At 40.8% G+C, this 54,078-nt stretch carries 29 protein-coding genes (1 of these 29 only partly in view); 1 reads left to right on the forward strand and 28 read right to left on the reverse strand.

All coding sequences use genetic code 11. From position 1 onward, the window contains the following. From ACRD69_RS02025 to ACRD69_RS02100, 16 genes are all read right to left on the reverse strand, one after another. Positions 1-1,157 carry the 5' portion of a hypothetical protein gene (locus tag ACRD69_RS02025; protein WP_430813392.1) on the reverse strand. 2,296 nt of this gene lie to the left of the window's left edge, so the window shows 1,157 of its 3,453 coding nt (coding positions 1-1,157); its start codon is at positions 1,155-1,157; the stop codon falls past the left edge of the window. 10 nt (positions 1,158-1,167) lie between these two features. Beyond that, positions 1,168-2,058 carry a hypothetical protein gene (locus ACRD69_RS02030; RefSeq protein ID WP_430813393.1) on the reverse strand — a complete coding sequence of 297 codons (891 nt, stop codon included), beginning with the start codon at positions 2,056-2,058 and terminating at the stop codon, positions 1,168-1,170. A gap of 190 nt (positions 2,059-2,248) precedes the next feature. Further along, entirely contained in the window at positions 2,249-4,489 is a 2,241-nt protein-coding gene (gene bglX / locus ACRD69_RS02035; RefSeq protein WP_430813394.1) for a beta-glucosidase BglX, read from the reverse strand. A 33-nt stretch (positions 4,490-4,522) separates the two neighbouring features. Continuing rightward, positions 4,523-5,314 (reverse strand): glycoside hydrolase family 16 protein, encoded by a 792-nt coding sequence (locus ACRD69_RS02040; protein WP_430813395.1) that lies wholly within the window; start codon positions 5,312-5,314, stop codon positions 4,523-4,525. Positions 5,315-5,339: 25 nt separating this feature from the next. Continuing rightward, complete coding sequence (locus ACRD69_RS02045) at positions 5,340-6,440, reverse strand: family 16 glycosylhydrolase (RefSeq protein ID WP_430813396.1); 1,101 nt, start codon at positions 6,438-6,440, stop codon at positions 5,340-5,342. A 72-nt stretch (positions 6,441-6,512) separates the two neighbouring features. Beyond that, a complete protein-coding gene (locus ACRD69_RS02050; RefSeq protein WP_430813397.1) occupies positions 6,513-8,270 on the reverse strand; it encodes a PKD domain-containing protein in 1,758 nt (585 codons plus the stop codon). Positions 8,271-8,289: 19 nt separating this feature from the next. Then, positions 8,290-9,810, reverse strand: a complete 1,521-nt coding sequence (locus tag ACRD69_RS02055; protein WP_430813398.1) for a RagB/SusD family nutrient uptake outer membrane protein — start codon at positions 9,808-9,810, stop codon at positions 8,290-8,292. A gap of 21 nt (positions 9,811-9,831) precedes the next feature. Beyond that, entirely contained in the window at positions 9,832-12,951 is a 3,120-nt protein-coding gene (locus ACRD69_RS02060; RefSeq protein ID WP_430813399.1) for a SusC/RagA family TonB-linked outer membrane protein, read from the reverse strand. Between the two features lie 307 nt (positions 12,952-13,258). Further along, complete coding sequence (locus ACRD69_RS02065; RefSeq protein WP_430813400.1) at positions 13,259-16,141, reverse strand: LuxR C-terminal-related transcriptional regulator; 2,883 nt, start codon at positions 16,139-16,141, stop codon at positions 13,259-13,261. A gap of 396 nt (positions 16,142-16,537) precedes the next feature. Then, positions 16,538-17,374 (reverse strand): DUF4843 domain-containing protein, encoded by an 837-nt coding sequence (locus ACRD69_RS02070; protein WP_430813401.1) that lies wholly within the window; start codon positions 17,372-17,374, stop codon positions 16,538-16,540. Beyond that, positions 17,361-18,848, reverse strand: a complete 1,488-nt coding sequence (locus tag ACRD69_RS02075) for a RagB/SusD family nutrient uptake outer membrane protein (RefSeq protein WP_430813402.1) — start codon at positions 18,846-18,848, stop codon at positions 17,361-17,363. Before ACRD69_RS02075 ends, ACRD69_RS02070 begins: the two co-directional genes overlap by 14 nt. A 9-nt stretch (positions 18,849-18,857) precedes the next feature. Beyond that, on the reverse strand, positions 18,858-21,764 hold the full coding sequence (locus ACRD69_RS02080) for a SusC/RagA family TonB-linked outer membrane protein (RefSeq protein ID WP_430813403.1): 2,907 nt from the start codon (positions 21,762-21,764) through the stop codon (positions 18,858-18,860). Positions 21,765-21,916: 152 nt separating this feature from the next. Then, a complete protein-coding gene (locus ACRD69_RS02085) occupies positions 21,917-22,339 on the reverse strand; it encodes a DUF4625 domain-containing protein (RefSeq protein ID WP_430813404.1) in 423 nt (140 codons plus the stop codon). A gap of 120 nt (positions 22,340-22,459) precedes the next feature. Further along, a complete protein-coding gene (locus ACRD69_RS02090) occupies positions 22,460-24,667 on the reverse strand; it encodes a T9SS type A sorting domain-containing protein (protein WP_430813405.1) in 2,208 nt (735 codons plus the stop codon). Positions 24,668-24,789: 122 nt separating this feature from the next. Beyond that, positions 24,790-26,742 carry a T9SS type A sorting domain-containing protein gene (locus tag ACRD69_RS02095; RefSeq protein WP_430813406.1) on the reverse strand — a complete coding sequence of 651 codons (1,953 nt, stop codon included), beginning with the start codon at positions 26,740-26,742 and terminating at the stop codon, positions 24,790-24,792. Positions 26,743-26,800: 58 nt separating this feature from the next. Continuing rightward, complete coding sequence (locus ACRD69_RS02100; protein WP_430813407.1) at positions 26,801-34,435, reverse strand: S8 family serine peptidase; 7,635 nt, start codon at positions 34,433-34,435, stop codon at positions 26,801-26,803. 464 nt (positions 34,436-34,899) lie between these two features. Here ACRD69_RS02100 and ACRD69_RS02105 point away from each other — a divergent pair, with 464 nt between their 5' ends. After that, the gene (locus ACRD69_RS02105) at positions 34,900-36,540 is read left to right on the forward strand and encodes a tetratricopeptide repeat protein (protein ID WP_430813408.1); all 1,641 of its coding nucleotides are present in this window, start codon (positions 34,900-34,902) and stop codon (positions 36,538-36,540) included. Positions 36,541-36,764: 224 nt separating this feature from the next. Here ACRD69_RS02105 and ACRD69_RS02110 read toward each other — a convergent pair whose 3' ends face one another. From ACRD69_RS02110 to ACRD69_RS02165, 12 genes are all read right to left on the reverse strand, one after another. Next, entirely contained in the window at positions 36,765-38,768 is a 2,004-nt protein-coding gene (locus ACRD69_RS02110) for a DUF3858 domain-containing protein (RefSeq protein WP_430813409.1), read from the reverse strand. A 5-nt stretch (positions 38,769-38,773) separates the two neighbouring features. Next, positions 38,774-40,705 carry a transglutaminase-like domain-containing protein gene (locus tag ACRD69_RS02115; RefSeq protein ID WP_430813410.1) on the reverse strand — a complete coding sequence of 644 codons (1,932 nt, stop codon included), beginning with the start codon at positions 40,703-40,705 and terminating at the stop codon, positions 38,774-38,776. Further along, on the reverse strand, positions 40,686-43,982 hold the full coding sequence (locus ACRD69_RS02120; RefSeq protein ID WP_430813411.1) for a tetratricopeptide repeat protein: 3,297 nt from the start codon (positions 43,980-43,982) through the stop codon (positions 40,686-40,688). The genes ACRD69_RS02115 and ACRD69_RS02120 overlap by 20 nt, the downstream gene beginning before the upstream one ends. A gap of 1,115 nt (positions 43,983-45,097) precedes the next feature. Continuing rightward, positions 45,098-45,598: a hypothetical protein gene (locus ACRD69_RS02125; protein ID WP_430813412.1), complete on the reverse strand. Its 501-nt coding sequence runs from the start codon at positions 45,596-45,598 to the stop codon at positions 45,098-45,100. Positions 45,599-45,686: 88 nt separating this feature from the next. After that, the gene (locus ACRD69_RS02130) at positions 45,687-46,427 is read right to left on the reverse strand and encodes a hypothetical protein (protein ID WP_430813413.1); all 741 of its coding nucleotides are present in this window, start codon (positions 46,425-46,427) and stop codon (positions 45,687-45,689) included. Positions 46,428-46,511: 84 nt separating this feature from the next. Then, on the reverse strand, positions 46,512-47,849 hold the full coding sequence (locus ACRD69_RS02135; protein ID WP_430813414.1) for a helix-turn-helix domain-containing protein: 1,338 nt from the start codon (positions 47,847-47,849) through the stop codon (positions 46,512-46,514). A gap of 153 nt (positions 47,850-48,002) precedes the next feature. Then, positions 48,003-49,094, reverse strand: coding sequence for a sugar kinase (locus tag ACRD69_RS02140; protein WP_430813415.1), 1,092 nt, complete (start codon positions 49,092-49,094; stop codon positions 48,003-48,005). Between the two features lie 58 nt (positions 49,095-49,152). Continuing rightward, positions 49,153-49,827, reverse strand: a complete 675-nt coding sequence (locus tag ACRD69_RS02145) for a bifunctional 4-hydroxy-2-oxoglutarate aldolase/2-dehydro-3-deoxy-phosphogluconate aldolase (RefSeq protein ID WP_430813416.1) — start codon at positions 49,825-49,827, stop codon at positions 49,153-49,155. A 93-nt stretch (positions 49,828-49,920) separates the two neighbouring features. Then, positions 49,921-51,357 (reverse strand): aldehyde dehydrogenase family protein, encoded by a 1,437-nt coding sequence (locus ACRD69_RS02150; RefSeq protein ID WP_430813417.1) that lies wholly within the window; start codon positions 51,355-51,357, stop codon positions 49,921-49,923. Between the two features lie 66 nt (positions 51,358-51,423). Further along, positions 51,424-52,548: a mandelate racemase/muconate lactonizing enzyme family protein gene (locus tag ACRD69_RS02155; protein WP_430813418.1), complete on the reverse strand. Its 1,125-nt coding sequence runs from the start codon at positions 52,546-52,548 to the stop codon at positions 51,424-51,426. A gap of 42 nt (positions 52,549-52,590) precedes the next feature. Further along, on the reverse strand, positions 52,591-53,610 hold the full coding sequence (locus ACRD69_RS02160; RefSeq protein ID WP_430813419.1) for an L-rhamnose/proton symporter RhaT: 1,020 nt from the start codon (positions 53,608-53,610) through the stop codon (positions 52,591-52,593). A 173-nt stretch (positions 53,611-53,783) separates the two neighbouring features. Further along, on the reverse strand, positions 53,784-53,954 hold the full coding sequence (locus tag ACRD69_RS02165; RefSeq protein ID WP_430813422.1) for a T9SS type A sorting domain-containing protein: 171 nt from the start codon (positions 53,952-53,954) through the stop codon (positions 53,784-53,786). Positions 53,955-54,078 lie beyond the last annotated feature (124 nt).

Below are 54,078 nucleotides of genomic sequence, written 5' to 3' on the forward strand. Positions count from 1 at the left end.
ACATAAAGGCTGAAATCATCGCTGTTAACATTGTAGCCATCGTTAAAAATACCACCACGCATTACGTTAAACATGGTATTAGAGAAATGACGCGCACAACTTAGATCATCATTACCCAATTGCAGGCCATCGGCGCCGGCCACAATTTTAATCAGGTTTTTAGTGCCTTGTTCTATATCTTTATTAATGATCGCTTCAACGTTCTTATTTGAACTGATAAAGCTATTCAGGTTAACAACATCGCCCCCATCTTTATTTATATCAGCTGCGATACCCCAGCTTTGTGATGAGTGAGCCTTTAAGCTCAATTCCTTATTCAGAAGATAGGCTCCTCGTGCTGCCCTGATATCTGTTTCTGCAGAAAGCGTCTCTCCCAATTTAAACTTCTCAGTCTGATTGCCCGATAATAATATCTTACAATTGTCAAGACCGTATGACCAAACAGTAGTAGCCTTCAATGATTCACTTGGTTCTGCCCTGTCAACCGGAATGGAGCTCAGTGAAAATAAGCCCAGCCCTGTCTCTTCGATCAGCTCATTTTTCTTATAAGCGTCAAGCAGGTTACTGTATTCATTCTGGAATGCATAATCAAGGCCATATGGCAGAATATTTCGGATACCATCCAAAACCTCTGCTTTAATAGCATCAGGTCCTTCATTAGCAATGGTTGATTTACGTATGAATCCGAACTGCTCACTATTGGCCCATTGGTATTTAAAGCTCAAACCAAGCTCAAGGTTAATTTCCTCAAAAATGATTTTATTACCATATATGCTTTTATATATATTTCGTGTCGTCTGGTATATTCTGCCTGACTCCGACGTAAAAGGCTCCCATAAATATGTACGCTCGTCTTTTTCAACCAAAATGGCTGTTGTGCTCCCCGTTATACCCTTATAGTCATGAATTTTATCATCGGTATAATAGGGAAACAATGCATTGTTGCGATCTTTTCTGCCTGCAGTTAATGAACCATTACTTGATAAGAACATCCAATGATCTGAATCACTGACAATGGACATAAAGAAATCATCCATCTGATCATAGTTGCTAATCTTATAATACTTCTCATTTTCACAAACAACGAATTGTCCTTCAACTTCATAAAACTTTGAATTTAAATTCGTATTTCCTAAATAGATCTCTCTCTTCTTCATTATAAAATAATTAGTCAATAGCGCTTTCTATTTCTTTTATTTCGAAAACCCTTTGCCAACGTTCTGTTTCTCCCGGCAAGAGCTTAATGTGTTTAAAAAGTTCAGGACTGACCACATGCGCCCGTCCCCACAGGTTTATTTTATGAGGTTTAAAATTGACAGCTTCGCTAAGTGCCAACTTTAGTTGATTATCTATAAGAGTCCACTTATTGCCGGAATCAGCAACCTTTGATATATCTTCAAAAAAGAAATCTGATTCGGGTTTACATTGCCATGTTATCTGATTCCCATCATAAGTCAAACAGTTGCCCGGATTTAATCCATCATTAAACTGAGTGGCCTTAACAGCCTCACCAATGATTAATTGTGTTTGACCTGATAAAGGCTTGTTACCAGGTGATAGAAAGTTATGAACATATTCGTTCGTTTTAAACACGATACTTCCCCTGTTCTCAAGCTGATAATCAATAACAAATCCGGTGTTTGTTATGCTTATTTTTTTTTCAAGGTAAAATGCAGATTGCGAATGCCTGTTGATACATCCGAAAGTCACAGACTGATGGTCTGCTTCAGTGGTAAACTCAAAAGGCAAATTATCATACTGATGAAAGAAATCATAGGGCTCTGTGTTTTCCTTCTTTAACATGCCAACACCTATTTTGGGAAAATACTCGCCAGGGCTGCAGGTATCATAAGCGATGGCCTCTGTAATACCGAATTCATTGTAAAAGCCTTTCCCCTGTAATTCAGATGTGCTTCCGGCCAGTTCAGTGGTGCACAAGGGAATATTTTTCCACCTCAGTTGCAGAATCTTACCGGTCCAGTCAAAACGAGTCCCAACATAACCTTCATGCGGTTCTTCAATACTCAGTTTTATATGTTCCTTAAATAATTCGATCATCACAAGATTCTTAAAAACCGGTGGCATTTTTCAATGCCACCAATTATCTTTCACCCAGGTTGATTGATGACAATCATATCAGCTGTGTTCCGGCAAACCAGTTCATATGCTTGTCTTTCAACGGATGATTACTACACTCATTTCCCGATTACAATTTCTTTTGGTCTTTTGTCAGAACAAATCCCATTCATTAGTTCACGGTGAACTTAGTGGACAGCGTGGCATTTGAGTCTCCTCCAATCCATAGCTGGAACTCACCCGCTTCAACCACTTTTTCCATTTCAATATTATGGAAGGCCAGATCACTCACTTTCACTTCCATCGATATGGTGCTTTGTTCTCCTTTTTGCAGGCTAATACGTTTAAAAGCTTTTAATTCTTTTACAGGACGGGATACATTACCAACTAAATCGCGTACATAAAGCTGTGCAATTTCTACTCCGTCAAATTCACCTGTATTCTCAATATTGAATGATACTTCAATTGTTTCATCCCTATTGAAATTGGTCTTATTAATCGTTAATTCGCTATACTCATATGTCGTATATGACAATCCATAACCGAAAGGATAAAGAGGCTCATAACCGGCATCAATATAATGCGACTCATTTCCTAAAGACGTTTGTGGCGCCTTTACAGGAATATCATACATCTGTGTCCATGAATCAGGATTTGCAGGACGACCGGTATTTTTATGGTTATAATACATCGGTATCTGACCAACAACCTTCGGGAAGGTAACAGGCAGTTTTCCTGATGGATTATATTTACCACTTAATATATCAGCTAAAGCAGGGCCACCCATAGTTCCGGGATGCCACGCGTAAATAACGGCATCTGCGTATTTGCTGATCTCTCCTATAGTCAGGGGACGTCCTGCCATAACAACCAGGATCAATGGTTTACCAGTCTTCTTCAGTTCTTTGATCAGATCATTCTGAACGCCAGGTAAATCAATATTTGCTCTTGAATGTGCCTCACCTGAAAGGATAGATTCTTCCCCTCCAACAAACACAATAACATCAGATTTTTTTGCCTGCTTAATGGCTTGTCTGAAACCCTTATTATGACGGGTTCTACTAATTGACATTCCTTCTGCAAACAACACCTTATCTTTTCCAAACTCATTCTGTAGTGCTGTTAAAGGAGTAATACTAAGTGTACTGTCTCCGTCGAAAATCCAGGTTCCCAACTGCTCGTAGGCCTGATTAGCCATAGGACCGATTAAGGCAATCTTTTGGGTTGACTTAAGTGGTAGAAGCTTTTCATCATTCTTCAGTAAAACCATACTTTGGCTAGCCGCCTGTTTGGCAGCCTCCAGATATTCTGCTTTGGCAAATTGATTTTGACTTTCCTCAGCTATATATGGGTTATCAAACAAACCCAGTTCAAATTTTACACGCAAAATCTCACGAACAGCCTGATCGATTATTTTAATATCCAATGCACCTTCGTCCAGCAATGCTTTAATGTTATCACGATAGGTCGTTGTCGCCATCTCCATATTGACACCTGCGATAATTGATCGTTTGGCGGCTTCTTTCTCATCGGCAACAAACCCATGGTTAATCATTTCCCAGGGTGATGCCCAGTCACTTACCACAAAGCCATCAAATTGCCATTCTTCTCTCAACACCTGTCGGAATAAGAATTCACTGCCTGTTGAAGGAACACCATCAATATCATTAAAACCTGACATAAAAGTACGTACCCCTGCATCAACAGCCGCCTTAAAAGGAGGAAGGTAAATATCGCGTAATTCACGCGGCGGTATTAAGGTAGAATTATAATCACGACCGCCCTCTGCAGCTCCATAGCCGGCAAAGTGTTTCGCACATGCTACGATGCTTGTCTGATCATTTAAACTATCGCCCTGGAATCCTTTTACCATAGCAGCCCCAAGTACTGAAGTCAGATAAGGATCCTCTCCCAGGCTTTCTGCGATACGCCCCCAACGTGCATCTCTGCTGATATCAATCATTGGTGCAAAGGTCCATTTAACGCCGGTTGAGGACGCCTCTTTGGCAGCAATGCGACACCCCTCCTGAACCAATTCCGGGTTCCATGTGGCTGCTTGCCCCAATGGAATAGGAAAAACGGTTTTAAAACCATGGATAACGTCACGGGCCACAATAATCGGAATACCTAAACGGCTTTCTTCAAGTGCTATTTTTTGCAGCCTGTTAATATTAACAGGATCTACTTCATTAAGAATTGATCCAATTGCCCCATTGCGGATGCTCTCATCATGGCCCTGACCACCGTTAACCTGGCACATCTGACCAATCTTTTCATCCAGTGTCATCTGCTGTATCAGTGCCTCAACTTTATTGTCGATCTCTGATGCATTGTTCGTTTGTTCATTCATTTGACAAGAACTGTAAATGAATAATAATACTACCCCTATAAAGATATATCCGGACTTTCTCATGTGTTTTATTTTATATTGCTGCCCTTGCCAGGCTTATTTCTTTTGGTAAACTCTTACATAATCAATCTCCATTGTACCAGGAAATACAGATTCATCAACACCGTGCTTGCCTCCCCAGGTACCACCAACAGCAAGGTTGAGTATCAAATGAAACCTTCTATCAAAAGGCCACTCTGACGAAGACGCATTGGTTTGCTTTTTATATTGGAATACTTTCTCATGATCAAGGAAGAAAGTACATTTATTGGCTGTCCACTCGATCCCGTATATGTGAAAATGAGCTTTCGCATCGGGCAGGCAAACAGCTTTCGACTTCTCAGTTCCTTTTGTGTGATTATATGCCTCGGTATGAATGGTAAAAAAGACTGAATCGGGTGAATAACCCACATGCTCCATTATATCAATCTCCCCACTTAATGGCCAGCTGCCATATTCCCAATCCGTTGGCAACATCCATATAGCCGGCCAAAGACCTGTGCCCGCAGGTATCTTAGCCCTTACCTCTACCTTGCCATACAACCAGTCACCTTTTTCCTTTGTGATTAAACGAGCTGAAGTATATGGCTGATTATAACCATCTTCAGCGTGAGCAGTGATACTAAGAATACCATTGTCCACATGAGCATTTTCATGCCTGTGTGCGGTATAATGCTGAAGCTCACTATTGCCCCAGGCCCATGCATTTCCTTCAGTATCGTAACTCCATTTTGTCGAATCAGGGAGACCCTTATAATCAAACTCATCGCTCCACACCAACTCGTAACCATCCTTGTCAGTACAAGAGGTCAGTATGAACGCGGTTATGATTACAAAAAGAAATCTCATGATATATTATTGCTTATTATTAGTTTTAATCAAGTTCGTAAACACGTACATAGTCAATTTCCATGCTCTGTGGAAAAATAGAATTATCAACACCTTGTAATCCTCCCCATGTACCACCAACCGCAACATTAAGAATGAAGAAGTGTGGTTTATTAAATGGCCAGTTATCAGCATTTTTATCGGCCGGTGCATAAGTATGCACGATATTTTCAGGTGAGTCGATATAAAATGTCATGGAAGATTCTGTCCAAAGCAAGCCGTAAATGTGAAACTCTTCTTCGCAGGTTGCTAAAGATCTGCTACCTCCATTACCATTCCCGGCATACCCAGAGTTTGTATGAACCGTAGCATGCACTACATCCGGCTGATAGCCTACATACTCCATGATGTCGATCTCACCACAAGCAGGCCATCCTACCTGACCCAGATTAGCTCCAAGCATCCATATGGCAGGCCATATTCCTCTGCCTGATGGTAGTTTGGCGCGTACTTCGATACGGCCATAAGTAAATTCCTGCTTACCCCAACTGATCATACGTGTTGAAGTATAAGATCCCTGTTGGGTATTATCGTTAATTTTTTCAGCTGTCAGAATTAATTTACCATCAACAATCTTAGCATTGTCTCCATTGGTATAAGACTGCAGCTCATTATTGCCCCAGCCATTATTACCGGTACCTGTTTCAAAGGTCCAGTTTGCTGAGTTTACGCTTGCGCTGTTAAATTCATCGGACCAGATCAGCCCTTCAGGATTGACGTAGTCAGGGTCGTCAGCATCAATAATAATTGTATAGCTGACTGTTTTGGTATCACTTAAGGTATTATTGGGTCCCCAGAGTGTTAGCTCTACCTCATAACTACCTTTTAATGGGTAATAGATAGTGTGAACCTTAGTTTTATCGGTCGATTTTCCGGTGGTATTGCCATTAGCAAAATTCCAATCGACATACAGGTAATCACCCACTGATTTATTGGTAAAAACTATTGAATTAGCATCTCCATCAACTACTTCAAATGTAAAGTCGGGGGTATAACCAGACTCTCCTTCATCACCACCACACGAAATAAATGCAGGTAGAACAAGTACCATTAACAGTACTCTGACACCTATCAGATAGTTTTTCATTTTTTAATATTGCTTGTTGCGTATAGAAAAGGCCAGTGCATCCGCAGATGCACTGACCCATAGATTTCAAAATTATTTTGCAGACTTAAGACCTTCCACGTGTGGTCCGGCCAAATCATCGAAATAGAATTCGTGAACTCCTTCACCAACACCAGGGTTGCACATAATACGAATCACGTTATAGAAACCTTCGTTGAAACGAGGGTCTGTAGTTACGTCATCTGTAAACTGATCACCAGTCCAGTCCCATCCGGCACCAACACCAGCGAAGTCATATTCAGCCACTTCCCAGGTATCATCAGCCTGAATGGTATAGATCAGGTCATACGTTCCTGTTTGCCATGCATTACCTCCTTTATCAGTATTCTCAAGCTTCAGAAGAATCTGCTGACCAGCTTTACCTTTTACCATCATTTTGAATACAGATGTTCTTGTCAGATCAAAACGATATCCTGCAGGTAACTTCATAAAGGCGTTAGCCCATTGCTGATTTTCTTTTCTGTAATGGAATACATTAACTCCTTTGTTAGGATAAATGCGCTGTGGATTTTCAACCACTGTTACATCACAGTTTTCTCCAAGAACAGGAGCCATCTCCACTTCACTGTTATCCACATACATTACCATATAATCCAATAAGAAAGGAATGTACTCTGAGTGATAGTTTTCAACTGAAATTGACTGATTATCCACAACGTCTTCATTGGATGCAAGAACGGTAATGGTAACAGGGTAATTACCTTTACGCATGTATACGTGAGTAATAGCAGCATTGTAATCCTCAGTTGTATATACTTCAGAACCATCACCAAAATCAACTGTGTAACCGTTTACGGAAATACCTTCAGGAATAACCACATTGTTAAGGTTAACAGACCATTCATTTTCATTACTTGTTGCAGCAATTACAGTTTCAAAGGTAACAACAGGTTTCTCGTATCCTTTTAAGATCAGCTTATTGTACCAACGGTTTCCATCCTGACCGATCGTACTCATACTGATAGCAGTTTCGGTAATCTCATCAATTCTGTACTCATAAGTACCACCATAATCAAAACCGAAGAATAATGGCTTTGTAGATAATAATGAAAGGTAATTAACACCGTCTCTTTCTACCATTGACCAAGTTGCAGGTTCAGTAGTGTTATATGTTACACGACAATCAACACCATCTACTTCAACAGGGTTAGAATAATTAGGGTCGTCTTTGCGATAATCTTTTACATATGAATCACCATTATTCTTAAAGTCGAAGATAAAATCTACCAGTTTAAACGTGTACTCATCATCATAGGCACCTGACATCGTTTTTTGCAAAGCCGTAGCAGCCCACCATTCCAGTCCGGTACCAGCAGCTGGTCCGATTCCAAAGTGACCACTGGCCAAACTATCAACCACCCATGTTTTACCATCAGGTGCATCTGCACCACCGGTAAGGGCTGTCAGGATAGGACTCGCCAGAAACTCATAATCTGTTTCTGTCTGCTCCACTTCATCCATTTTTGAATTGGCTTCACCATTGTTGGCAGTAATGGTCAATGTAACTTCATAATTACCAGGTAGGGGATAATAAGCAATTACTTTATCTCCTTCTAAAGTACTTCCGTTTCCTGTGCTCCACTTTACGGTATGAACACCGGAAACAGGTGTAAGATTGGTTAGCACAAAGTGAAACTCATCTTCACCCGGCTCAATGGTAAAACTCATTTCTTCATCGGTCGGAGCACCATTTTTCCCCAAACCAGACTTATCGAATTCTTTAGGCTCACAACCAATCAGCAGAACAGCTGCCACCAACATTGCGATACCTGTTTTTATACTATTTTTCATAATTATCTAGATTTACTAATTAATTATAACCTTCGTTTTGTACTAACTTAAATTCACCTTCTGTCTTATCAATTTCTGACTGAGGAATAGGTAAGTACTTCATGTAATCAGCCCATGTACGTGTCGATGAGAATTCAGGAATATCTTCTGTCAGAACAGCGGTATCACCCCAGCGAACGATATCCCAGAAACGAACACCTTCACCAACAAACTCACGACGACGCTCCAGTTTGATATTATCTGTGTCGGCAGCAACAGAACCTAAACCAGCTCTTGATCTGACATCATCCAATGCGCTTTGAGCACTCTTGGCACCAGCAGCTACTCCATGCACCACTTCCAGTTCGGCAATGTTCAGTAATGTTTCAGCATAACGGAAAATACGAACATTGTTCTCGAAGTTAAGGTCAGGCGTATATGGCGCATCATCATAATCTTCACGTGCAGCATACTTGGCCATGAAATAACCCGTATCCTGGAAACGCTCTGTATATGTTCCTTTTGCAAATTGGTTAATCGAACCTGCTAAACGCTTATCTCCAATTTCGAAAATACTAATTAACTCAGGACGTACAGGACCAAATCCCCATCCGCCAACATAGTAATCAGCACCTGATAACAAATCATCACCATTTAACTCGTTAGGCGAGATAAAACGTGGTAAGTTAGTACCAAAACCTGTCCATGCAGCACCCCAGTCTTTACCTTCAGGTAAATGGTTCGCTTCAAAAATAGATCCGCCACCGAATTCTCCGGTACGAGCCCACATTCCGGCATAATCAGGTAAAGAATAACCACCTTCGCTAACAATAGTCTGCATATCAGCCATCACCTCAGCATACTTACCGGCGTCTTTCTGATACATAACAACACGGGCTTTTAACATCATGGCAGCTGCACGCGTTGCACGACCGTCGTTGGCCGAAGTTGTATTCATTGGCAATGCACCTTCAGCAGTGGCTATATTAAGGTCTTCAATTAATTCAGCATAAACTTCATCGGCAGTATACTGACGTGCCATATATGGCTCGTCAAGGTCAGCCTCAAAATATGGAATGTTACCCCAGAATTTCCACAACCAATGTACATAATAAGCTCTCAGGAAGTGAGCTTCGGCTTTATACTGGGCCAACTTATCTTCGTCAACATCTACAGCATTCTCACAAGCGATAATAGCGTTATTCGCACGGCTTAAACCACTGTAATAGATATTCCAAAGACCTGTAGGAACATCATTTGACTCTAAAGAAAACTGAGACAAACGGTATAAAGCAGCCTGGTCACCGGCATCACCACCACCCTTATAAATATCATCAGAACGTAAGTCTGACATCAAAGGCACACTGTTAAACTGAAAATCAGCATAACTATCAAATAAAAGGATTTGATATGTAGCTCCAAGGTTCGACAGAATCGCCCCCTCGGTCGCTGGTCCTCCCGCCTCTTGAGAAGAGGTTGGCTGGACTGTCAGAAAATCATCGCTACACGCAGTAAATCCAATAAGTGCAGCTAAGAATAATGATTTAATATATTTAGTCATAATAAAAATCTTTAGTCGTGATTAGAATGTAATGTTTGCACCAATCGAAATTGTTCTTGACTGTGGGTAGATACCTCGGTCAATACCAATAGTAGTATAATCACCAGAAGCAATTTCAGGATCAAATCCATCGTAATCTGTCAATGTGAATAAGTTCTCACCCATCACATAAATTCTGCATCGGCTGATATAATTGTTCAATACCGATTGTGGAATGGTATAACCTATCTGTAATGTCTTTAATCTCAGGTATGAACCATCTTTAACATACAAGTCTGATGATACCCAGTTATCGTTATGATTTTTAGACGTAACACGAGGAATAGTATTCGATGTTCCTTCGCCGGTCCAGCGATCCAGGATCCATGAAGGACGGTTCATCATTGGAATATCACCCCTTGTTGAGAAGTCGTAGATATCGTTACCAATACTTCCCTGGAAGAAAGCTGTCATGTCGAAACCTTTGTACTCAGCACCAAGGTTAATACCGAATGTCCAGTCTGGCATACCTTTACCAATCTTTGTACGGTCATCTGTATCAATGTCTCCATCACCATCAAAATCAACAAATCTTACATCACCCGGAACAGAGCTTTTTCCGTACATATCATTGTAAGCTGCTGCTTCGGCTTCGTTTTGAAGAATACCATTTGTTTTGTATCCGTAGAAATAAGGGAATACCTCACCATTCTGACCTTTTACAAAATCACCAATACCTGAAGCTCCTGCACTTTCGTATACGATCTCACCTGATGCATTACCCAGGTTAACCAATTCGTTCTTCAGATATGAAGCATTAGCACCGATACTGTATTTAAAGTCACCGATATTATTCTTGTATGAAATTTCGAATTCCAGACCTGAGTTTTCCATATCACCGGCATTGGCAATAGGAGCTCCTTTACCATTATAGCGAGGAATTGGCTGATCCATTAACATACCGTTGGTCTTCTTCACATAGTAATCAAAACCAAATGATAATGCACTGTTGAAGAAACGTGAATCAAAACCAATGTTTAACTGCTCTGACTCTTCCCAGATTATATATGGGTTAGCAATTCGCGACGGACTACTACCATATTGCATGTACTCATCATCACCACTACCAAAGAAGTAGTTCTGGTTACCGTCCATCAAACTGGTATAAGCAAATGCTCCAATGTTTTCGTTACCATTCACACCCCAACTGGCTCTTAACTTCAGGTAAGTGAACCAATTTGGACGACCATCCAAAAATCCTTCGTTAGTTATGTTCCAACCACCGGAAACAGATGGGAAAGTTGCCCACTTGTTTTCAGGACCAAAATTAGATGATCCATCACGACGAACAGTGAACTGAATCATGTAGCGCTCGTCATAGTTATAGTCTAAACGACCAAAGTAAGAAGCTAAAGTTTTAGCAGTTACACCATCAGTTCCCCCTGCTGTACGCTCGTCATCGCGAGGTGCAGTAGCATAATCAATAACAGCTTTACTTGGATCCTCTTCTAACAGATCAAAATCATCACCATATAAATGACGTGACGTATACTCTTGTGCGGATTGTCCAACAAGAACACCTAAATTATGTTTACCAAAAGTTTTGTTGTAACTCAATGTATTTTCAAGCTGCCATGTGAAACCACGGTGCATGTTTGAGTATACAGTACTACGGTCGAAATCTTTACCCTGTGATGCTAAGAAATGTGGGAAACGGTATCCGTCAGTACCCCAGAATGCAAGGTCAACACCATAGCTACTTTTGAACTTTAATCCGTCAAAAATTTCCAATTCTCCCCAGAAGTTCGCTACAATCTTATCTGAATTATCTTCGCTGTTTTCAGGTGCATTTAGCATTGCAACCGGGTTAGCGATTTCCTGGAAACCTGATGGTGGAATAGAAAATACACGACCATCTTTATCAGTTACAGCATGTGGATACTGAGCCAATACAGCATCAGGATCTTCAGCGTAAACAGGAATAGAAGGGTTAAATGCCAATGCACTACCCAGGATAGAACCATATTCAGAGTTGGTTTCAATACCAGAAGAAACAACGCGTGAGTAACCGGCTGTCATACCAACTTTTAAACTTGACAGGAACTTACGGTCGTAATCGAAAGCGTCGTAAGTATTATTGGTACGTACACTATAGCGCTCGAAGTTAGAACGATCGTAGTTACCACCAACGATACCTTCCTGGTTAAAATAACCAAATGACAAGAAATAAGATACTTTTTCACTTCCTCCCTGTAAACTCACCTGGTGGTTTTGAACAGGTGCGTCATAATTAAATGTTTCATCCTGCCAGTCAGTACCAACGCCCGCTGCAGCAATTTCTTCCGGTGTGTAAGGTGCAGAGTTGCCATCATTTAAAGCAATCTCATTCATGATTACCATGTACTCTTCAGCATTTAATACAGAACGCTTTTTCCATGGATTTTGCCATCCGTAAGAAAAATCATAGTTAATGGTTGCTTTTCCTTCTTTACCTTTCTTAGTGGTAACCAATACAACACCATTGGCAGCACGTGCTCCATAAATAGCAGCAGATGCGGCATCTTTTAAAACCTCAACAGACTCGATATCGGCAGGGTTAAGGTAATTAATACCTCCACCAACAGCCATACCATCAACGATGTATAATGGATCACTGTTATTGATAGTACCGATACCCCTGATACGCACTTTTGATTCAGCACCTGGTTGTCCTGAACTCTGTGTAATCTGTACACCCGATACGCGACCTTTTAATACATCTTCAACGCGTGAAGGAGTACTCGCTTCAAGGTCTTCTGCTGAAACGCTACTGATCGCGGCTGTAACAACACTTTTCTTTTGTACGCCATAACCAATAACCACAACCTCATCCAAATCGGTTAACTCTTCTTCCATTACAACATTTATCGTCGCAGAAGAAACTGTAACCTCCTGGGATGTCATACCTATAAAAGAAAATACGATCACATCGCCCATATTGGCCTGTAATGTATAATCACCATCGATAGTAGTAATTGTTCCAACCGTTGTGCCTTTTAAAACAACACTTACTCCGGGAACAGGTACTCCATCAGTACCGGTTACTTTACCCGAAACGGTCATTTCCTGTGCCTGACTTGTGAAGGTCAGTAGTAAGAGAATAATCCCTAATACGTGTTTCATAATAAATGGATTTAAAATTATTTGATGACACAAACTTAAAACCCATTTGTTAATGAATGCTAATATAATAGCCTCACAAAATACTCACTCAACCACACTATTCACCTCATTTTTACCTCACACACCTTTCGCCTATTAACTTATATTGAGGCATTTATAATTTAATAAAACTCCACTTTACTACCACTACTCCCCTCACTTTTAACAAAAACGAACATTAAGGCCTCAAGGTGCATTTTTTAACATTTAAAAACACTTAAAACAACGTCTCTGTAAAGGTTTTTTTGGGGGTCAGGTGGCAAAAAAGTTAAATGGCCCCTATGTACCCGCTTAAATCGTCACCGGATTGTAATCCTAATTTCTGACGCAATTTATAGCGATTGTTTTCTACCGACCTGGTACTAATATTCATTAATGAGGCAATTTCCTTAGATGCCATGCCCATTTTTATATAAGCACACAATTTCTTTTCCTTTTCGGTCAAATCATTATGCTTTTCCAACAAGCGATTAAGAAAGGTATGATGAACCTGTTCAAATTGCTTTTCAAAACTTTCCCAGTTGGTTTCGTTTTCAATATCCTTTCTGATCTTCTTAATCAGGTTATCAATCTTTCGCTCCGCTTCGGCATGTGTTTTAATCCTCTTAATTCGATTTAACTGCCCCTGTAACTCAATCAACAGATCATTTTTCTGAATAATATGCACAGTAAGACCGGCCAACTCATTTTCTTTAAACTTCATTTCACTGCGTAACTTATCGTTACGCATCTTTATCACTTCTTTCTCAGCCCTCAAAGCCTCACTGGTCAGCTGCTCTTCTTTTTCCTGGTAACGCTGTCTGGCCTTTAGCTTTTCTTTTTGACGACTTGCCTCAATGCGCCGGTTAAATACCTGGGTAACAACAAACACAATGATCAGCATTATAACTAAATAACCAATTTTCGCATACATGTGCCTGTGCCAGGGCGGTAATACCTTAAATTGAAAGGTCAGTGGCAAGGACTGTACCCCATAACGATTTCTGGCTTTAACGGTAAAATAATAATCGCCTTCCCTAAGCTTGGTAAATTCGCGCCTGGTTGCTTTGCCCCACGCAGTTGGTTCATCATCAAATCCTGAAAGATAAGTAGAGTATTCCAGATCCTTATCACTGTAAAAAGTAGCGGCATAATCAATTGTAAAGAAGTTTTTCTGGAAAGGATATACCGGCACCTGAGACTGGACATAATCATCACCTTCACCCTGGTGCAGTGTATATTTTAAACTATCGGCCCTCCCTCTGAACATGCGTAAATGAACATTAAAAGGTATACGGAAATTATTATAATCCTGCATCACATAATGGGCATACCCGTCTTCAATTCCAAAAAACACATTCTCTTTATCGGAAACAAAAACTGACTCAAACCCATTGACCAGTTTCTTTTCCAGCGGAATAAATGGCAATGAAATTTTCTTGTACGTACCATCTTCCAGATACCTTAACACTTCTATGTAATCGGTATAAATAAGCCAAAGGTTACCATATACATCTTCTTCTATATTGGAAGGATATTGACCGCTAAAAAAATGGTCAAATTCTTCGAATTGTTCTATGGTTCCACGCTCGGATAAGCGATACATACCACGACTACCAATAATCACCATCTGCTTATTGATTTTGGTGACAGTCACATTATTCGTTTCTGAAAATTCATTGGCAGCATATTGCGTCACAGAAGTAATCGAATTATAATCGGTAGAAAAGGATATGCAGTAAACGCCTTTAAAATCATGAGAGATCCACAGCCGTCCCGTTTGATCCCATTCAATGAAACGGGAAGACTCGATAAAGTCTTCTAAATGCTTCTTAAAAACCCATTTATCATTTTGTTTCTCAAACAGTATCAAACCATTATACGTCCCCGATATCATGAGTTTATCATTATTGGGTACTTTTTTAAAATTCCAGACACCGTTGACCGACGAGGGTGTGATTAAACGGCTTGAATTACCAAGGATCTCGAATACCCCAAGGTTATGACCACATAATAAATTAGTATCATCTCTAAAAAAACTCCATACCTGCCCGTCAGTACCTTTGACCCTTGTAAAGGACGTTCTGTCTTTCAGTGGATTTTTAAATTCCTTATCTGAAATTTTAAAAACGGCCTGATTGGTACCGAAAAACCAGTCATTTCCATAACGCTCCTGTATATAGCCCGTACCAAGGTTATAATACCCCGATATAAATGAAACATTATTATTCAGGCTGATCCTGGCAATTCCATTATCGAGCCCACACCAAACACCGCCTTCTTTATCAACAAAGAGTGCCAGAATGGTATTATTCATCAGCCCCTTATCCTTATCGATCTCCATAACCAGGTCACCATCATTATTGGCCACGATTAAACCGTTTTGAATGGTACCAAACAGAAGAATATCATCACTATAGCGTTCGCCACAAAACACATTGGCATCAATTAACAGTTCATTTACTTCCCCGTCCCAAACCTTTATTTCGTTTAAATCCCAGGTAAACAAACCTTTATTCATTGTGCTGATAAGCATCTCACTTTCAGAAAGAGCAATAATTGAAGACACATTCAACTCTGCCAATTGATCTCCTCCGGATACGGGAAAAATACGCTCACCCCTCACCTCGAGCAATCCTTTTTGTTCATCGTGCACCAATAGCATTTCATTGACCACAAAGCATGATATAAACCTTGAAATACTGGGAATAACAATAGTCTCTTCCCCTTCCTCATGAAGGACAATCCCGGCTTCAGTGTGAAATACTATTTTATCGCTCCATCCGTTGATCGTCCACACATCACCCAGATTTTTCAACTCGTCAGAGTATGCTAATGAATTATAGGTAAATCGATTAGATGAATCATATTCAAAATAACCAAAGTCGTTATTTGTGCCCAAATATATTTTATTTCCAATGCACTTAACACTTCTAACAATGCCGGCATTCATTTCATTGTACAACGACCAGCTGACCCCGTCATATTCCAACAGACCATTATTATTGGCAAAATACATCAGTCCGTCAGAACTCTGTGATACCTTCCAGTTTTGGGTAGCACCTCCATAATGGCGACGGTTAAAATATTCGATTTCAGGAATTCCTAACTTTTGAGCACTAATGATTGATGCCAGCGATAGTATAGTAAATAATAAAATGAGTCGATACATGTGCGCATTATCTTAAGTCATGTGAAGATATAAAAAGAATACTATTGTTACTATTTGTAATGGAAAACATATTGAGATAACGGTATTCCAATAAATTGGACCCAAACCCTGCTTTTGGTGAAAATTGACAAATCAACAGACATTCTAAAGCAAAATATTTACTTGCTAAAACAATAACTATTCAATAACTACTCAATCATAACTCAGTCATATTTTCATCAATTATCATCGAACGAACATCGAACAAACATTGAACGAACATTGAACGAACATTGAACGAACATTGAAGGAACTTGTCCTCTCTTTCACTTTTCTAAAACGTAAAAAAAAGGCTGCTTTCCTCCGTTGAAAGAAAACAGCCTTCATTCGATAAATTAATCGAATCGGGAATTATTCCTATTTACTAATCCTTGTCATATCAAATGTACCAAGGTCCCAGCCCTGGTTTGAGCCTTCGGGATACACAAAGTACACCAGGTTTTTAATTGTACCGAGACAGGCATTATACTGACCATCTTCCAGACTGCGAATCCAGGCGTTCTCATAGTTGGCATCATCAAAAAAGTATTGAGCCGGAATGGAACAACTGGCCTCTTTACGGTCAAAAGCGATTTTTACTTTTTCAGGCACGCCCCATAAACCGGAAACATAAATGGAATAAGGATCGTCTCCGGCAGTAGCTTCCACTTCATATTCATAGGTATTTTGCCAGTAATCAGTTTCTGTTACATGAAAGATTCCGATAAATTCACTTTGATTAAACTCGCAATACTTATACAATTCCAGGTAATAGGCATTCTGAAAATCGGCAACACTCTGATCATTCGCTGCTGTCAGGTTCATTTTTAACAATTGACCGTTTGGCTCTGCTCCGGCATACAGGCAGCGCACCTGCACCTCGCCCAATACCTCTCCCGCCTTAATGGTAATCTGAGGACTTAACAACTCAAAGCCAACTCCCTCTATGGCTGTTGATTCATCTGTATCAACCTGAACGGTAAACTGACGATCAACATCGACCGCTTTGGTAACCCCTACCGGTATGTTCACCAGTGGCTCTGACTCATCCACCAGTACACTACTATTGGTTTCAGTAAAGTGTATCTGTGATGGTCCGTCATATAGTTCAATATTATTTTCCTGACAGGCCCCTAACAGTAGCAGGATCAATAATGGAGCCAGTTTATTCATATAGTTTTTCATTTCCTTCTCTTTAGAATTAATAGCCTTCATTTTGCCTGATGTTTTCATTACCATTCAACTCGGAAGTAGGTATCGGCCACTGCCAACGGTAATCATCAGCTGTAATCAACAGATCATTGGCTGTTGATGTATTAGCCTGTGGTACACGCTCAAAACCTTTGTTATGGCGCTTTAAATCGTACCAGTAAAAACCTTCAAACATTAACTCTCTTTTACGCTCATCGAGAATAAAATCTTTTAGTTCATCTCCTGTTAATGTCACGCGGCTATGGTTGATTATACGTTTTTCAAGCAAAGCACTTATATCATCCTGGGCGGCGTTATCATCATCTTTAAAAGCATATGATTCGGCCCTGATCAGATACATTTCAGCCAGACGCATCGGTTTGGGCATATTCATACCCTGGCTGGTGTACGCCGGATTTGTCGGGTACTTATAGATCAGATGACCTGCCCATCCAAAACCAGTTTGTGTATAGTTTAAATAAGCCGGATAACGAACATCAATTGACGGATTGAAACTGTTAACCCACCATTCGGCCGGAATATAATCGGGCATTGGTAATGTATTGGCATTATTACGGTTGTAAAAATTATAACCGGGAGCAGCACCAAAGTCTGTCGGTGTATAACCCACTTTCCATATTATTTCCGTTCCAGTATCGTTAAGCCACATATTAATAAACGATATACCTTCACTTAGTGCATATGACTCACTATCTATCAGAAGCGTTGAATAAGCAATCGCGCCATCGTAATTTTTCATTTCAAGAAACACACGAGCCAGCAAGCCACGAACAAAATCCTTAGTAAAGATCACATTGTCGTAAAACCTGTTATCACCCAGTAAAACCTCAGCATCTTCAAGGTCGGAAACAATGTTTTTATACACTTCAGCGACAGAGTTTCGCACAGGCGAATCAATCTCATTCACTGTAATATATGGCACCCCAGGATCAGATGATGCAGTTTCATTGTTATAGGCCTTACCAAATAAGCGCACCAGGTTATAGTGCAACAGGGCACGTCCTGCCAGTGCTTCTCCCAATATCCGGTCAAGGTTTTCGGCATCCCCCTCAATGGATGCAATATTATTGATAATGTAATTGGTATTGTAGATCGAAGCATAGTGGTTAGCCCAAACAGAGCCTACTTCAGATGTTCCGGGATTGATTTTCCAGGCATACAGATCGCCCATTTGATTGGTGAATCCTGCCGAAGCCAAGGACGCATCTGTCATTATATCCAGTGTTACACTCAGGTATTTGCCATAGGAAGCCGATGACATAAACCCTGAATACATACCATAGAGAAGTGTTTGTGCATCTTTCTCACTGGTCAGTATATTTTCTTTCGAAGTGCTGTCGTGCGGCTGCTTGTCGAAGAAATCTTCACAAGCTGTCATTGCCAGTAACAACAATACTATTGATGAACTATATATTAGTTTGCGATACATTTTTTTAAACTTTACTTGATGAAACGACTCTTTTTTTCCTCTCTTCATAATCCTTTATTAAAATCCAAGGTCGATACCAAATGTGAATGTTTTCACGTGGGGATACATGTTAAGTTCATTAACACCATAATACTCGGGATCAATACCCTTGTATTTTGTAAATGTTAGCAGATTTTGTCCCTGCGCATAAATTCTTGCACTTCTGAAAAAGCCTGTTCTATCGAGCAGTCGGGGATTTATCGTATATGATATATTCAGGTTTTTCAACCTCAGGAACGAAGCATTTTCCAGCAACCGGGTGTCAAACTGGTTATCCTGATAATCGGGATGCGGATGTCTGGCCTGGTCACCAGGCTCTTTCCAGTAGTCAAGCATATCTGTGCTTTGATTATAGCTCATAAACATTCCCTGGCTCTCGGTAAAAAAGCGGGTGTTATTAACAATCCATTTGTCTGCCATCCATGAGAAGAATGCAGATAACTGCAAATTCTTATATGAGAATGTACCGGTGAAACCGCCTGTTAAAGGTGGCAGATAAACCTTTCCATCCAATAACTGACGATCAGTATCAGAGTATGTATCCGTTACACTTCCATCAGCTCTGTACCAAAGGCCTTTACCAGTTGATTCATCAACGCCGGCCCACTCCGTCATATAAAATGTACCCAATGGTTTGCCAACAGTTATTTTTGTATAGCCCTGGTCTATATCTTCAAGGCCATTATATAATTTCGTTACTTCATTAAGATTATAAGCCATGTTCGCATTCAGATGAACACGAAAATCACGAATACTCAACAGTTCTGCATCAATCTCCAGCTCAATACCCTTGTTGGTCATTTCACCAATGTTTTCCATGCGTCCTCCTGTACCTGTTGTTAATGAGTAAGGAATATAAAACAACATGTCTTTGGTCGTTTCCTGGTAAAGGTCAACTTTCATGCGGTATTTACGCATAAATGCCATATCAAGGGCTACATTAGCCTTTAGCTTGCGCTCCCAGGTTAAGTCATCATTCTGATGCTGGTAAAAGTAAGCTGCACTTTGGTTCATATAAGTACCATAGCCAAAGAGCGCCTGATGCTCGTAATTACCAATATTGTAGTTTCCTGTTTCACCAACACTGGCCCGTAACTTTAACTGGTCGAGCCAGGCAATATCTTTCATAAAACCTTCTTCCTGAATATTCCAGCCAATACCGGCACTCCAGAATGTTCCCCAGCGATTGTTCTGCCCGAAGCGGGATGAACCATCACGACGGATACTCAGATCAACCAGGTATTTGTAGTTATAGCTATAAGCCATATTGGCAAAAAAGGATGCCACTGTGTAATCGTATGCACTACCGCCCCATGAATCAGACTCGGCAGCCACGTTCAAAACCTTTAGATCCTTGGGCAGGTTTTTGGCTCCTACACTGAACGACTGTGAGTTATTACTGATGATCTCCTGTCCCAGCATCACATTGAAATCATGGGCGTCTGCAAGGTTAAATTTGTAAGTCAGCGTATTAGTAGGGGTTAATCTGAAGTTTCGCCTGAAAGCACGGGTTGTTTTTCCGTTTGTGGCAGCTCCCCACTCCGACTCCGGGTGCAGGTAATCATTCAGTGTATAATCATAGAAATCAACTCCTACGTTGGTTTTAAACACCAGTCCTTTTGCCAGTTCAATATCAAAAAACACACCGCCTACGATCTTTAATGTATTGTTAGAGTTATCATTCAGCATCAATTGCTCAATGGGGTTGGCCCATGGCAGACCTTCGTTATTATAGTCCCCGTTTTCGTCGTATGGCTTAAGGTATGGATTTAGCAGACGGGCGGAGAAGATAGGGTTAAAAACGTTGTTACCTGCAGTTATGGTATTGCTGTTGGTTTCATAACCAATGGTCAGGTTTGTTCCCAGCTTGGCCTTCTCTGATATTTTGTTATCCAGGTTTAAACGAAAGTTCATACGGTCAAAATCTGAACGGTACTGAATACCTTCCTGGTAATAATAGCTTCCGGAGATATAGAACTGAGTTTTCTCGTTACCGCCACTCGCCGATATTTCGTGCGATTGTGTAAAGGCATCGCGCAATACGACATCCAACCAGTTGGTATTGGTCTTCATCAGTTCCAGCTTCTCTTCCGGCGTATAGGTTTTCAAGCCTGTCTCTTCTTCATACTGAATCTTTTGCTCAGTATTCATCATTTCAAAATTATCGCGCGCTATTTTGTTAAAACCGTACTGGCCGCGATACTGTATCTTTGTTTTACCTTCCTTATTACCACGCTTGGTTGTGATCACAATAACACCATTACTTGCACGGCTACCATACAGCGAGGTGGCTGTGGCATCTTTAAGGATGGACACATTTTCAATGTCATTCTGGTTAAGAGAGCTAAACTGACCTGCAGTAATCGGAATACCATCCATGATGTACAAGGGATCATTTCCGGCATTAATAGAACTGATACCACGAATACGAACGGTGGCAGCTGAACCTGGTGCACCGGATGAACCTATGGCAATTAATCCGGGCGCTTGTCCCTGCAGTACCTGGTCGAAACTGGCAACAGGTACCTGCTCAATTTTATCGGCCGAAACAACCTCAACCGAACCGGTGTAAGTTCCCTTCTTTTTAATGCCATACCCTGTTACAACCACCTCACCAATAGCCTCTGAGTCAGACTCCATTAGAACGTTAATTGTTTGCTGCCCCCTGATACTCACTTCTTGTTTTTGATAGCCAATAAATGAATATACCAGTGTTTGCGCATCTGCAGGAACCTGAAGATTATAATTACCTTCAAAATCACTTACTGTTCCTATGGTTGTTCCCTTTACTACAATGGTAACACCAATCATTGCTTCTCCGCTTTCCTTGTCTTTTACTGAACCCGTAATTGTAGTCGTTTGCGCCATTAACGGTTGACTAAAGGCAATACAAAGCAAGAGCAGATAAATTAATACATGCTTCATTTCAATTATTTTATAGTTTTTATTTCATAGCTGCCCCTGATAATCATGAGAGCCTGACAGCTTGTCAAACCAGCTTTAAAAGCCTGTAATTACAGAGACAGAATTATAATTAGTATTCTTTAGAATTTTGAATTATCATTTCAGATGACCAACTATTTGATCATTATTGGTATTTCGGTTGTACTATAGTTTAATGCTTTGTCTACCGTTAAAATGCTAAGTATGTAATCGCCCGATTTGATGTCGGCAGGAATGGCCAGCTCAAACAGGAATTGTTCAACGAGACTATCTTCTTTACCTGATAAAGGAAAAGTTTGTGGCACAGGCTCCCATGGATCATCCCATCCACGTGTAGCTTTCAGTCCCTGAGTCAGATAAAAAGTACATTCCTTTAGTTCTACATCATCAGTAAACTCACCGGTAAACATGAGTGTATTGCCTCGTATATAAACAGTATTGTCGGTTGGCAAACTCACTACAGCTTCGGGCGGCATCGTATCCTCCAGCTTGTCTTTTTCACATGCTGCCAACAAAGGCACAAGAAACATGATTCCTATAATATACTTTTTTATCATCGTCTTAGTTTTTTGTCTATAGGGTGGTTTGAAAAACCATTGGTACGTATCAGGTTGTTCAAACACGTTCATTAAATGAAAACTACTCCCTCCGTTGAGGGAGTTGTTTCCGGCATGGGGTTAGTTTTTATTTATCTTGTTTATCAATTGTTTACCTCTTACATCAATGGTTTTAACCACGTAAACACCTTTCGACAGATCAGAGATATGAAGCTGAGTAATATGCTCACCGGTAAGGCTTTTTACCAATACACCTCCAATTGTATATACCTCAACAGACTTAATGGCAATGTCTGATTGAATATTAATGACATCAACTGCCGGGTTAGGGTATATGCGAAGTATATTTTGCTTTTGATTATTTACTGAAGTAGCAACAGGCTCAAGCATCACGGTCGGGCCTCCCTGGGTAGATACATCGCTGGTTAGTTCAAAGGAGATGGTTTGAGTTACAAAGCCATCCATTTCAACGGTAATATCATAGGTACCATGGCGTAAGTCGTTAAAAGTGGCAATACCAAAGCCAAACTCATCATTAAGGGCATCGTTACCTGTTTCCAGTGTCCAGGTATCAACACCATCAGTTACTGTTACAGTCGCGCCACCCAGTAAAGTCGGGTCAATTCCTATGGACGGACCGATTGGTGGTGTTACGGAAGCATCTTTTACAATGACAGGCATGTTCTCGGTAACAGGCTCAAGCATAACGGTCGGGCCTCCCTGGGTAGATACATCGCTGGTTAGTTCAAAGGAGATAGTTTGCGTCACATAGCCATCCATTTCAACAGTAATATCATAGGTGCCATGGCGTAAATCGTTAAAAGTGGCAATACCAAAGCCAAACTCATCAGTAAGCGCATCGTTACCTGTTTCCAGTGTCCAGGTGTCAACACCATCAGTTACTGTTACAGTCGCGCCACCCAGTAAAGTCGGGTCAATTCCTATGGACGGACCGATTGGCGGTGTTACGGAAGCATCTTTTACAATGACAGGCATGTTCTCGGTAACAGGCTCAAGCATCACGGTCGGGCCTCCCTGGGTAGATACATCGCTGGTTAGTTCAAAGGAGATGGTTTGCGTCACATAGCCATCCATTTCAACAGTAATGTCATAGGTGCCATGGCGTAAATCGTTAAAAGTGGCAATACCAAAGCCAAACTCATCAGTAAGGGCATCGTTACCTGTTTCCAGTGTCCAGGTATCAACACCATCAGTTACTGTTACAGTAGCGCCACCCAGTAAAGTCGGGTCAATTCCTATGGACGGACCGATTGGCGGTGTTACGGAAGCATCTTTTACAATGACAGGCATATTTTCGGTAACAGGCTCAAGCATCACGGTCGGGCCTCCCTGGGTAGATACATCGCTGGTTAGTTCAAAGGAGATGGTTTGCGTCACATAGCCATCCATTTCAACGGTAATATCATAGGTACCATGGCGTAAATCGTTAAAAGTGGCAATACCAAAACCAAACTCATCAGTAAGGGCATCGTTACCTGTTTCAAGTGTCCAGGTATCAACACCATCAGTTACTGTTACAGTCGCGCCACCCAGTAAAGTCGGGTCAATTCCTATGGACGGACCGATTGGCGGTGTTACGGAAGCATCTTTTACAATGACAGGCATGTTCTCGGTAACAGGCTCAAGCATCACGGTCGGGCCTCCCTGGGTAGATACATCGCTGGTTAGTTCAAAGGAGATGGTTTGCGTCACATAGCCATCCATTTCAACGGTAATATCATAGGTGCCATGGCGTAAGTCGTTAAAAGTGGCAATACCAAAGCCAAACTCATCAGTAAGGGCATCGTTACCTGTTTCCAGTGTCCAGGTATCAACACCATCAGTTACTGTTACAGTCGCGCCACCCAGTAAAGTCGGGTCAATTCCTATGGACGGACCGATTGGCGGTGTTACAGAAGCATCTTTTACGATGACAGGCATGTTCTCGGTAACAGGCTCAAGCATAACGGTCGGGCCTCCCTGGGTAGATACATCGCTGGTTAGTTCAAAGGAGATGGTTTGTGTTACATAGCCATCCATTTCAACGGTAATATCATAAGTACCTACAGGCAAATCATTAAAGGTTGCAATACCAAAGCCAAACTCATCATTAAGGGCATCATTTCCTGTATCTGCAGTCCAGGTATCAACACCATCAGTTACTGTTACAGTCGCACCACCCAGTAAAGTCGGGTCAATTCCTATGGACGGACCAACCGGCGGTGTGACAGAAGCATCTTTTACAATTACAGGCAGGCTCTCGGTTTGTCCCACCATACTACCAATAGCTAATATGGTAGCCAATAAAAACATTGTAAATCTTTTCATAGTGATCATTTATTAATTAACAAACTGGCACTTAACCAATGGAGAGGGAGAGCAAGAGCTGCTTCCTCCCTCCATTAATTATCACCATTAAATTCATCGTTGCTCTTGAATGAGCATCAGCATTATCGTTTTGTAATCTTCACAGTTTTTGTTTGTCGGATAGAGTCATTCAGCACAACCATGTAAAGGCCTTTAGGCAGGTCTGACAGGTCGATCTGTTGTATTGATTCGGCATTAATTATTTTCACACAACGTCCGGTCATATCAAATACTTCTGCCGTAACAACTTCAATGTCTGACTTTACATGCAACAGGCCGTTGGTAGGATTAGGGTATACTTGTATTGTAACTTCTTCCGTTTTGTTGATACTGGTCGCGTCATCTGCCTCCATGGTTAGTGTTTTTTCGCTGGCGCCGGCGCCCATCCATATTCGACTATCTGTTATTGAATTGTAACCACTGGCACTTAACTCATAATTGTACCAGCCTTGCGGAATATCCAGGATAACTGCCTGTCCCGACGCATTGGTCGTCAGGTCGTAGCTTTCCAATCCATTATCCAGCATCAGGTTAGCATTTGCAATAACAGCTGATGTTTCGCTGTCGGTAATCGTAAACTGGACACTTGCTTTAGCAAATTCACTTTGTGTCAGATCATGGCTCCAGATATTGACATCTGTACCGTTATCTGCTTCTTCAAGCACAAAAAGCGTATTGCCATTAACGACCAGGTCAGTCACCTTATCCCATGAAAAGTTCCCATGTGTTCCGCCGCGGTGCAACCAGTAATCAGCATCGGTGAAACCTTGTGAAATAACCACATTTCCAGAAGGAGTTCCTGTTGCTATTGGCTCATCCCATACGGCATAGGCTATACCTTCGGGTACAGCAATCATAGCTCTTAGTTCTTTGCCACCCAGATCGTCCACCAGTACGAATTCCGGATCTTCCACATCTGTTCGGATAGCATAAATCCCCTGTGTTCCGCCTGTCGGAGTAGCTGTAAAAAACAACTTGTTACCGCTTAATGTCAGGTTATTTATCTCGTCAGACTCGTCTTCCGCATTCATGTTCATAACAAGCACATCGTTCAAACCATTGATTACGGTAAGCTTGCGCAGGTCGATTTTTGCCCCGTTTATTATCGGATCACCAACAGCATAAATTCTGTTATTGCTTTGAACAGGTGTTTCGTTGTGAAAATTGGGCTGAGTGATGGAGTTAATAACCGAAGTATTGCTTTTTGATATGATATCCATTGGCAATGACTCGCCTCCGATGGCTACTTTGGTTACATAGTAATTCTCATCGGTTACCATCAGGTTGCCCCAGGCATGTGTTTCACTTCCGCTGTTAACAACCAGGGTGGCTGTTCCTCCCATGGCGTCATAGTCCACTTTGAATATGCTGGAGTAGTTACCGGAACCACCGCCTTCCATGTCAGCAATAAAATAGAAAGCATTGCCATAAACAGTACCTTCAAGAACGCCTGCCTGATTTTGCTCACTCATCCGGATCTTTTTTAAGAAGCCAACATCCTGGCCTGCTTCAAAGGTTCCCATGTCTGTTCCGTCTGATTCGTATAAAATAGCTTCCTGTCCTTTCAGGTCGTCCCATTCACCTTTAGCCATGTAGTAATACCATTCATTACCTGAACCAAAATCGGCATGTAACACATTAGTAGTTGCCGGGTTCGAAGCCGGATGTCCACTACTAAGCAGTAATGAAGCCGTACCTGAATTATTAACTCTCAGATCAACTTCACCGGCATCACTGGTATTATTGCCATAATAAAAGGCCATATTGTTTCCAACCCATGCCGCTAACCTGGAAGCACTTCCGTTTTCAAGGGTTTCACTGTCCTGAAAATCAACACCGTTTAAAGAATAGGAAATAACATCATTGCTTCCCGTATTTAAAATGTAGATTATCCCGTCGGAAAAAGGTTTAACCTCAGTTACCTGTCCCGCAGATGTTGACAGCAGGTCACTGTTCTGCGTCGGAGTCACTACCTGTGCCCAGGAGACTGGCCACATGCAGAAGCTCAAAAGAAATAGGAATAAAAGTTTTTTCATATCTATTAGTTTTAATGGTGATTAATTAGCCTCCGCCTGCAATGGCGGAGGCCAGTAATTATTGTTTTGTGAATTTTTTAATCAGGATCGAACTCTTCGTCTCAAGCTTAAGCACATAAACACCAGACTTGAGATGCTCAACATTAATGCTGTAGTCAGATATATGTGTGATTTCATCAGAGAGAAGAACCCTGCCTTTGGTATCTGTAATGGTATAGTTTGTTACTTCCACTCCATTTAACTGCAGGTTTAAATTCTCTTTCACCGGATTTGGGTATAGTCCGATGGCATCACTGTCAACATCATCAATTCCCACGCGATGCTCAATAAATACCGGGAAGCCTGTTTCAAGTGTTGCCCCCAGCTCATCGGTAGCTGTAACTTTTACATATACATAACCCGGTTTATGAGGAACAAAGGCCAGTACGGCATCTGTCGATAAGATTTCAAGGGCATCGTTTTGCTCAAAGTCAATGGTAAACGTCACCTCATCACCATCAGGATCTTCGATGTAATAGCTTAGATCAATCTTATAAGCTTCTTCTGTTTCAATGGCAAATACCTGCTCTCCGATTATTGTGCTCTCTTCAGGTGCACGGTTGAGATCTGCTACGTCTACCTTTAATGAAAACGCGGTAGCATTACCATGACTGTCAACACCCGAAACATTAAACTCATGCTTACCTGCCCCATCAAAGTCAGGAATAAACTCAATGTCCACCACATTATCCTTAACAGTGTATGAGAAGTAAGGTGCATCCTCTTCAACAGTGATGGTAAAATCATCACCTTCTTCATCAGTCACAATGAGCTGATAGTTCAGGGTGTCTGTTTCAAAGACACTATAGTTAACCTCAAAACCATCATTATACTGAGGCCCTTTGTTTCGGGTCAGCGACACAGGCAATTCAGTTTCTTTTGTATACGGATCATTGGTACGGATGATCAATTTAGCCAGGTTGACTCCCTGGTTACCGTAAGCTGAATTGAAGTTCAGGTTGAATGTATGTTCTTCACCCGCTTTTATTATTCCGTTTTCCTCTGAATTAAGCTCACACCAGGTATTTCCACCAGCTTCAATTTCTCCGGCCCTTACTATCCAGCCCATGGTGTCATAGCCCTGCTCGGTTGTTTCGAACATATCGGTGCCATTACCAAAATAATAGCGCTGATATACTTCTTCATCTCCATTAAAAGTTCCCTGCGGATAAGGAATAAATTCGTCGTACTTAAATTCAATGAAGAATTTCTCTCCCGGGAAGAAGAACAGTGGCTCATCCAGCTCAATGGTCACCAGTTCACCGGCAGATGAACCGCCATCTGCTACATGATGATATCGCTGTGTATATAACTCCTGACATTCGAAATAGTCTTCAGCCCCACCAAGAATCCTGATATTAACATAGGAATCCAGCATATCACCCCATGCATACCAAGTCATTACATGCGACAGGTTAAAACCATCTTCAGGGGCATAAAAACCTGTGGCCGATGTAAAAGTGAGGTTATTAGAACCAAAGCCCACATTTCCGGCAGAACCCGTTGATTGTTCGTGCTGAAGCACACGGTTAAAGTCAATTTCTTCTGTAGTGCTATTATAACTTTTTAGGTTCGTAACTTCTGCTTTCTCTAATTTTGATACATCAGCAGAAGGCATTCTTGCGGCTTTTAAACCAGCTGGTGAACTTGTTAAAACAGGTGTCATGTTTCGTTCAAACACCATTCCTATTTCGTAGGTCAAATCCATTGAACCATTATGATTATCAATCACAAATGTTCGCTCCTCTTCATGTTCACCGTTATCAGCATAAACATGCACCCCTTCTGATTGGATATTAATTTCCGGAGGTAATGTGAAGATCGCATCAACAGGAATCTTAATAACACCTTCTTCAACATCGCAATAAACCAGTATGGTGTCATTGACCAGAGCCTCCTGCATTGGAGTTATTCTCAGGTTAAAGCTTTCACTGGCTAATGGCTTCAGGTTATAATTAATTCGCTTGCGTGATATATCAACCCAACCATCTTCAGCACTGCCGCTTCCGAACTTACTATCATCACCCATTACAGTACCACTGTTGATACCTGATTGCAATCTGACGTTGCTGATTAACACGTTTCGCGTCCCTTTATTGGACAATGTAAATCCGTAATCAAATCGTTTATAAGGAGATACATAACCTTCGTCATCATGATTGATAATCATGATCTCGCCCAGCTGTAAAGTATCTTTAACAACAATACTGTCTTTACCTGTTACATCAAGGGTAACGGGAATTTTAAACTCTGGATCAGCTGGTGTATTATTATGAAATACCAATTCATCGTAGTATTGTCCTCCGTAAATTGACTGAGCACTTAAATGCACATCAAAATCGCGTGTACTTTGAGCTTGCACTTCATATGATTCGCTTGGAAGGAAAGTAACAATGGTCCCATGCTTAATCACTCCCGTTGTTTTGGCCGATACCTGTATCCCTTTGGTACCGTCCTGGTTTTCGATACCAACTAAGGAACCGTTAAGAATAATAAAGGCCAACTCCTCTTCTACCATCTCGTAGAAATACTTAATGGTCCCATTCTTAAACATCCATATTTCCACTGAAATTGGTTTACCCCCTCCATTGGAACCCATATCCTGGTATCTCACCACGAATTTATCATCGTAAGCTTTGGTGTATATACCTGATAAAGGATAATAGTTTGGATTAGATAGTCCGTTAAAGCCAAACATTGGAGCAAGGTAGGTATTGATACCAGCTTCATTGGGGATAAAATAACCTGGTCCCCACTCCCGTGTTTCCTGATCGGGAACAAAAGTGATTACACCTGTGATTCCCAGGTATAAGGTATCGTATTGTTGTCCGTAAAAACTAACTTCAAAAGGCATCGGAACCGTCATCCAAAACTGATCCGGATCTAAGACATCTCCGGGCGTCTCCAACTTTGTTCCGGTTTCAATAACATCCGTTTTAGTGAAATACGGTGAATTAATATCGTGTTCAATAGTGTATGTGTAATCAACCTCATCGCTATTCGAGTCAGCTAACGATGGCAGTACATGCATCCATTCATTAGCCCCGGGAGTTACCTGCATGGCATTTAATCCGGTATTGTTAATGGTAACTGTTATTGATTTGGTGTCTCCATGATCAATTGTTTCTATAATTTCATTATGACTTGCTGAGATAAGCGGAGCTTCCACAACATTACAGGTCACATCAATCTGGTACGTTTGTCCGTTATCCGCAGTAAACGTTAACACATCCGTTTTTACGCCCAATTCATCGGCAACAACTGTTATGGTGTAATCAGAGAAAGTTGCTGGTCGCAGTTCCACAGGCATGTATCCATCAATTGCAAACACACCGTTACTGAAAGCCATGGTACTAAACCTGCCAATAGCTTTGCCATCGTTACCAACTCTCAACATTATTGACCTGGTAGCACCTTTAAAGACATTACCAAAGTCAAGCACCTGTGGCTCAAAGGTGAAGTTCGCATCACCTCCTGTGGTAATATTCATACTTATGGTATGTGCCACCGGATTATTAACCGGATCATTACTAACCACATTAATGCGCTCTTCAAAATCTGCCACATAGAGCCCCTCTGTGCTTCCGCTGTAGCTGATGGTTACTGATTCGCCAACATTGACAGTACCAAATGGGTTAGTCACATTGTTAACAACTCCGAAACCCGGGTTTTTGAAATAGATCTGTTTACCTGTTGCCGGAAAAATCCCCTCTATAAAGGGATGAACCGCTGCAGAACCATATCCGTTCAATACCAGACGATCATCCACATCATTATCTTCAATCATAATGAGTGTGCTGGCACGGTTAAAGCCCATGTCACGGGTACCCAGCACATCGCCTAAATCTTTATAATTGAAATCAATGTCGCCGTTCTGATACAAGACTATCTGGAAGGTAATATTCTCATCAAGCCAGCCGATACCACCAACTATGTTATCGTCATAGAAATAACTACCATGAATAACATCCTGATATTGAATAACAAACTTACCCGGAAACTGCTGATAATAAATTTTACCACCAAGGTTAAGGTCAAATGGCATTCCCCAGGCTGAGATTAATTTACTTGGCTGAGCTTTACTTTTGTAACCTGCCGGTTTGGCGTTAAACCAACCGTTTTTGGCCATAGAAACAGCTCCCTGAGTTGTTATGTAGCAGGTATCATATTCATTACCAAAGTATGGAAAGCTAAAACCAAGCAATACATCCTTGAAAATAACACTACCATCAAGTCTGAAATGATCCGTAATATCCTCACCTGTATACTGAATATCAAGCCATTCAAATGCTAGCTCTTCATTAACCGATTCTTTATGACTGCCTATATATCCGAATTTATGAATGGAATTGGGGTCAAAATCAGGCATATTAGAACCATCGGCAAACTTAGGAATGTAATAACGCAGTGGATAATCCCCTTCGTTGCTTAGTGTAAACTCACCTGTGAAAGCATCGCCCAGGTTTAAATCAGGAAATTCTCTTACCGGCGGCGTTACAACTGCTTTCGCAGGCTTTGTTCCAGCCCCGTAAAGAATAAAGGAATGTGAGTATCCATGAGGATCGCTAATGGTTACCTTTGAATTAATGGCTCCCTCTTTACTTGGGGTAAAGTTAAATAACAGTGTAACAGAGCGCTCAGCGTTGATGGCATCAGGCATTGAACCGATGAGCTCAAAATCGCTGTCTGCTATATCGATAGACAATGCATTGGTATTATTACCAAAAGCTCCAAGACCAATATTGGATATGGTGATACTTTGAGTCGCATTTTCACCTATAAATACATTACCAAAATTAACAATGTCATTGCTCTGTAATTGGTGCTTCTGACCAGTAACGTTAAAATCAAGCAAGAGTGTCTCCCAGTTTTTTTCGTATCCCTTACCATACACTTCAATGTTTGTTTTATAATTACCATTGATCAGCTCGCTGGCATTGATGGTCAGGTCAACCGTTTTGCTTTCATCAACATTCAGGTAGCCACTAGCCGGTGATACTTTTACATATGGCTCCAACTCAACCAGGTTATTGAGTGCAATCACATCCCACACCTTGGTATAGTCATAATACACATCTTTCAATAAGTCCCAGTTGGCACCCTGATCGGTACTAAAGTATGAGTGATCGGCAGAAGCCAATGTTAAGCCCTGTGAGGCCAGGAAAGGATATTTATGTCCGGGTGGCACATGTATAACCAGGAAGAATTCATCGCCTTCTTCGAAAAACATCTGTTTATCAAAGTCTATTGCTTCAAATGCCACTCCTGTTTGTGAAACACTAAAAGCCTGTGAGTGAATCAATCGGGCTGTTCGCATATCACTACCTTCATAAACCTCAGCATATAAAGGTTCTTTAGGTAATTCGGTAAAGTACAGGCCAACCTCAACACCGGTCAGGTTCCAGCCAATGGGATTGAATATCTTAAAATGTGTTGCCGATGAATTAGGATAATCCGTATTGGATTCACCAACGGCTGCCAGAGTCTGAGTCAGGAGGTTAGCATCAAAATAATGCATGTACCGGTTTTCTGGTTTCTGAGCATAAGGATTTATTACAGCTCCTGCTGATACTTCCTGACTCTCTACCTCAGGTAGAGTTACATTGAGTGTATTAACTTCATAAAGTTTACGCGATTCTACATTTGTGTAGGTATCAATATTTTCTACATGACGTGTTATAATGTCCCATTTCAGTAGGCCCTCGCCGGTATTTGAAATGCTTAGTTGCTGATGCGACAATGTATCTGTTGCAACATCAATATCAAACTTAAGCACCTGCTTATCGAGTGAGATTTGCGGCCCGTTGTTGGTAGTTACCGTTAACACATCAGATAATTCCGATTCATTGCCCCATCTGTCAATGGCTGAAACAGCAACGTGATAGCTTGTATTCGCATTCAGGTCTTTTAACTCATAGTTATATGATTCTCCGGCTTTTGCGGTGGAGTTAATACGTATCTGTTGTGCATTTTCAGTCCAGGATTCTGAATAGCTCCCGTCCGAATAATACAGTTTGAAATAGCGCGGATCTTCATCATCGCCATCTACAGGCACTGTCCATTTAAAATAAGCGAAAGTACCAGATGTTCCCTCTTCACTAAAATCAATGATCCTATCTGGAGCGATACCATTATCTTCCTGCAATGCCAGGTGAGCGTCGATGGCACCTAAACCAACCTTGCCCAGGTACCTTTGATTAACCTGCATGGTATCGATCACATTCACACCACCCAGCAGGCGCGACACCAACATGTCTTTATCAAACTCCGCCCCTTTGTATTGGGAAACAATTAAGCCGGCCACACCTGACACATGCGGACAAGCCATTGATGTTCCATCGTAGAAACCGTATTCATTGCCAGGCATGGTACTCAATACACCATTGCTCTGACCATTATCCACGTTTCCTCCAGGAGCAGAAATATCCAACCAGGTACCATAATTAGAGTAAGGCACCACTTCATTGTCTTTACCATGAGACGCCACGGCAATAACCTTTTCATAACAACCAGGCCAGTAATTACCTTCATGACCATTATTACCGGCTGCAAAAATAACCACACCACCTGTCATCGGGCTATTTTCATATTGACCGGCCTCTTCTATAAAATAGTCAATGGCATCAAGGATAGATTGTTCATAGATATCCGGTTCATTCCATCCCCAGCTGTTCTGTGCAATAACAGCACCATTATCGGCTGCATAAACAAAGGCAGCTTCGGCACTACCGGCGCCACTATCCGACATGATCATACATGACATAATACGTACACCGTCATTATTGCCTGAACCTCCGGCTACACCGGCAACACCAATGCCGTTATTATTCACTGCGGCCACCGTTCCGGCCACATGAGTTCCATGATTAAGCGGTTTTACATCGCCCTCCATATTCACAAAATCGAATCCATAAATGTCATCGATATAACCATTACCATCACTGTCTTCACCCGGAGTACCATTCAGCTCGGCTTCATTAACCCACATATTGGCAGCCAGATCTTCGTGGCGGTAATCAACACCCTGATCAATCACTGCCACAATAACATCGGGGTGACCAACCTGTGTTTGCCAGGCTTTCAAAAGATTTATATCAGCTCCCGGCGTACCCGGGTTATTTTCTGTATTGTGATAATGCCATTGCTCATCAAAACGAGGGTCGTCAAATGGCGACGATGCTGATGATAAGTTGCTGAATGCTTCCGTACCAGCAGGTGTAATATTATATGGCACCAGGCTTTTTTCATAAAAAGGTTCGGCCTGCTCAATTTCTGACAAATCACCATAGGCCTTAATAACCTGGTTTAAATCAGCTTCTGACTCTACCTGAACCTTATACCACAAATGCAAACCATGCTTTTGATGTTTCTGATCGTGTTTTGAAGAATATGGAAACAAACGCTCCATAGTAACGGCCTGGTACTGGATGTTTAAATAATCAATAGACTGTATTCCAACTGCAGAATAACCATTGACCGTTGATGATTTAAGACCGGCAGGGTCAACCACCAAGGCAGGCTTCAGCTTGACTTTAAAGGCTCCCTGGAGTTGCCCGTTTTTATAGGTACTTACCTTTTGCGGGTACGCATTATTCGCAAAAAGTAATATAAGCAGTACTAATATGTACTGTTTCAATTGCGTAGATTTATTCATTTTGTTGATTTTAAGAACGTGACTTCTTCTTAGTGTTTGTTGTCGTTGTTTTCTGTTTTGATGCTAGTCGCTCAAGAAGCTTTTTAAAAACCTTATTTTCTTCTTCTCGCTTTTTGATCAATCTGTAGATTTCTTTATCGCTTATCTCGCTGCACATCCTTGGTATATTTCAGTTAGACATTTTTGAACCTGATGCAAAACAGCGTTATAATTGGAGGAACATCAAAAAAGTGACTGTCTCAGCACTTCTCATATCTGTCACAAAACCTCAGCAATGCCAGGTATTTTGGAAAAACAACTGCTTGCAGGCCTCTCACGCAAATATTTATCGATCTATTTATGAGCTACTTAATACCTCTCACAACCTTATTGATGTATAATTCGGGCTAAAGGGTCAATTACGTCAATTTGGAATAATTAATTACTTTAGATGTTGTGAAGTTGAACTTAGAAAGCATAGAGTTGTGAAAAACAAGTACCATATTCCAGTTATAGTGATCTGTATATACTACATCTTACTTAGTATTTATGCAGTAGATTCCTATGCCGGAGATGTGGTAAAAGAAGATAGTCTGACATTTCTTTTAAAGAAAGAAAAAGATGCAGACAGGCAGCTCGATATATTGTTTGAGCTTACCACACTGACCCGCAGGTATGACCTGAAGAAGTCTTTAATATTTGGAACAGAAGGTGAGCAACTTGCCAGGGATGAACACGCCGATAAATACCTGGCACAATTTCAACTGGAAAACGGAGCTACCAACTATTATCTTGGTAACTACGATGAGGCATTGGAAGATTACCTGAATGCGATCGATGGTTTTACCACCATGGATTACAATGTTGGACTGGTGCGCAGTTATAACAACATTGGAATGATATACGATCGTATAGAGAACTACGAAAAAGCCATTGACTATTACAGACAAGCCAATCATCATTATAATTTATGTAATGAGGCTGAACAAAAGAAATACAGACGTTTTCTCTCGCAGATATACAACAATATAGCCAGTGCCTATGAAAGTCTGGGTAAGGACGATGAAGCCATTTCCTACTATGAAAATTCGCTGGCCGTTGCCGAAGAGATTAACTTCAGACACATTATTGGCTCTATCTACAATAACCTTGGTAAAATCGAGATCTTCAACGGCAATTTTGATGCTGCTAAAAGCCACCTTAATAAAGCCATTGAAATACGTAAGGAAGATAATGAGATGGAAGGTTTAGCCAAATCCTATTACTTCCTGTCGAGTTATTACACGCAAACGGGTGATCTGGATAGTGCTGAATGGGCCGCCCTGCAGTCACTTGATATTGCCAGCAAGGTTAACTTGCTTGAGTCGCAAAAGATATCACACATGTTTTTGTATGAGATATACGAGACAAAAGGAATGCTCAAGGAAGCGCTTGACCAGCATAAGCAATTTAAATTAATAAGCGATAGTATTATTAATGAACAAAAGGTGAACCAGTTATCGCAATTGCAGATTTCATATGAGGTAAAGCAAATTGAAGAAGAAAACATGCTTGAAAAAGCGAGGATGCGTTCTTTTTATACCATGCTGATAATAATACTGTCAGCTATTCTGCTCATATCTATACTGGTGCTTGTTATTCTGCGAATGCAAAAGAAAAAGGTGCAACTGGAGAATTCAAAACTGGAAATTGAAGTGGAAACGAAAAACCGGGAGTTAACCACCAATGTGATGTACCTGGTACAGAAGAATGAGCTACTTAATAATGTTGCCAAAAACCTGATCACGCTCAAGGATAAGCTTAAAGATGAAAATAAAACGCCTTTGCAGCACATTATCTATAACCTCCAGTCGCAAACAGATAATGAGGTGTGGCAGGAGTTTCAACTACGTTTTAACCAGGTTCACAATGAGTTTTATGAGCGCATCAGGGAAAAACACCCGGAGATAACACCTTCAGAAGAACGACTGTGTGCCTTGCTGCGATTAAATATGACTTCTAAAGAAATTGCTGCGATAACACACCAAACAGTGAGAGGTGTTGAAGTGGCAAGGGGTCGATTGCGTAAACGTCTGAATCTGACGGGTACAGATACTAACCTGGTCAGTTACCTGGAAGGGTTCTGATAGCTTAATGTTGGTTTGTCAATGCCTATAGAATTCGGGACAGACGAATTGTTGCTCTGACGCCTGGCGATTCTAAGAGTTTAGTAGTTGAGATGTTTATCAGTTTAATCGTTCAACTCTTCAACAGTCAGGCCCCTGGATAGCAATTGGAAGTCGAGTTGCTTATTAAGCCCTCGGATGACTATTTGCTTATCGCAACATAATCACCCGAGGAGTCAGATGCTTTATGCGCCTGTTTTTTTCAGCACGATTGTGCGTTTATTAAAGTTGGCTGCTGCGTTAACAACTTTACGAAATGCTTCAAACTCTTCAACCGGGTAATGGTAATCTCTGTAAAACTCTTCGGAATATACCCTTAGCTTATTACCTTCAATGGTGTAGCTTGACAGAAAAGCACTGCTTTCTTTACCATCATAGTCCATTGTCACCTTCATATTAAGGCTTTCAGCATTTTCAATTTCATATCCTTCGGGAATCTCCATTTCAATGGTTCGGTAATAGGTATGCAGGAAACCAATGGATACAGGTAGTTTGCGTTCCTCTTCCTGGTACATCTCCGCCTGTTCTCCGATAACTTTACCGATATGTACGATCAGGTCATCACCGGCCACCTCAATCAATGCGTCTGCTGTTTGCTCAACATGCCAGTGCAGCGGATTAACGGCAATATCTTCAGGAGCACTGTTCTCAAGCTCATAAGACTTTAGCTCTACATTTTCATCGCCCATGTTAAACAATGAGTTAAGTATGTCCTTTTTGCTATCCTCGTCGACCACCATGTGCCAGAAGCTTTGAAACTGCTGGGCCATGAAGCCAGTGAACAAACGATCAAAGGATGCATCGATTGTCAGCTCTTCGGTATCGACCGTCAGCTTTACCGACATGGAGTCAATGTTTTGCAATGGAGGATCAACAGGAAGCTGCTTGATATCGTAGGCCAACTGCTTCACCTTTTCATTATAGGCGACCGGCTTCATGAACAAGCCATAGTTACCCATGTAGTTAACGGGTCTTACACCAATACGAGACATTGGATCCGATGGTACCAGAAAATCATCTGAACCGGGAAAGTAAATACAGAAGTTATACAGGAAATTCCAGGCATTGTAACTTGGGTCAAATACGCGGTTGGGGTTTTCACAGGTGAGGACCAACTCAAAATCTATCTCTGTCAATTGACAAAAACCAATCATCAGGCGCGTTGCATCATAAGGGGCAAACTGTCCTAGCTCAATGGCCTTATCCAAATCCATGCGGGCTATGTCGCGGTTGATTTGTGCATTTGTCTTCATCCAGTTTTCAAGGTTCCTAATGCGGGCTTTGTCGTCAAGGTTTTTCTTATCAACCTTTTTAAAGATGCCCTTTATGGCCTGCGTCTCCTTGTTGGTAAATTCGTACATTGAGCTATAACGCTCACCAGCCTTGCTCCATGAGTACCTTCGCAAAATACCGTTGTACTTGTTGTATGCCATTGTATATTCATAACGCATGCGGTGACAGTCGTAGTAACCATAAGGTTCTTCAGATAAGCCCGGAATGTGATCTATATGGGCGAACTGCCTGGTATTTTCACTTACTGCAGGATCTTGCGATACCTCAAATTCAGACAGGCCATTGTATGAGCGTATATCGTATTCCAGTTTTGATGGGTAGGAAAATACAACATCAACATTGTATTTTGGCGTATTCCCCTGAATATAGATTCCTTGATAAGCTTCAAACTTCCTGCGCAAAATATAGAAATACTCAACTTCACCACCTACCTCGGCTCCTTCGATGGCAAACATTTTATAGTTACCATTATTATCCAGGTTCTCAACTTCTTTAATACTCTTCTGGGGCAATTCGGTTATTTTGCCCGATGGACTGATAAAGCGGGCCTTAATGGAAACAATCTCCAGTACGTCTTCAAGCGGAATATAGATCTTATTGAAGATATCAACAGCATCACTCGTTGTTACCTTCGTTTTTTGGTGGAACACATACATCTCCTCAAAAATATTTTCCGGATTAAGAAAGACCTCCATGATCCGTTTCTCGGACAGTATTGCAGCTCCATTCTTCAGTTCCAGTGTATCTCCATTAACGGGTACAGGATTTGCGTCCCAGGCATATGATTTATACTGAGCCTGGGCATTTATAGTCATAACCGGCACTAATAGCAATAGGAGTAAAAGACCTGCCTGCTGCCAGGCGGCATATATTGATTTGTATACTTCTTTAGTCATTGGTTTTAAATTTGGGTTAGTATTATACTTTGCATTGAAGCGTGTTTAATGGTGCTGATCATCTTTCTGAACCTTGATATTTCCTCACCTTCGAGGATCAGGAAGTTGATACTGTAACTGGTCTCCAGTATCACTTGACCCTTTTCTTTTCTGTAACGCGATGAGAAGCTGAACTTAGGATCATTGTACTCGATATCTTTCGGTAAAAAGCTGATATCATATCCTTCAGGCACTTCTAAAATGGTAATCACACTTTGCTGTGAAGCCATTTCAGCTTCAATAGGAATATCGCGATCTTTCTTGATCTTCAAGCGGCTGAATCCACGTTCAAAATTGAGGTTGATGTATTTACGCTTACTTTGTTCAGTTATATAGTCAGACAGGTGAAAGGAATAGTTGGCAATAAATGGAGCATCTACATTTGCCAGATCACTAATAGAAATGCTGTCAACAAGAAACTTGTTACTGGCCCATAAGCGTGAATTGGCCATTGCATTTTTGTATTTCTCTTTCTTAACCCTGCTATACTTCCTGTGCAGATCAGCCTTTCGCTCACCTGAATAAATACTGGTAATTTCACCCCTGATAACATCTCCATCGAGTTGCACTTTAATGGTATCAACCAATGAATTAACCTCAGGCTTATCAACAGGCACCCTTACGATCCTGTAGTTTTCAGGGCCCCTCTCAACCATGCATTCTTTCCCCTGCAAAGCAGCGGGTACATCTTCCAAAGAATGAAAACGCGTAGTCCCGTCCAAAAAGTGAGGCGTATCCTTATCCCACCAAACTGCGATCATATGATTATCGACCAGTAGGGAGGGAATATCGGTGTAACGGTAGGGAACCGACCTGGTACCTATCCATCCAAAGCTGGCATCAATATCCAAAGACTTTAACATGGCCACCATTATGCTGGTTTTATCCTTACAGTCGCCGTACCTGCGCTGCAATACCTTTGAAGCCGGTCGTGGCACAAAGCCGTTGTCACCATCTTCAATTGCCACGTATTTAATATTGTTTTGCACCCACTTGAATACACGTCGCACCTTTTCGCGTTCACTGTCCACCCCCGCAGCTACTGAATCAGCAATAAAGCTAATGGATTCGGATTGCTGATCATGTATATCCTTTATTTTTGAAAAGGCCCAGTCGTATAACTGATCGGTATTATCCAACACCGGGTGATAAGCATCTCCCAGCTGATAACCTGCAAGCTGCACAACAATATGTGGCATGTAATACAGCCAGTTGGGACTCAGAAAATCATCCTGGTAGGCTCTCATATCTGCAGCCTCCCAGGTGTACACATCGTTATTTCGTTTCGTTGTTTTAGAAAAGCTCACCTTGTCTTCATCCATTCCCATGAGTCTGTATTTCAAACGAGTACCTTTGGGCACAACAACTGTAAAGCTTGACGACTCAACGGGCAGATGACTGCCAAAATAAAAGCGAAACGGAAAATACACATCATCTACCGAAGCAGAGGCTTCTGTAACAAGCTGAGCTCCCTGGCATACCGCCGGGAAGTTAAAGGAATAGGCAATATTATCATCGAAGAAGATACCTGAACCTATAACCGACGATTTGGTATATTCGGGTGCTTCCAACTTTTTGTAGCCTCTGCCAGATGGAATAAGTGTGTAGCCCTTCAGGCTTTCCAACTGGTATTTCGAACTGAAATATTCACGATTCCCGGCCAGTCCCTTGGCATGATCAGAAAGCACATACAATGAGGAGGAGCTCGAGTTGATAAACTCAGGGCTTCCGCCTTTTAATGTCAAATGCAATGTCTCTTCCCTGGAATGATAAAAAGCCGAGTACCCCTTATACTTAGCTTTGTAGTATTCGGCACCCTTATCTTCATTGTCTTTAGCCCTGACCTGGACAGCCAGTATAAGCAGTAATGCTATCCAACTATAATTCTTCAATACCATACACATCACCATTAAAGTATGTTAGTTTCCTCAATAGTTTACCATCGGCTGAATAATACTTCCAATCACCCGTTTTTTGATCACAAACATATGAACCTTCTTCCTTTACCTTACCATTTTCATGGTTAAAGCGGTACTGACCTTCACGCTCACCATTCAGCCAATTGATCTGCTCCTTTACCTTACCTGATGGATAATACCATTTCTCAACACCTTGCTGAAGTCCGCTTTCATAGCTTCTCTCTCTGTATAATTTGCCCGATGGGTAATACCATTGATTCAGTCCCTCGTAGTTTCCGTTTACAATGGTAAATGAAGCTGATTTCTTTTTGTTGGTATAGTAACATACCACTTTATTCTTATCCTGTCCCAAAAGCGTCTCTTCAGAATACTGACCTCCCTGCGCTTCATAACTAATGCCTCTAAGGAATCCATATACATACCTTTCACGGAATATAAGTTGCCCTTCAGGACTATAGAATGATCGGTAACCATGAATTTCATCGTCTTCGTATTCAGTTGTTGAATACTTGCTGCCATTGCTGTTATACCTGGTTGTCACATCCTGCATCAAGCCCAATTCATAGTTACGCACAGTTGTAACTTTTGAATCTTTATAAAAATTGACTTTCCCTTCCGGATTATTCATCATATACCGGTATTCATAGCGAAGTTGTCCATCATGTGTCCACCCCTTGCTAATACCGTCTTCAAGGCCACTGATGAATGATTCTTCAGACTCTAACTGACCATTGGGGAAGTAAATAAGTTGCTTTCCATGTCTTTCAAAGTCTTTATAGTGCAGGTCCCTGCGTTTCTCTCCATTAGAGAAATATTCTTCCAGGTGACCTGAGCCTGAGCTAAGATCAAGGTCAACGGTTTTTTCTCCCTTTTCATTGTAGGCCACCACACGTATGTTTCGTCCTTCCTCATCGTAATATTGTTCTCTTACAATTTTACCCTGTGGAGTATAAATCTTTCGTTTACCTCTTATGACATCATCTTTATAGAATGATTCAACCTCCAAAGCTCCGTTTATGTAGTAACTCTTCCATAATCCCTGTGCCTCTCCGCCAGCAAACCAACCGGTACGGCAAACATTACCATTTTTAAAGTACTCTGCGAAAAGCCCTTCAACCCGGTTACTGTCGCAGGCGTAGGACAGCTTTAACTGACCATTTGAGAAGTAAGTCTTCACCGATCCGTGTACCATACCGTCCAGATATTGCAGTTCCTCCAGAAGTCCTCCCTGTGGATTGTACTTTTTCCAGAGTCCGTTACGCTCGTTGTTTTTCATTGTCCCTTCTTCGAATAATACGCCGTCGAAGTAATAGGACTTATAATCCAGGATCTCGCCTTCGATATCAGACTGATAAAAAATATTCCCTTCAGGATCATAGGATCGGATGCCGGTTAAACTGTCATTCTCATAAATAAACTCGGTGTTCTTACTTCCATCCTCCCGGTATTCGGTCCTTGCACCATTTAGCAGCCCTTTGTCATACCCTTCTTCAATGGCAATCAAAATGCCTTTTCGGTTGTAAAAAACATTCGCTCCCATTAACCTGGCACTGTCATCTAAGCTTGCCAATTGTTTTAACTGACCATTGGCATAGAATTCCCTAAGGGTATCTGTACTGAAACCGTTCTTGTAAGAACTTTCATTTTCCAACACGCCGTTCTTATAAAAAGTCTCATACTTTCCTTCAAGCTTGTCCTCGTGATACGTACTGGTCATTTTCAGTTTTCCATTTAACCAGGTTTCATTAAACGCGCCTTCTAATTTACCTTGCTTGTAGGTACATTGCTGGCTGTAACCCGATTCCATATCAGCATAAAAATATGGTCCATCAAAGTCACCCTCGTTGTATTGAATGCTTTCCACTTCTTTCCCGCCTGGTGAGAATAAGCGACGAACACCATGGTAATTGCCATTTTTCATGGGATATTCGCCCGAAACATTTCCATTCTCGTAGTAGGTGATACACTTACCATCAAATTCCCCATCGGTAAAAAACAGGTGCTGTTTTAGCTTATCTGTATCCCAGTATATAAAGCCTTCACCTTGTTGTTTACCATTTTCATACATGCGCTTTTCGGTAATTCGTCCATATCCGTTAATCAAGGACCAGGGGCCCTGTCTAACTGGATCACTATTGCGCACCAAAGATCCTACAGCCCATAATTCACCTTCGTCATAGTGGTATATCTTATTGTCTTTCTGCTCCAGTTCATAGGAGAATGTATATTCTCTGCCGGTCACGATCTTTCCCTGTGCCCAGGTAATGAATTGATCCAGCTTCTCTTCATTTGATTCACGCCATTTCTTTACCTTTTCACTATTTGTATTTTTCAGCATGTAATTCAGGTAGGTTTCAAAACCAACATCCTGCATGAGCTGCTGAAAAAAACGTGCATAAAACTGGTTATACAGCGACTGATCTTCAGGCACAAACCTGGTTTCACTCAACAGCATATAAGTTTGTCGTGTTATTGCATAACTCACGTCATAGTCATATGGAAAATCATCATGAAAAGCCAATTCAGACTGCACAAGGTGTTTTAGCCTGTCCCAGTGTTCATGATTATAACCGGCCGGATAAGGATAAAGATAAGGTTGATAGATCTTGTCTGATCGTCCGGTTAATATATCCTGTAATACGGTGATATTATTAATGCTAGGATACAGCAGCAGTCTGAAGCTATAGATCAGGTAGGCTTGAGCTGCCCTTCCCATCCTGAAGTTAACATCACCCAGCGCATTGTGGCTAGAGCCATGAAAAGGATCTATCAGGACACTTTGCTGTAAGGTTTTTTCGGCTTCGACATAAAGACCTGCATTAATTTGTGTCACCCCCAGGTTATACAATACATTTTGATTGTAAGGCCATCGGGCAGCAGCCTCCTGCAACACTTCCAGGCTCTTTTTATGTTGACCGTTGTCATCGTAAATACTTCCTATCAACACATAAACTGCAGGCACCTGGTAATCAAGATCCAGTGCCTCATAACATTTTTCAAGCGCCAGGCTGTCATTGCCCATAGAACTGTATGTTAAAGCCATCTCATAACAGGTCAGTGGATATGAAAGGTCGCAATCACTCACTTCCATGTATTTGCTAATAGCCTCTTCGTATTTCTCTTCATCGTGGAGATGAATGGCCTGGCTAATTATATCGCTGCCCAGCAACAGTGAATCTGGCAATTCTTGTGCAGTAAGTGATTTGACATTAAAATAGATGCACTCAAGAATTAGAAACAATATTAATCTTTTCATCGACGTCATGGATTATTTGGTTTATTCAATGTTCTATTCTGCTGTATAAAATTCCGGAATACTTATGTTTGCCTGTCTTATGTTATTCAAGAAACAACCTTATTAATCATATAATATCAAAACCCATTGTAAGCACAATGATAAATACCGCAAAGTATCGCTGTAAATCAAATGCGTTGGAAATTTTTCAGAACTAATGATCTTAATGATGCCTCTTGCATCCGGAATTCTTTTCAGACTCTAAGATATATTTTTTGTTTACTTAAGAAAACAAAATTCCTAATAATAATCTTACTAATTGTTGTTTTATGAAGACATGTATCAGATTACCTTATTTAGGAAATTTTAAATCACTGCTTTTCTTTAATTTCAGAATCGATCATATAAGATCAATTCGCAATGACAGGTAAGGCTAAAAAATAAAAAAAACGGGAGTCCGTTGGAAAGATAAGAACACAATTAAAATTAACAGACTCCCGAATATGGCTTGCCGTTGCAAGCCCTGCAGCCAACAAAAGTGAAGGTTTAAAAACTACACATAGCATTGTTTAGCTGTTTTATGACAATACTATCACAAGCACTACCTAAAGTTTTTTTGTCACTCAGGTTTCTAAGTAAAAAGATGAATATCCACATTCTTAATTGATGACAGAAACTTAAACAACACCCCGGGTCCCACCCCAGGGCGTTGTACAACTAACTAAATAACGAATGAATAACCTATGAAGCTTCAACACTAAGCTTACTCATCAGGTGTTAATTTAGGACTGCAAGATAGTTATGTTGTTTTGCTTGCAAATGGGAATAATTAGCAAATCATATACTAATAATTGGTAATTTTTATAGCAATAATTAGTATAAGGCGGGGCTTTAAGGCAAAATTATTAAGCGACTTTGTCCCGGATCCTGCTACCGTAAAATGATTAAGCAACCTAAATCATTCTTATGCCCTTAACCATATTGGTAACAGGTAAGGTACCAGTCAGGTAGTGTGTAGCGTATTAGACAGACCATGCCTAGGGTATTTGACAGATATTGTGTAGGTAGGAAAACAGCCCGCCGGTGTGATTCAAAACCACATCGACGGGTTAGGAGTTGTTTTTAAAGATTACAGACTATGCATATTTCTCAATGTATTCTTTCAGCTTGCCTTTGTTTTTCATTTTTACGTATTTCTCAACATTTTTGTCTTTTGGCATAAATGCCTTGTTCTTAGTGTAAAATTCAATTACTGAATCTATTCCAGCTAAGCTCCCTGCTTTCTTGTTATCGAAGTCTTGTGATTCAAGTGAATACTTTGCCCAACCACCCAAAAAGACAAATAACAGGTCAGGTGATGTTTCCATAAATGACACTATCTCAGCTTTTATTTCAATGTGAACAGTAGGACTACCCGATAACCATTTTAATAGAAATGCATTTGCTTCTTTTCTCTTATCGATTTGTTCATTTACGGGAGTTTTCATCAGCCAGTCAAAACATTTTACCACCTCCTTTTCATAGGGTGCATAATCTTCCGCCTTTTCAAGTTTGTAATTTTTGGGAACTTCAAAGTTTTGAGAAAAAAGTCCCAATGAAATTGTTGTCAGGATCAACGTTACAATAATCGTTTTCATAGTGAATTAGTTTAAGTTAAAATTCTATAGGTGTTAGTTAATTTACAATTACATACTAATTATGCAGGTTGTTGTAATCTATTTATTTCTAAAAAAATGTCATCACAAATAATAATACGCCCCAACCAACTATTACTGACAATAAACTACTGACTAAAATACTTATAAAAACAGCAAATGTATTATTGAATTTTAGCTTTATATTATAGACTATATACTCAATAGTGCCGATGATCAGAGTTAAAATAAGCGATGAACCCCAATAAGAAATACCACTATTAAACCATCGGTTAAGTAAAAAATATAAAGTGATTGGATATATTAGATTAATAATAAAAAACTCAAGGTAAATCGTTCTTAAGTACTTATACAGACCAATAGTATAAACGATTCCTTTAATTGCCAAAATCAAAAGGATGCTTACCAGCAAATCGGAGATAATTTTCTGCCTTCTAAAGATATTCGTTTCTGATAATATGATGCCATCAGAATTTATTGTCAGATCGAAATCTTGCCTATTACCGATAAATTCAAACTGTTTTGACTCAAGTCTATTATCGCCAAATTCAATAATTAACTTATGGTGCTTCTTAGTAACCTTACCCCTGTCTGCGAATAAGCGCACTTTATTGTTTGAAATTTCACTTGTTACTGCGAATGTGTCTATTTCTTGAAAACTATATGTATCAGACTGTATCTGAACAATTTTACTTATAGTATTATTCGTGTTATTTATTACTCTAAGCCCTACATTGGGAGGAGGGATAGATGTTGATAAAACAGTTTGAGTTATAATACTCAACAGAAAAGCCAATAAAAGTTGTTTCATCAAATATTTAAGTCTAAGGTTGAACAAACATCTATTTTTTTTAAAATGTGAAATTGGTTTTCGGTTTAATAATCTGCTAAATTATCAATCTCCATTCTTCACATACTTTCCAGGCGTTACCCCATACTTCTCTTTAAACAACTTTGTGAAGTGCGTTCGACTTTTAAAACCTGTCATGGCAAAAGCATCATTGACTGAAATGCGCTCATCAGAAAGAAAATCAGCCGCCTTTATAATTCGGTACTCTTTAAGTAATTCATAGGGCGTATGATTGGTCAAAGCTTTTACCTTTTGGTAAAAATGCGTTCGATTCATATATAAAGCACATGCCAACTGGTCGACATCCAACTCTTGATTATCGAGATTCTTTGCCATCTGCTCATATAATTTCTCCAGAAAAACAGCGTCAGATGTTCCTCGTTTTTCTAGGGAGAGTGGGATATTTAGGTTATATCGCTCACGCAATTGCTTTCTCCCTTTCAGCAGCGACTCAATACTCGTTAACAGGTATTGTATATGGAACGGTTTTGTAATAAACGCATCATACAACATCGCCTCAAGCTTCCAGCCTTTGAGTTTGCCAGTATCTTCTTTCACCCATACTTTGGGACGAATCTCCAGCTTCGCATCTTCAAGGGTATTATCGAATTTAGTACGTACATAAAAATCGTTTAAAGCAATTTTAGGTTGAGCCATCAGTAAAACATCTCGATGAATACCACTCAATCGCCACATATCCTGATCTTCGAGATAACTACCGTCGCTCCAGCGAAATACCTGAACAGCCAGTTTATTTTTACCCGGCTGCAGATATTTTGTAATATCAAATTCTGCTGCAAGGCGACTTCCCTGGCTGTACCCAACCTCTTGGCCATTTACCCACACATAAAAGGCTGATGACACGCCACCAAAATGTAGAATGATACTTTGCTCATCCCAATTGGCCGGTACTTCAAAATCGCGCACGTAGCTACCTACCGGATTATCGCGATAGATTTTTGGCGGCATTGGAGGTTGTGGCCCTTTCCAGTCGTATTTCAAATTTGGATCGAGAATATTTGGTGTAAAAGGATAAGTAATATTCGTATAAATGGGTTGTCCAAAACCCTTTAATTCCCAATTTGATGGCACAGTAATATTATCCCAATCACTAACATCAATATTAGTATTCATAAAGTCCAGTGGGCGTTCATTTACCTTATCGACAAACCTAAATTTCCACTCGCCATTGAGTGAGATAACCCTTGCCAAATCAAGATTACCACTCAAAGCATCTTTGGCATTCTTAAATGACAGTGTTGGCACACGAGCTGGCAATTTATTCTTTTCAAACACCAACTCATTTTCCCAATCATTTTGACAAAAAGCAAGCTGCATTGGAGTTAGAAGTATGAATAATAATATAATCAGTCTGAGTTTCATAAGTCTTTATTTAAGTATCACCATTAAAGTGTAAGAATAATAAGCATTAAAGCCCATTATGTTCTCACAAGACCACAAACCCCGCAAATGATTAACGGGGTTGTATATTGTAATTTCGAGGGTGCCAATGATCACATTCACACATGTAAAAAATTACCTAACCACCCGTCCGGAACCTGAACCTCCCATTAAAGCTTCCACTTCTTTGCGTGAGGTAAAGTTAAAATCACCATTAATTGAATGACATAAACAAGATGAAGCAACAGCAAAACGAATGGCATCTTCTGATTTGGCAAACTCAGGTGTATTTAGAGCATAAACCAAACCTGCACCAAAAGAATCACCTCCACCAACACGGTCAACTATGTTTTTAATTTCATATGCTGCATACTTCTTGTTTTTTAACGGAGCGAAATGAGATTGGCCAGTTGTTGCATCATATAACATGGCTCCCCAATTATTGTGTGTTGCCGAATAGCTTTCTCGCAATGTTATAGCCACCTTCTTCACATTTGGAAACTGTTTAACAATTTCTTTAGCTACATCAGTGTATTTTGATACATCCAGTTTTCCTCCTTCGACATCTGTATTTTCGGCTGATATGCCAAGTACGTCATGGGCATCTTCTTCGTTTGCAATCACTACATCCACATATGGTAGAATATCCCGCATGGTTTTTTCAGCCAATTTATTAGCTGGCGTTCCATTTTGCCACTGCCATAATTTCTTTCGAAAGTTCAAATCACACGAAACAGTTAACCCCTTTTCTTTCGCTGTACGCACGGCTACTTCTGTGGCATGCGCCGATGTTTCAGATAAAGCAGGTGTAATACCGGTTGTATGCAACCAGGCACCATCATCTAACAATTTGCACCAATCGTATGACTCTCCCTTAGTCATTGATACAGCTGAGTAATCGCGGTCGTACATTACACGACTCGGACGCTGGTTAGCACCACGCTCAACAAAGTAAAGACCAAAGCGACCATAATTGGTTAACTTTATACCTGATGTATCTACATCTATTCCTTTAAGCACTTGCAAACAAGCTTCTGTCATCTCATTATCAGGCAAAGCAGTTACAAATCGCACATTACCACCTAACATTGAAATAGATGCAGCTACATTAGCTTCTGCTCCTGCAAAGGTCATGTCCAGTTTTCCCGGCATACTCTGACGAAAGCGCTGAAAATTCTCAGGGCAAATACGCCCCATTATCTCTCCAAAAGTTATTATTGTTTTCATATATGAGCTATTAGCTACTAGCTGCCTGCCTTTAGCCACTAGTACTTATGTTTTATACTTATGAGTTTCTAATCTCACTTATTAAAGAACTTATCTCGCGGGCGTTACGCGTAATTAACTCCCAGTTTTCTTGCTGTATCATGTCCCGTTTCGCAATCCAGGAACCGCCAATGGCTGTTATTAGTGGTGACTCAAGGTAGGTACGAGCATTGGTAATGTTACACCCTCCAAGAGGAATAAATTTCAAGTCCAGATACTGATAAGGTGCAACCATGCTTTCAAGGTGAGCTAAGCCACCTGAGGTTTCGGCAGGGAATAACTTTAATATACGACAGCCCTCATGGATAGCCATTTCAATGTCGGTAGGTGTCATTATGCCTGGCCCAAAGTTCAAGCCAAGTTTAACTGCTTCAGCAATTACTTTAGGATTGCATCCTGGAGCCACAGCAAAATCAGCACCTAAATCAACAACAGCTTTAACCTGTTCGGTAGAAATAACGGTACCAAAACCTAAGGTCATCTCCGGCACTTCTTTCTTAATGACTTTTGCTGCTTCATAGGCAGCTGGAGTACGTAAGGTCAGTTCAATGGCTGACACACCTCCAGCCAACAAGGCTTTGGCCACCGGAACAGCATGTTTTACATCATCAATGACTAATACCGCCATTACACCGGCATCATCAATGGTTTTTATCATTTCAGGCGACATGGCCTGTTTATTTTGTGTGTACATTTCAAAGTATCAAGTAGTAAGTATCAAGTACCAAGATGATTTGCATGACTTAATGCCTTATATCTTGATACTAAAATCTTGTGACTTATTAATTTACAATGCTGTTGAAATTCGTTTCTTAACCAGGTAATCATTCAACGCCAGATACGAGCAGTCATGTCCTATGCCGCTTTCTTTAATTCCACCATGAGGCAAGTAGATGGCATACTTCACGCCATTCACCTGTACTTCACCAAACATCAGTTCTTCTGATATTTTACGAATGACTGTTTGGTCATTGGAAAACAGGTAAGAAGCCAATCCATATTCTGTATCATTCCCAATTTCAATGGCCTCTTCAATTGTTGAATACTTCATCATGGCAGCTACTGGCCCAAAAATTTCCTCACGGAAACAACGACTATCGCGTGTAATACCTGATAAGATGGTTGGTTCCATATAATAACCTTTGTCGAAACCAGCCGGCACCATACCCCCAAGTACTAACTCTGCACCTGAGGCCACATCGTCGGCAACCATCTTAAGCACACGCTCCTGGTCTTTTTGGGTTACTAGAGGTCCCATATCAGGCTTGTCTTCAATGCCAAAACCGATCTTTAACTTCGATGCTTTTTCTTTGAATAGGTTCAAAAACTCATCATAAATATCTTCATGAATGATAAAGCGGTTTGGTGATACGCAAATCTGACCCGAATTACCATACTTTAAGGCAACACCAATATTTGTTGCTAATTCCAAATCAGCATCTTTATGAACGATATAAGGGGCATTACCTCCTAACTCAAGGCTTACATGCTTAACTGTTGTAGCCGAATCGGCAATAACACGCTTACCCGAAGCCGATGAACCAATCATGGTTAATACCTTTGGAATCGGACTTTTAGTCATGGTTGTTGCCACTTCATTTACCGGGCCACTAATGATATTGATGGCACCAGCGGGAAAATTAATGCTGTGTGCAATTTCACCTACCATGTAAGCCGAAATTGGCGACAATTCGGATGGTTTGATAATGATTGAACAACCAGCTGCCAGGGCCGGTCCAATTTTATAGCCCACATTAAGCAATGGGAAATTCCAAGCCAGATAAGCCACAGCAACTCCCAAAGGTAAGTTTACAATCTGGTGGCGATGTGTATTTTCTGAATCCGGAATAATCTCATCGTGCATATTTTTCATGGCTTGAGGATAGAACTCCAATCCATCAGCCAACAATTGAATGTCTTCTGCAGCGCCTTCATAGGTTTTACCCATCTCGTACATCACGGCCTTCTGCAGGTCATCAGATTTTTTAAGGATGGCCGCACGTAATTTCATCATCCACTCTGTTCGCTCTGTTAATGGCATTTTCGACCAAAGCTTAAAGCCCTTCTGCGCCTCTTCTAAGGCGAATCGGGCATCGTCTTTTTGGGCGTATGCAATCGTTCCAACCGCTTCCTCAAGTGCCGGGTTGATAACATCTTTTTTAGCTCCAGAGATGGCGTCAACTAACTGGCCACCTATATACATTTTTTTATATCCGAAATTCATTTTTTTAGACTCTTTGATTATTAGACAATAGACTCTTTGAAATTAAACCGAGATGTTCAATATTTATCAACAATAGCTTTTTAAAGCCTCTTCGTTAATTTCCACTCCTAAGCCGGGTTTATCCGACACCTTAAGTTCGCCATTTTTCACTTCAAAATCAGGCTTTGTTACACGGTCGCGTATATCATTATCTGTTCGGTCGTGTTCCATCAAGAAATTATCATTGAACATGCGACCGGGAATATTATCGAGATTACTGATAAAATGCATGGCTGCTGAGATGGCAATATAGGTTCCCCAGCTATGTGGCACAATCTCTTTGCCATATGTCGACGTTAATGCAGATATCTTTTTCATTTCGGTTAATCCACCGCATGAAGCAATATCAGGCTGAACAATATCTACTGCATCAGACTTGAGCAACTGGTGAAAACCATAACGTAAATATTCACACTCGCCACCAGCAATTGGAATTGTCGTGGCTCTTCTCAACTCGGCATAATGACTATACATTTCAGGAGAAACGGGCTCTTCAAACCAGCCAATGTTATACTCCTCTATGGCTTTAGATAAAATAATGGCCTCACGTAGGTTATAGGCATGATTAGAATCAACCATCAGCTCCATATCATCACCAAGGGCTTTTCGAACTTCACGCACCATTTTAATATCATCCTTGATAGTCATGCCCACTTTCATCTTCACTGCTCGATAACCTAACTCTTTATATTCTAGTGCTTCTTCTGCTATGGCTTTGGGCAAATCCTTTTCTTCGCGGAAATACAGTCCTGTGGCATAAGGTGTGATGATATCTCTCTTCTTGCCCCCCAATAATGTATGCACCGGTACATTCAATATTTTTCCTTTGGCATCCCACACAGCCATATCAATAGCACTAATGGATGCCACTAAAATACCCCGACGAGCATAGTCAACCGTTCGACGGTACATCACATCCCAAATCGTTTCATTCTCCAGTACATCCATACCAACTACAAACGGAGCCAGAAACCTGATACCAGCCGCCAAAACATCTGCAGGACCATATCCTTCTCCCCAACCAACAACACCATCGTCTGTTGTTAATTTCACCAGGCATATCTTACGTTCGGCATACGACCATTGCGAGAAATAAAACGGTTTCTCCAACGTGCCGTTGAGCACAAAAGCTTCTATTGATTTTATTTTCATAGTTTGTTCTTATCTTGATATTTCATCCGGCTTAAATATGCCTTAGCTTACTCCATTGGAATAGCCGATTACAACCATTCCGACACAAATTACAAGCACTCCTAAAATCAACCAGTTAAATGGTTTCTTTGCTCCAGCCCACTCTTTGTTGAAGTAGGCCCATACATTACTGATGATTAAGCCGCCCCCCATTAAAATTGGCCAGCCTATTACAGAGCCCATATTACCCATTAAGGATGCTCCCTGACCATAGACACCAAGTGCCCCAAACCAACAAAGAGCTGCTATTATTGACCACATATAAGCCTTAGCTGACTTCGGTTCTGCAAACGAGTTCCAGCTTTTGTTTTTGTACATCATAAAAAGCGCATAGGCAGCATTTAAAATAAAAGCCCCCCAAAGCACAACTACCCAAATGGCCAGACTACTGTTGCGAACGGTTGCTCCCGCTTCTTGAGCATAATGACCAATACCTGCACCTTCGGCGTAACCGTAATCGAAACCAATACCAAGAAATGCTGAGAAAAACCCACTTAGAATAGCAATGATTAAACCAGCTTTTAAATCGACTTTTTTATTCTCCTCTGAATCATCCTTCTTATCGCGTAAAATTCCGGCATAAGCAGTTAAGGCAACTCCAACAACCATCACAACTACTCCACTTATCACATATGGCAGTGCAGAAGCATTGGGGTCATCTTTCATAAAGTAAGGAATTAAACTTCCGGCAGCAGCACAAAGTCCTAATACGATACCGTATGTTAACGACATGCCAATGTAGGGTACACTTTTTCCGAACATGATACCGCCAATTCCCCAAATAGCACCAAATAACATGGCCATTAGCTTAACTCCCATTGGTGCAGCATCAATCACTCCAAATAAGTCAGGAACCACTATTAATGCCCAAACTGTGGGAAGAACAATCATCGCGAATAGAGAGTGTACCAACCACCAGGCTTCCCATTTTAGTGGCGCCATAAATTTCATTCCTAATCCGAATGATCCTTGAAAGAGACTTGCAAATAATACTAATGCAAGCGGTATAAATGTCAATTCCATATTATTATACTTTTTATCTGATACAAATAAACAGGAAGTTTATGGTTATGAATTTGCAGAATTTACCATGTACTTACTGTATTTTACCCGTTTTTAGGAAAAGCTAAGATATACCTTAACAAAGCCTCGATAAAAGCCTATGAATCAACACACGCATTGGCTAATACATGTGTTTATCTGATGATTATTTTTTGTGTGCCCAATTTATTTCCTGAAGTGAGCTGAACAAAATAAAGGCCTTTTGATAATTCTGATACGTTAATTTCTTTGACTGTGCTCAATTTTTCTGAAGATTTCACCAATACACCAACGTTATTATAAATTCTAATTATCCCAAACGCCAGTCTGTCTAAAAACTATTAAGCTGCCACATTATTAGTTAAAATTAGGCTTAAGTTTTGAGAGTTTAAAAGACTATGCCGTTTGACGATCATTTTTTTCAATAACTTATTCAGGCTCTTAAATGCG

This window comes from Carboxylicivirga agarovorans (assembly GCF_050589845.1).
GTDB lineage: Bacteria > Bacteroidota > Bacteroidia > Bacteroidales > Marinilabiliaceae > Carboxylicivirga > Carboxylicivirga agarovorans.

What these genes read in the sequence shown, in the direction of transcription:
- ACRD69_RS02090 (WP_430813405.1), bottom strand. Translation starts at nt 24,667, where the DNA reads ATGAAAAGATTTACAATGTTTTTATTGGCTACCATATTAGCTATTGGT.
- ACRD69_RS02080 (WP_430813403.1), bottom strand. Translation starts at nt 21,764, where the DNA reads ATGAAGCATGTATTAATTTATCTGCTCTTGCTTTGTATTGCCTTTAGT.
- ACRD69_RS02100 (WP_430813407.1), bottom strand. Translation starts at nt 34,435, where the DNA reads ATGAATAAATCTACGCAATTGAAACAGTACATATTAGTACTGCTTATA.
- bglX (WP_430813394.1), bottom strand. Translation starts at nt 4,489, where the DNA reads ATGAGAAAGTCCGGATATATCTTTATAGGGGTAGTATTATTATTCATT.
- ACRD69_RS02155 (WP_430813418.1), bottom strand. Translation starts at nt 52,548, where the DNA reads ATGAAAATAAAATCAATAGAAGCTTTTGTGCTCAACGGCACGTTGGAG.
- ACRD69_RS02145 (WP_430813416.1), bottom strand. Translation starts at nt 49,827, where the DNA reads ATGTACACACAAAATAAACAGGCCATGTCGCCTGAAATGATAAAAACC.
- ACRD69_RS02055 (WP_430813398.1), bottom strand. Translation starts at nt 9,810, where the DNA reads ATGACTAAATATATTAAATCATTATTCTTAGCTGCACTTATTGGATTT.
- ACRD69_RS02075 (WP_430813402.1), bottom strand. Translation starts at nt 18,848, where the DNA reads ATGAAGAGAGGAAAAAAAGAGTCGTTTCATCAAGTAAAGTTTAAAAAA.
- ACRD69_RS02120 (WP_430813411.1), bottom strand. Translation starts at nt 43,982, where the DNA reads ATGAAAAGATTAATATTGTTTCTAATTCTTGAGTGCATCTATTTTAAT.
- ACRD69_RS02160 (WP_430813419.1), bottom strand. Translation starts at nt 53,610, where the DNA reads ATGGAATTGACATTTATACCGCTTGCATTAGTATTATTTGCAAGTCTC.
- ACRD69_RS02045 (WP_430813396.1), bottom strand. Translation starts at nt 6,440, where the DNA reads ATGAAAAACTATCTGATAGGTGTCAGAGTACTGTTAATGGTACTTGTT.
- ACRD69_RS02140 (WP_430813415.1), bottom strand. Translation starts at nt 49,094, where the DNA reads ATGAAAACAATAATAACTTTTGGAGAGATAATGGGGCGTATTTGCCCT.
- ACRD69_RS02060 (WP_430813399.1), bottom strand. Translation starts at nt 12,951, where the DNA reads ATGAAACACGTATTAGGGATTATTCTCTTACTACTGACCTTCACAAGT.
- ACRD69_RS02030 (WP_430813393.1), bottom strand. Translation starts at nt 2,058, where the DNA reads ATGATCGAATTATTTAAGGAACATATAAAACTGAGTATTGAAGAACCG.
- ACRD69_RS02150 (WP_430813417.1), bottom strand. Translation starts at nt 51,357, where the DNA reads ATGAATTTCGGATATAAAAAAATGTATATAGGTGGCCAGTTAGTTGAC.
- ACRD69_RS02125 (WP_430813412.1), bottom strand. Translation starts at nt 45,598, where the DNA reads ATGAAAACGATTATTGTAACGTTGATCCTGACAACAATTTCATTGGGA.
- ACRD69_RS02070 (WP_430813401.1), bottom strand. Translation starts at nt 17,374, where the DNA reads ATGAAGGCTATTAATTCTAAAGAGAAGGAAATGAAAAACTATATGAAT.
- ACRD69_RS02050 (WP_430813397.1), bottom strand. Translation starts at nt 8,270, where the DNA reads ATGAAAAATAGTATAAAAACAGGTATCGCAATGTTGGTGGCAGCTGTT.
- ACRD69_RS02065 (WP_430813400.1), bottom strand. Translation starts at nt 16,141, where the DNA reads ATGTATCGACTCATTTTATTATTTACTATACTATCGCTGGCATCAATC.
- ACRD69_RS02040 (WP_430813395.1), bottom strand. Translation starts at nt 5,314, where the DNA reads ATGAGATTTCTTTTTGTAATCATAACCGCGTTCATACTGACCTCTTGT.
- ACRD69_RS02130 (WP_430813413.1), bottom strand. Translation starts at nt 46,427, where the DNA reads ATGAAACAACTTTTATTGGCTTTTCTGTTGAGTATTATAACTCAAACT.
- ACRD69_RS02115 (WP_430813410.1), bottom strand. Translation starts at nt 40,705, where the DNA reads ATGGTATTGAAGAATTATAGTTGGATAGCATTACTGCTTATACTGGCT.
- ACRD69_RS02110 (WP_430813409.1), bottom strand. Translation starts at nt 38,768, where the DNA reads ATGACTAAAGAAGTATACAAATCAATATATGCCGCCTGGCAGCAGGCA.
- ACRD69_RS02085 (WP_430813404.1), bottom strand. Translation starts at nt 22,339, where the DNA reads ATGATAAAAAAGTATATTATAGGAATCATGTTTCTTGTGCCTTTGTTG.
- ACRD69_RS02135 (WP_430813414.1), bottom strand. Translation starts at nt 47,849, where the DNA reads ATGAAACTCAGACTGATTATATTATTATTCATACTTCTAACTCCAATG.
- ACRD69_RS02095 (WP_430813406.1), bottom strand. Translation starts at nt 26,742, where the DNA reads ATGAAAAAACTTTTATTCCTATTTCTTTTGAGCTTCTGCATGTGGCCA.